34 protein-coding genes and 2 pseudogenes (1 of these 36 cut by a window edge) are annotated in these 48,802 nt (G+C 42.1%); 18 read left to right on the forward strand and 18 right to left on the reverse strand.

Going from position 1 to position 48,802, the window contains the following annotated elements:
- The 4 genes from RM347_RS13620 to RM347_RS13635 form a co-directional block, all read left to right on the forward strand.
- Window positions 1-1,528, forward strand: the 3' portion of a protein-coding gene (locus RM347_RS13620; protein ID WP_322718648.1) for a diflavin flavoprotein. 212 nt of this gene lie to the left of the window's left edge; only the last 1,528 of its 1,740 coding nucleotides appear in the window; the start codon falls outside the window, past its left edge; the stop codon is at window positions 1,526-1,528.
- Between the two features lie 103 nt (window positions 1,529-1,631).
- A complete protein-coding gene (locus RM347_RS13625) occupies window positions 1,632-3,344 on the forward strand; it encodes a diflavin flavoprotein (protein WP_322718647.1) in 1,713 nt (570 codons plus the stop codon).
- A gap of 775 nt (window positions 3,345-4,119) precedes the next feature.
- Window positions 4,120-5,193, forward strand: a complete 1,074-nt coding sequence (locus RM347_RS13630) for a TIGR03032 family protein (RefSeq protein ID WP_322718645.1) — start codon at window positions 4,120-4,122, stop codon at window positions 5,191-5,193.
- A gap of 543 nt (window positions 5,194-5,736) precedes the next feature.
- Window positions 5,737-5,916, forward strand: coding sequence for a hypothetical protein (locus RM347_RS13635; RefSeq protein ID WP_322718644.1), 180 nt, complete (start codon window positions 5,737-5,739; stop codon window positions 5,914-5,916).
- A gap of 20 nt (window positions 5,917-5,936) precedes the next feature.
- Here the strand turns inward: RM347_RS13635 and RM347_RS13640 are convergent, their stop codons facing one another.
- Entirely contained in the window at window positions 5,937-7,229 is a 1,293-nt protein-coding gene (locus tag RM347_RS13640; protein ID WP_322718643.1) for a dicarboxylate/amino acid:cation symporter, read from the reverse strand.
- A gap of 193 nt (window positions 7,230-7,422) precedes the next feature.
- On the opposite strand from RM347_RS13640, the gene RM347_RS13645 reads away from it, so the two are divergent.
- Window positions 7,423-10,053 (forward strand): DNA polymerase III subunit alpha, encoded by a 2,631-nt coding sequence (locus RM347_RS13645; RefSeq protein WP_322718642.1) that lies wholly within the window; start codon window positions 7,423-7,425, stop codon window positions 10,051-10,053.
- Between the two features lie 151 nt (window positions 10,054-10,204).
- On the opposite strand, the gene RM347_RS13650 is transcribed toward RM347_RS13645, so the two are convergent.
- Together RM347_RS13650 and RM347_RS13655 are read right to left on the reverse strand one after the other, a co-directional pair.
- The gene (locus tag RM347_RS13650) at window positions 10,205-11,923 is read right to left on the reverse strand and encodes an Rqc2 family fibronectin-binding protein (protein ID WP_322718641.1); all 1,719 of its coding nucleotides are present in this window, start codon (window positions 11,921-11,923) and stop codon (window positions 10,205-10,207) included.
- A gap of 579 nt (window positions 11,924-12,502) precedes the next feature.
- Window positions 12,503-13,738, reverse strand: a pseudogene (locus RM347_RS13655) (glycosyltransferase family 4 protein); the annotation flags it as partial.
- Window positions 13,739-14,606: 868 nt separating this feature from the next.
- Here RM347_RS13655 and psaK point away from each other — a divergent pair.
- Window positions 14,607-14,867, forward strand: a complete 261-nt coding sequence (psaK, locus tag RM347_RS13660) for a photosystem I reaction center subunit PsaK (protein ID WP_322718640.1) — start codon at window positions 14,607-14,609, stop codon at window positions 14,865-14,867.
- Window positions 14,868-15,267: 400 nt separating this feature from the next.
- Here the strand turns inward: psaK and RM347_RS13665 are convergent, their stop codons facing one another.
- The 5 genes and pseudogenes from RM347_RS13665 to RM347_RS13685 all read right to left on the reverse strand — a co-directional run bounded on the left by RM347_RS13665 (window position 15,268) and on the right by RM347_RS13685 (window position 20,199).
- Window positions 15,268-16,008 (reverse strand): DUF3891 family protein, encoded by a 741-nt coding sequence (locus tag RM347_RS13665; protein WP_322718639.1) that lies wholly within the window; start codon window positions 16,006-16,008, stop codon window positions 15,268-15,270.
- A gap of 350 nt (window positions 16,009-16,358) precedes the next feature.
- Window positions 16,359-17,051, reverse strand: coding sequence for a manganese catalase family protein (locus RM347_RS13670; protein WP_322718638.1), 693 nt, complete (start codon window positions 17,049-17,051; stop codon window positions 16,359-16,361).
- Between the two features lie 173 nt (window positions 17,052-17,224).
- Window positions 17,225-17,525, reverse strand: a pseudogene (locus RM347_RS13675) (GlsB/YeaQ/YmgE family stress response membrane protein).
- A gap of 436 nt (window positions 17,526-17,961) precedes the next feature.
- Window positions 17,962-19,344: an oxygen-independent coproporphyrinogen III oxidase gene (gene hemN, locus RM347_RS13680; RefSeq protein WP_322718637.1), complete on the reverse strand. Its 1,383-nt coding sequence runs from the start codon at window positions 19,342-19,344 to the stop codon at window positions 17,962-17,964.
- A 138-nt stretch (window positions 19,345-19,482) separates the two neighbouring features.
- Complete coding sequence (locus tag RM347_RS13685) at window positions 19,483-20,199, reverse strand: heme oxygenase (biliverdin-producing) (protein ID WP_322718636.1); 717 nt, start codon at window positions 20,197-20,199, stop codon at window positions 19,483-19,485.
- A gap of 322 nt (window positions 20,200-20,521) precedes the next feature.
- Here RM347_RS13685 and RM347_RS13690 point away from each other — a divergent pair, with 322 nt between their 5' ends.
- From RM347_RS13690 to RM347_RS13700, 3 genes are all read left to right on the forward strand, one after another.
- Complete coding sequence (locus RM347_RS13690; protein ID WP_322718635.1) at window positions 20,522-23,167, forward strand: tetratricopeptide repeat protein; 2,646 nt, start codon at window positions 20,522-20,524, stop codon at window positions 23,165-23,167.
- A gap of 207 nt (window positions 23,168-23,374) precedes the next feature.
- Window positions 23,375-24,451: a magnesium-protoporphyrin IX monomethyl ester (oxidative) cyclase gene (acsF, locus tag RM347_RS13695; RefSeq protein ID WP_322718634.1), complete on the forward strand. Its 1,077-nt coding sequence runs from the start codon at window positions 23,375-23,377 to the stop codon at window positions 24,449-24,451.
- A gap of 361 nt (window positions 24,452-24,812) precedes the next feature.
- Window positions 24,813-27,080 (forward strand): DUF1796 family putative cysteine peptidase, encoded by a 2,268-nt coding sequence (locus RM347_RS13700; RefSeq protein WP_322718633.1) that lies wholly within the window; start codon window positions 24,813-24,815, stop codon window positions 27,078-27,080.
- 97 nt (window positions 27,081-27,177) lie between these two features.
- Here the strand turns inward: RM347_RS13700 and RM347_RS13705 are convergent, their stop codons facing one another.
- The 3 genes from RM347_RS13705 to RM347_RS13715 all read right to left on the reverse strand — a co-directional run bounded on the left by RM347_RS13705 (window position 27,178) and on the right by RM347_RS13715 (window position 30,449).
- Entirely contained in the window at window positions 27,178-27,681 is a 504-nt protein-coding gene (locus RM347_RS13705) for a putative molybdenum carrier protein (protein ID WP_322718632.1), read from the reverse strand.
- 46 nt (window positions 27,682-27,727) lie between these two features.
- Window positions 27,728-29,242 (reverse strand): acyl-CoA synthetase, encoded by a 1,515-nt coding sequence (locus RM347_RS13710; protein ID WP_322718631.1) that lies wholly within the window; start codon window positions 29,240-29,242, stop codon window positions 27,728-27,730.
- Window positions 29,243-29,468: 226 nt separating this feature from the next.
- A complete protein-coding gene (locus RM347_RS13715) occupies window positions 29,469-30,449 on the reverse strand; it encodes a magnesium transporter CorA family protein (protein WP_322718630.1) in 981 nt (326 codons plus the stop codon).
- 80 nt (window positions 30,450-30,529) lie between these two features.
- Between RM347_RS13715 and RM347_RS13720 the strand changes: the two genes are divergently transcribed.
- A complete protein-coding gene (locus RM347_RS13720) occupies window positions 30,530-30,682 on the forward strand; it encodes a hypothetical protein (RefSeq protein ID WP_428850552.1) in 153 nt (50 codons plus the stop codon).
- A 135-nt stretch (window positions 30,683-30,817) separates the two neighbouring features.
- Here RM347_RS13720 and RM347_RS13725 read toward each other — a convergent pair whose 3' ends face one another.
- Window positions 30,818-32,878 (reverse strand): tetratricopeptide repeat protein, encoded by a 2,061-nt coding sequence (locus tag RM347_RS13725; RefSeq protein WP_322718629.1) that lies wholly within the window; start codon window positions 32,876-32,878, stop codon window positions 30,818-30,820.
- 380 nt (window positions 32,879-33,258) lie between these two features.
- Between RM347_RS13725 and RM347_RS13730 the strand changes: the two genes are divergently transcribed.
- The gene (locus tag RM347_RS13730) at window positions 33,259-34,116 is read left to right on the forward strand and encodes a hypothetical protein (RefSeq protein WP_322718628.1); all 858 of its coding nucleotides are present in this window, start codon (window positions 33,259-33,261) and stop codon (window positions 34,114-34,116) included.
- Between the two features lie 166 nt (window positions 34,117-34,282).
- Here the strand turns inward: RM347_RS13730 and RM347_RS13735 are convergent, their stop codons facing one another.
- Together RM347_RS13735 and RM347_RS13740 are read right to left on the reverse strand one after the other, a co-directional pair.
- On the reverse strand, window positions 34,283-36,139 hold the full coding sequence (locus RM347_RS13735; protein WP_322718627.1) for an aspartate kinase: 1,857 nt from the start codon (window positions 36,137-36,139) through the stop codon (window positions 34,283-34,285).
- A gap of 122 nt (window positions 36,140-36,261) precedes the next feature.
- Window positions 36,262-36,831, reverse strand: a complete 570-nt coding sequence (locus RM347_RS13740) for a Uma2 family endonuclease (protein WP_322718626.1) — start codon at window positions 36,829-36,831, stop codon at window positions 36,262-36,264.
- A gap of 695 nt (window positions 36,832-37,526) precedes the next feature.
- Here RM347_RS13740 and RM347_RS13745 point away from each other — a divergent pair.
- Genes RM347_RS13745 through RM347_RS13755 form a run of 3 tightly spaced genes read left to right on the forward strand, consistent with a single transcriptional unit; the run spans window position 37,527 to window position 38,331 of the window.
- Window positions 37,527-37,661: a hypothetical protein gene (locus RM347_RS13745; protein ID WP_322718625.1), complete on the forward strand. Its 135-nt coding sequence runs from the start codon at window positions 37,527-37,529 to the stop codon at window positions 37,659-37,661.
- A 40-nt stretch (window positions 37,662-37,701) separates the two neighbouring features.
- Complete coding sequence (locus RM347_RS13750) at window positions 37,702-37,959, forward strand: DUF433 domain-containing protein (protein ID WP_428850553.1); 258 nt, start codon at window positions 37,702-37,704, stop codon at window positions 37,957-37,959.
- 9 nt (window positions 37,960-37,968) lie between these two features.
- Window positions 37,969-38,331, forward strand: coding sequence for a DUF5615 family PIN-like protein (locus tag RM347_RS13755; RefSeq protein WP_322679134.1), 363 nt, complete (start codon window positions 37,969-37,971; stop codon window positions 38,329-38,331).
- Window positions 38,332-38,474: 143 nt separating this feature from the next.
- On the opposite strand, the gene RM347_RS13760 is transcribed toward RM347_RS13755, so the two are convergent.
- The 4 genes from RM347_RS13760 to RM347_RS13775 all read right to left on the reverse strand — a co-directional run bounded on the left by RM347_RS13760 (window position 38,475) and on the right by RM347_RS13775 (window position 42,970).
- Window positions 38,475-40,781 carry a tetratricopeptide repeat protein gene (locus RM347_RS13760; protein ID WP_322718624.1) on the reverse strand — a complete coding sequence of 769 codons (2,307 nt, stop codon included), beginning with the start codon at window positions 40,779-40,781 and terminating at the stop codon, window positions 38,475-38,477.
- A gap of 60 nt (window positions 40,782-40,841) precedes the next feature.
- Window positions 40,842-41,219, reverse strand: a complete 378-nt coding sequence (locus RM347_RS13765) for a hypothetical protein (RefSeq protein ID WP_322718623.1) — start codon at window positions 41,217-41,219, stop codon at window positions 40,842-40,844.
- 162 nt (window positions 41,220-41,381) lie between these two features.
- Window positions 41,382-41,771 carry a Tudor-knot domain-containing protein gene (locus RM347_RS13770; protein WP_322718622.1) on the reverse strand — a complete coding sequence of 130 codons (390 nt, stop codon included), beginning with the start codon at window positions 41,769-41,771 and terminating at the stop codon, window positions 41,382-41,384.
- 257 nt (window positions 41,772-42,028) lie between these two features.
- On the reverse strand, window positions 42,029-42,970 hold the full coding sequence (locus RM347_RS13775; protein WP_322718621.1) for a lysylphosphatidylglycerol synthase domain-containing protein: 942 nt from the start codon (window positions 42,968-42,970) through the stop codon (window positions 42,029-42,031).
- 137 nt (window positions 42,971-43,107) lie between these two features.
- On the opposite strand from RM347_RS13775, the gene RM347_RS13780 reads away from it, so the two are divergent.
- The 4 genes from RM347_RS13780 to RM347_RS13795 all read left to right on the forward strand — a co-directional run bounded on the left by RM347_RS13780 (window position 43,108) and on the right by RM347_RS13795 (window position 48,745).
- Window positions 43,108-44,097 carry an alpha/beta hydrolase gene (locus RM347_RS13780; protein ID WP_322718620.1) on the forward strand — a complete coding sequence of 330 codons (990 nt, stop codon included), beginning with the start codon at window positions 43,108-43,110 and terminating at the stop codon, window positions 44,095-44,097.
- Window positions 44,098-44,222: 125 nt separating this feature from the next.
- Window positions 44,223-45,125 carry an alpha/beta hydrolase gene (locus tag RM347_RS13785; protein WP_322718619.1) on the forward strand — a complete coding sequence of 301 codons (903 nt, stop codon included), beginning with the start codon at window positions 44,223-44,225 and terminating at the stop codon, window positions 45,123-45,125.
- A gap of 88 nt (window positions 45,126-45,213) precedes the next feature.
- Window positions 45,214-46,887 (forward strand): phosphatidylglycerol lysyltransferase domain-containing protein, encoded by a 1,674-nt coding sequence (locus tag RM347_RS13790; RefSeq protein WP_322718618.1) that lies wholly within the window; start codon window positions 45,214-45,216, stop codon window positions 46,885-46,887.
- Window positions 46,888-47,545: 658 nt separating this feature from the next.
- Window positions 47,546-48,745, forward strand: coding sequence for a hypothetical protein (locus tag RM347_RS13795; RefSeq protein WP_322718617.1), 1,200 nt, complete (start codon window positions 47,546-47,548; stop codon window positions 48,743-48,745).
- Window positions 48,746-48,802 lie beyond the last annotated feature (57 nt).

Below are 48,802 nucleotides of genomic sequence, written 5' to 3' on the forward strand. Positions count from 1 at the left end.
TCACCAGAAGTTTCGTCACCTGTATTTAGAGACTCTAAAAGGTCTTGTCAACCCCAAAACAATTGATTACATAATTGTCAGCCACACAGAGCCAGACCATAGCGGGTTGGTGGAAGATGTTCTTCAGTTAGCTCCTAGAGCTACCGTTTTAGCCTCAAAAGTTGCGCTTCAGTTTTTGGAAGGCTTAGTACACGATCCTTTTTCTAAGCGAATCGTCAAAAGTGGCGATCGCATAGATATCGGCAAAGGACACGAAATGGAATTCGTGAGTGCGCCTAACCTGCACTGGCCGGATACAATCTTTAGCTTTGACCGCAAAACCCAAATTCTTTACACCTGTGATGCTTTTGGGATGCACTTTTGTGACGATCGCACCTTCGACGAAGATTTAGAAGCGATCGAAGCTGACTTTAGATTTTACTACGACTGCTTGATGGGTCCTAACGCTCGTTCGCTGCTGAATGCAATGAAGCGTATGGGTGAACTAGGAAAGATTAATATTATCGCCAACGGTCATGGTCCCTTATTATACCACCATTTAGATGTTCTAACCGGGTGCTACGAAAATTGGAGCCAAAGACAAGCTAAAGCAGAAACCACAGTTGGCTTGTTTTTTGTCTCAGATTACGGATATGGTGAGCGCCTTGGTCATGCAATTGCCGAAGGTATACTAAAAACTGGGGTTGGTGTAGAAGTACTGGATCTGAGTACTGCTGAGAGCCAAGAAATTCAAGAACTAGCCGGGAGAGCAGCAGGCATTATTATCGGTATGCCCCCAACTACCGCCGCCGCAGCCCAAGCTAGTATCAGTTCGGTGCTAGCTGTCGCCAAGAACAAGCAATTTGTTGGGCTGTTTGAATGTTACGGTGGGGATGATGAACCCATTGATACACTCCGCAGAAAATTTCTTGACTCTGGCATCAAAGAAGCCTTTCCAGCGATTCGGATTAAAGAGGCTCCCACTGCATCCACATTCCAGTTGTGTGAAGAAGCAGGTAAAGACTTGGGACAATTGCTAGTGCGCGATCGCAACATCAAGCAAATCAAGTCCCTTGATGTCAACATGGAAAAGGCATTAGGTCGGATTAGCAGTGGACTATATATAGTCACTACTAAAAAAGATAATGCCTCAAGTGCAATGCTGGCATCTTGGGTAACGCAAGCGAGTTTGCAACCCTTAGGATTGACAATTGCCGTTGCGAAAGACCGCGCCATTGATTCCTTAATGCAAGTTGGCGATCGCTTCGTCCTCAACGTTTTGGAAGAAGGCAATTATCAAGAATTGAAAAAGCACTTTCTCAAGCGTTTGCATCCAGGTGCTGACCGCTTTGCAGGAGTGAAAACTCAAACAGCAAAAAACGGTTCTCCGATTCTAACTGATGCTTTGGCATACATGGAATGTGAAATACAGAGCAGCATGGAATGCAGCGACCACTGGATTTTATACTGCACCGTCCAAGAAGGCCGTGTCTCCAAAAACGATGGACTCACAGCCGTTCGCCATCGCAAAGTAGGTAATTACTACTAAGAAAGAGGTAGCACAAAATAGGGGATAGGGGATAGTTTTCTTTTCTATCCCCTGTCCGTTGTCCGGTTTTTTCAGATATTTCCCCAACTTTAACCCAACAGCTATGACCAATTCCAAGCCACGCGACGTACAAGTTCTACCAATTGCTACAAATACTAAGGCCCTAAGAGCACGTAGTTGGTCACGTCTGCGGTTTGAAATTGAATACGCACTTGAAAGAGGTACTACCTCCAATTGCTATTTAATTGAAGCTGATAAAACCGCACTTATTGATCCACCACCAGAAAGCTTTACCGAAATTTATTTAGAGGCATTGCGGCAGACTTTAGATTTGCAAAGTTTGGATTATATAATCCTAGGTCATTTTAGCCCCAATCGAGTTGCAACCCTCAAAGCAATTTTAGAACTGGCACCACAGGTAACTTTTGTCTGTTCTCTTCCCGGTGCGAACAATTTGCGTGCTGCTTTCCTAGACCAGGATCTGAAAGTTTTGGTGATGCGGGGGAAAGAAACTCTGGATTTAGGCAAGGGTCATGTTTTGAAATTCTTCCCCACTCCTAGTCCACGTTGGCCAGAAGGACTTTGTACCTACGATCAGCAAACCCAAATTCTCTACACAGATAAGTTATTTGCAACTCATCTCTGTGGTGATGAAGTGTTTGATGATAACTGGGAAGCGCTTAAAGAAGACCAGCGTTACTACTTTAACTGCCTGATGGCTCCCCAAACTCCTCATGTGCAAGCAGCTTTGGAGAAAATATCAGATTTGCAGGTGAGAATGTATGCTGTGGGTCACGGGCCCTTGGTACGCACCAGCTTAATTGAACTTACCAAAGCTTATGGAGAGTGGAGCCGTTCTCACAACGATCGCGAGATTTCTGTTGCCCTACTTTACGCTTCAGCTTACGGGAATACGGCGACTTTAGCACAAGCGATCGCTCTGGGATTAACTAAAGGTGGAGTCGCAGTCAAATCAATTAACTGCGAATTTGCCACTCCTGATGAAATTCGCATTAACCTCGCACAGTCAGAGGGTTTTATCATCGGTTCTCCTACCATCGGTGGTCATGCGCCAACTCCCATTCATACTGCTTTAGGGATTGTGATCTCAAGCGGTGACAACAGCAAACTCGCTGGAGTCTTTGGTTCTTATGGCTGGAGTGGTGAAGCATTTGACCTAATCGAAGGTAAACTCCGGGATTCTGGATACCGCTTTGGCTTTGACACATTGAAGGTCAAGTTTAAACCTGATGATGTCACTCTCAAATTCTGTGAAGAACTAGGCACAGACTTTGCCCAAACACTGAAAAAGGCTAAAAAGGTACGCGTACCACAACAAGCCGCTACTCCAGTGGAACAGGCTGTTGGTCGCATTGTTGGTTCTGTATGCGTAATCACAGCGAAACTTGGAGAAGTGTCTACCGCAATGTTAGGCGCTTGGGTTTCTCAAGCTACCTTCAACCCACCTGGAATAAGTGTTGCGATCGCCAAAGACCGAGCGATCGAATCTTTGATGTATCCAGGCGGTAAGTTTGCCTTAAATATCCTACCTGAAGGCAATCATCAAGACTACATGAAGCATTTCCGTAAATCTTTTGCGCCTGGGGAAGACCGATTTGCCAACTTTAGTACAGCAGTTGCAGATAACGGTTGTACTGTCCTCACCGACGCTCTAGCATATTTGGAATGCTCAGTCAATCAACGCCTGGAATGTGGCGACCATTGGGTTGTGTATGCAACTGTGGATGAAGGTAAATTACTCAAGCCTGATGCTGTTACTGCCATCAACCATCGCAAAACCGGCACTCATTATTAGACAATGAGAAATTTAACCTAGCGAAACTGCCTGAGCTTAAATATAGTCAAGGCGTTTTATGACAAAATTCTTTTTTTCTTGTGGGATGGGTATCTTGCCCGTCCCAGTTTTTTTGTCTATATGCCAATACAGTTCAGAATGAGCAACAAAATCCTGATGTAGAGACGCGATTTATCGCGTCTCTAAAGACTAATCATCTACACCAATAACTCTTAACCCAAGCGTATTGGTCGATATGTAGAGTACGCCCAAAGAAATTTGGCGTTGCAGAACAGTGGGATGAATTAGTGCAAGCTCTTGAGGCAGGCGAGGCAGAGGGAGCAGGGGAGAATTTTGGAAGTTGCTAAAGGGACTTTCAGAAAATAAATTATCCAATTTACTCAGATAATATTTTTCTTTCTCCCCTGCCCCCTGCCTACACAGCGATAGGATATTTTTTAGTTGGAAGTCCCAAATCATCCAGCTTTCTCTGCAATGCCGGAAATTTCAGTTATCTACGAGTTGATCTATCTTTAGACAGTTGTTCGAGATTTTTAAGTTTTAGATTATACACAATATATTTTTGTATTACAAAACCATCTCTTGTTTTAAAGGCACTCCGACACTACTCTGGTAAATTTCTGAAATAAAGAACCACTGACTATGAACTGTATTGAGAGCGATCGCTCAGTGCAGCCGACGTCCAACAGTAGGAACATTGAGTCTAAGGTTGTTTCTGCCCTGCGGCGAAATTTTTATCGCCTAAACACCAGAGTTATCAAGGAGTCTAAGCTAAGTGAATTCCAATGACAACAACACTGATAAACCATCTCTAGAAATCAATGCTTCTCGCCAGTTTACCGCTTGGCTGTATGAGCAAAACCTCAGTTTATCCTTCAGTACCTATCAAGCGGGGAAGTTATTCTTCATTGGCTTGCAACCAAACGGCAAATTATCTGTATTTGAACGTAGCTTTGAGCGCTGTATGGGGTTATATGCCAATGGCAACAGCCTCTACATGAGTTCCCTGTACCAACTGTGGCGATTTGAAAATATCATCCAACCTGGACAAAGCCACCAAGGCTACGATGCTCTCTATTTGCCCCAGGTGAGTTATGTGACGGGAGATTTGGATATTCACGATATCGCTTTAAGTAAAGCAGAAGATAAAGATTTAAATCCACAAAAATTATTATTTGTCAATACTTTATTTAGTTGTTTGGGAACAGTTAGCGAAACCCACAGTTTCGTTCCTTTATGGCAGCCAACTTTTATCAGCAAACTAGCGGCAGAAGATAGATGTCACCTGAATGGGTTGGCAATGCAGCAAGAAAAACCCAAATACGTTACTGCTGTCAGCCAATCGGACGTAGCAGAAGGCTGGCGGGAGCATCGGGGAAATGGGGGCTGTGTCATTGATGTAGAAAGCAATGAAATCGTGTTGCAGGGGCTGTCTATGCCCCATTCCCCACGCTGGCATCAGCAAAAACTCTGGCTGCTCAACTCAGGTACGGGCGAGTTTGGCTTTGCCGACTTAAAGCGGGGAGTATTTGAACCAGTCGCCTTCTGTCCAGGATATCTGCGCGGTTGTGTATTTTATGGCAACTTTGCAGTAGTCGGAATTTCCCAACCCAGGCATAACAAAACCTTCAGCGGCTTGGCTTTGGACGAGAAATTGCACCAGAAAAACGTTGAGCCTCGCTGTGGGTTACTAGTGATTGACTTGAGAAGCGGCGATATTGTCCATTCCCTGCGAATAGAAGGAGTGGTGCTGGAATTGTACGACGTAGTAGCACTTTTGGGCGTACGTCGTCCAATGGCGATCGGATTTCGCAGCGACGAAATTCGGCGGGTGATAACGGTGGGATGAGAACCAATTCAAAATTAAGAGGAATCAACATTAGGGACTTCCAGAAAATAAATTATCCAAATTTACTCAGATAAGATTTTTCTTTCTCCCCCTGCTCCCTGCTCCCTCTTCCCCCTATCCCCAAAGGGGGCCCCGAGTCCCCCTGCCTCCACAGCAATAGGATATTTTTTTAGTTGGAAGTCCCACCTAATAACTAGCCCTTTAGTAACAAAATCGCAAGTCTTCTGAAACAGGACTTATTAATTGCCTAAGTCCTGTTTCATTACAGTTGGGCTAAGACAATTAACCTAGCATTAATCTATGTAGAGACGCAAAATTTCGCGTCTCTACATGCTTTTCACAAGATGTGGAATCAGAAAAATGGTGGGTGCAATTTCAGTATTAAAGCGGAAACAACATTAATTCACTTGGTGAAATTCCGCAATTGCCACCAGGACAATTGCAAAAACACAGTGTAGTCTTTAACTAGAAAAACAGTATTAGGCAATTGCTAGACAAAATGCCAACTATGGCCGCTAAACATTTATAATATTTGTTGTTCTTATGACTCCAAAACACACCAAAATTCAATTTCCCCTTTGGCAGTATCTGAACCAGCCTTTATTTAGTCGTGATACTAAATTAGTATTAAATCCCCAACGCTTTGCATTGATCTGGCGGCTTCGACTTTTAGAACGCTGCTGGGCTAAAGAATGTGATGCCAAAGGGCCTCAACAGCATTAGCTACCTGAAAAGCCGTCAAACTAAGCCTCGTCTACAGAACGAGGCTTTTTGCCGTCAAGTAAAGCACTCACAGTCATATCTCCCATGACATTAATCGCGGTGCGGCAGCGATCTAGAAACCAGTCTATGGTAACTAGCAAAGCAATGTACTGGGTAGGTAAGCCTACAGAAGTGAACACCAGTGTCATCGTTACCAGTCCAGCATTGGGAATATTTGCCGCACCTACCGATGCAAAAATTGAGGTAAGGATGACAATTAACTGCTGTCCCAGACTCAGATGTTGCCCAATTAGTTGGGAAATGTACAACGCAGACATTGCTTCATAGAGGGCAGTGCCATCATTGTTGAAATTTGCCCCGACTAATGCCCCCAAGGCAGCAGAAGATTCCCTTAAACCAACTTTTGTTTGCAAAACCTCAAAGGTTATGGGCATTGCCGCCGCAGAGGAAGAAGTCGAGAAAGCTGTCAAAAAGGCATCAGAACCGCCAGCTAGGAATTTTAGCGGGGGTACCCAAGAACCAAATTTTACTCTGGTGAGGTAATAGCACGCCTGTAATGCCAGTGCTAACAGCACCGCCAGGATAAATGCACCCAAAGATTTAAACGGTGCAAATCCTTGCATAGCAACTGTTTTAGCAACAATCCCAAAAACGGCGAAAGGCACTAAGGCAATTACCCAGTTGAGGACACGGACTACCGCTTCAAATAAAATTCCGATGACATCCTCAATTGGCTGGTATCCGTTCTTCCCTTGGGCGATTTGTTCAGATTTTAATCCCCGCAGGACGATGCCAAAACTTAGGGCAATTACAATCAGTTGGATGACATTATTATCAACTAATGGCTTGAGGACAGCTTCCGGGACAGCATCTTTGAGTATTCCCCAAGGGTCAAGACTCTGAGCAGTTATTTCTGTACTTGTTGAGGTGGCTACATTGCCCCAAGTTCCCGGACGCAACACATTCGCTACGAAAAGTCCCACTAAAATAGCTACGGTAGTGTTAGTTAAAAGTAGCACTGCCAGTCGCCGTCCGGCTGTACCGGGGATATTCGTAGTCATTAACGTATGCAGCACCGCTACCAGAATCAGCGGCGTAGCCAAGGCGCGGAGAGCCTTTAGCACCAATTCAGCCGGAATTGCTAAATTGTTGATTAAGGTGGCATTGCTGGGATTGGGATTCCCCGCACCAAGGGCAATTCCAACGCTGACTGCGGCTACTAGGGCGATGAGAATTTGCAATGTGAGAGGGATACGCTGCCACCAAGGGCGAGCTTTGGTTTCAGGCGAAGTAGTACTCTCTTTTTGACTCATTAGTTAGATGCTGATTAACTGCTGTAACTATTAAAACAACACTGATGACAGTGACAATTTCGGAAAAAGAACAGCTTTAATTTTAGTTAAAAACTGTTAATCTAAGATTCCGTTGCTTTGCAAAATCTAGCTCGAAAGGGTATACCACAAGGTAGGCCCCTAGAGATATCTTGGCTTGTGGTTGGAGACGCTTATGTCCTTTGTCCCTTTACATATTCATAGTGACTACAGTCTGCTCGATGGGGCAAGTCAGCTACCAGAGTTGGTGGATCAAGCGATCGCACTGGGAATGAAAGCGATCGCCCTTACCGATCATGGTGTCATGTATGGAGCCGTTGAACTGATCAAAATCTGCCGTAGTCAAAATATTAAGCCGATTATCGGCAATGAAATGTATGTAATTAACGGCGATATTGAGAAACAAGAACGCCGCCCCAAATATCATCAAGTAGTTTTAGCTAAAAATACCAAAGGTTACAAAAATTTAGTCAAATTAACCACAATTTCTCACCTCCAAGGTGTTCAAGGCAAAGGAATTTTTTCTCGTCCTTGTATTAATAAAGATTTATTAAAAGAATATCATGAAGGCTTGATTGTCACCAGTGCTTGTCTAGGTGGAGAGGTTCCCCAAGCGATTCTTAGTAATAGACCAGATGCAGCCAGAAAAGTTGCTCAGTGGTATAAAGATGTATTTGGTGATGATTATTATTTAGAAATTCAAGACCACGGCTCCCAAGAAGACCGAATTGTCAATGTTGAAATTGTCAAAATTGCGCGGGAGCTAGGGATTAAAATTGTTGCTACCAATGATTCGCATTTTATTTCTTGTTTTGACGTTGAAGCCCACGATGCTTTGCTATGTATTCAAACTGGCAAGCTAATTATTGAAGATAAACGGATGCGTTATAGCGGCACAGAGTATCTCAAGTCTGGTGAGGAGATGCGGCAGCTATTTCGTGACCATTTGCCGGATGATGTGATTGCAGAAGCGATCGCTACTACTGAAGAAGTCGCCGATAAAGTCGAGCCTTACCATATTATGGGTGAGCCTCAGATTCCTACACCTCCCATTCCTTCCGGTCATACTGCTGACACTTATGCCGAAGATGTTGCATGGCAAGGACTTTTAGAACGGTTAAATCGTAAATCTCGTCAGGAAGTCGATTCCGTCTATAAAGAAAGATTGGAATACGAACTGAAAATGATTCAGCAGATGGGTTTTTCCAAGTACTTTTTAGTTGTATGGGACTACATCAAATTTGCTAGAGATAATAATATTCCTGTGGGACCAGGTCGCGGTTCGGCGGCTGGTTCATTAGTTGCTTATGCGATGCGAATTACTAATATTGATCCTGTACATCATGGGTTACTATTCGAGCGCTTCTTGAATCCAGAACGGAAATCTATGCCTGATATTGATACAGATTTCTGTATTGAACAACGGGATAAAGTTATTGAATATGTAACTGAGAAATATGGTGCAGATAGAGTTGCCCAAATTATTACTTTTAACCGTCTAACTTCTAAAGCAGTTTTGAAAGATGTCGCCAGAGTATTAAATATTCCCTACGGGGAAGCTGACAAAATGGCGAAATTAATTCCTGTGGTGCGGGGGAAACCAACGAAACTCAAGGTGATGGTTTCCGATAAAACTCCAGAACCAGAGTTTAAAGAGAAATATGATAAAGAACCCCATGTTCGCCATTGGCTTGATATGGCGATGCGAATTGAAGGAACTAACAAAACTTTTGGTGTTCATGCGGCGGGTGTAGTAATTTCCGCCGATCCACTTGATGAAATTGTGCCGTTACAGAAGAATAATGACGGTTCAGTAATTACCCAGTATTTCATGGAAGACCTGGAATCAATGGGTTTGTTGAAAATGGATTTTCTGGGTTTACGGAACCTGACGCTGATTCAAAAGACCGTTGATTTGATTCAAGAAACGAGAGGATATCGGGTTGATCCTGATGAAATTCCCCGCCAAGAAAGAAAAGCCCAAAGGATATTAGCTAAAGGCGAACATAGCAGTCTACCAAAAGATGTCCAAAAAACTTATGAATTATTAGAAGCAGGTGAGTTAGAAGGGATATTTCAATTAGAATCTTCTGGGATGCGTCAGATTGTGCGAGATTTGAAGCCTTCTAATATAGAAGATATTTCTTCTATTTTGGCACTTTATCGACCGGGACCATTAGATGCGGGACTGATTCCTAAATTTATTAACCGCAAACATGGTCGAGAAAAGATTGATTATCAACACCAAGTTCTGGAACCAATATTAGACGAAACTTATGGAATTATGGTCTATCAAGAGCAAATCATGAAAATTGCTCAGGATATGGCTGGATATTCTTTAGGACAAGCTGACTTGCTGCGTCGGGCAATGGGTAAAAAGAAAGTTTCTGAGATGCAAAAGCAGCGAGAAAAATTTGTAGATGGCGCAGCGAAAAATGGCGTTCAGAAAAAAGTTGCGGATGAATTATTTGAGCAAATGTTGAAGTTTGCAGAATATTGTTTAAGCTATGACACGGAAATATTGACAGTAGAATATGGATTAATGCCGATTGGAGAAATTGTCGAAAAAGGTATTGAATGCAGTGTGTACAGCGTTGATAATCATGGAAATATTTACACGCAACCTGTGGCACAGTGGCACGATCGCGGACAACAAGAGGTGTTTGAATATTGCTTGGAAGATGGTTCAATAATTCGGGCAACAAAAGACCATAAATTTATGACTGTCGATGGTCAAATGTTGCCAATTGATGAAATATTTGAACGCGAATTGGATTTGATGCGAGTAGATGGTTTACCGGAATGAGGGCAATACGGTTTGGTTGATGACAATTTTAGATCACCAAGATGCGATAAATCGCCGTCTCTACAAAACGATTGATTATTGTAGAGACGGCGATTCATCGCGTCTCTTGCCTTAACCGAACAGTATTGGGAATGAGGAGAGTAATTACGAATTATTTTAATTGTGGTTTTCCCCAAAGTATGGTTTCCTGCTTGTAAATGGCAATTCCCGGTTTTGCTCCTTTGGGTTTGTAGACGTGTTTTGGCTGAGTGTAAACTACTGGTACTTGTTCGCTCTGACGGGCGCGACTGTAATAAGCGGCAAGATTAGCTACAAATTGCAAATCAGCTTCTTCGGCAACAGCACCCGGTTCTAGACGTAGTAGCACATGGCTTCCTGGAATTTCTTGAGCGTGGAACCATAGGTCATAATCCCCAGCTACACGAAAGGTTAATTGGTCATTCTGGCGATTGTTGCGACCGATTAATACTTCAAAGCCACTGGGGGTAAGGTAACGATGAAAGTTGGTGCTGGGGGGTTCATTGGCACTGCGGCTGCGGTATTCTGGATCTTCCAGATACTTTTGGCCAATTAACTCTTCGCGGATTTCTTCTAAAGCTCGCAAATCTTCTGCTGTTTGGTAGTTATCTATTTGGCCGATCGCAGCTTCTACTTGTTCTAAATACTCAATTTCTGTCTGTACTTCCAATAGTAGCGGTTCCACGGCAGCACGAGCGCGTTTCAGCTTTTGGTGCTGCTTGTAAAGACTTTGGGCATTTTGGACGGCATTTTTATCTGGCTGGAGAGCGATCGCAACTGGCAAATTTGTATCAAAATCAGCAAGGATAATTTCCTTCATCCCCGGTTCCCAGTTTTGCAAATGAGCCATCAATAAATCAGCTTTTTGCCGATACTCATCGGCTCGATCTGATTGCTGCAAGCGCGTCTGAAAGGTTTGAGCTTTATTGCGTAATTTCGCCAGAATATTATTCAATTTCTGACTCAACTGATGGTGCAATTGGGAAAATAGCTGTTGGTCAATTTGGTTACTGTAATAGCGGTTAAGTAACTCCTGGATATTTTTGACCTTTTCAACTGCACCCCAACCCATTACGGTGTAACCATCTTTTGTCCAAGCAGGTTGAAATTCTTTGGAATCTAGGGCTTGCAGCCATTCTTGCCAACGCTCAAATAGCCGTCGCCAGTCGTCGGGGTTGAGAGTATCGGTGGATGTTTCTGGTGCGATATTTGCTTCTAACAGCATTAACTCTAGTAGTGCTGCACTCAAACCACTATAACTTTTGAGCAATTGCCGCTTGATTGCTCCTGGCACTAAACTTACCCGTTCTTGCCAACGTTCTTGAGATTCGCCCAAATTGGGGACAGTCCCAGTCAGTTTCGGTGGTGTTTCATAAGGTTGTCCGGTTTGGATGGGACGGACACTAGATTGTTGCTGACTGACTTGATGGGCGGCGGTGATAATTATATTGTTAGCGTCGGTGAGAATGACGTTGCTATACTTGCCCATGATTTCTGCATAGACATGATATAGGGCGCTTTCTCCAGGACGACGGGCAAATTGCAAATCAATAACACGCTCCCAAGGGGCGATCGCTTCAATAGCTACCAGTGCTAAACCACTCAATTGGTGTATCAGTTGTTGGCTAAAGGTAAAAGTATCTGGCGATCGCGGTGGCGGATCGCCGATACAAATATGTGCAGCTTGGGGATGCCAAGAAATCTGTAGCCAATCTCGCTGTTTCAGGGTGCGTAATGCCATAGCAATCGTGTAGCGATCGCGCTGGTAAACCTGTTCTAAGCGTGATGGTAGCCAGTTAGCGCGGATTTCGCTACAAGCAGCTGTGAGAGTGGTAAAGTCAACTGGTTGCAAAGCGATTACTTGTTAACATTCAAATGGTAGCGATCGCTATGCTTTTATTTTTGTTTAGTTAAAGCATAACAGACCTCAACTATCATAGCGGTTACTTGGTTTGGTGATAGCTGCGAATAAAAAAACACAGAAATTATCATAAGATAAGCTTCTGCGTTTAAGTAATAAGTTAGTTTTTTATACAGTTTGTTTTTGGTGTCGAGTTTTCCAAGCTCTAGCGATCGCTGCCAAACTTGAAGAAGAATTCAGTAGTCAGAATCACTCTCGTGGGAGACTTAAAGCGCTTTATTCAGAAGCTCGCTGACTCGTTAACACTGCCCTATCCACCACTCTCACACAATTCAATTCTAAATTCTGGCTCCTGACTCCTGAATTCTGTGAGGGTTAAACCCAAAATTTTATCCGAGTTACTCACTCACCATTATCTGTTATGCAAAAGCATTATTTAGCAGCTAAAACTGGCTTTTTTGCTGCTGACTGCACTAGTTCTGTGGTTGAGTGTACTAGTTCTTTTGTTGTTGATTGCACTAGTTCGGCGGTTGAGTGTACTAGTTCTTTTGCTGTTGACGCTACTGTTTGTGGCTGCAACAGTTGGGTGTAAAGTTCACTCAGTTGATTTGCGACACCATCCCAGCTAAACTTAGTTTCGACGCGCTTTCTACCAGCTTTACCCAATTCATCTCGCCATTCTGGACTTAAGAGAATTCGGTCAATAGCAGCTGCAAAGGCATCTACATCTTGCGGTGGAGCCAATAAACCAGTTTCTTCATTAACTACAGTAAACTGAAGTCCACCGACATCACTAGCCACAACTGGTGTACCGCTTGCCATCGCTTCGATCGCTACGAGTCCAAAGGGTTCGTAATGACTGGGAACAACGCAAACATCAGCAGCTGCGTAATAAGTTGGCAAAATATCTTGACTCAGACGACCGGCAAAAGTGGTAAAGTCACTCATCCCCAATTCGTTGACGATTTGCTCAATGCGATCGCGCTCAATTCCGTCGCTGTTACCTGGAGTACTACCACCACCAATAATTAGCTGGAGATTCTTGGAGTCGCGTAGCCCAGACTGATTTACTGCCCGCACTAAGGTTTCTATCCCTTTGCGTGGATCAAAACGTCCTACGTATAATACAACTTTGGCATCTTTGTCAATTCCTAATTCAGCCCTGGCTGCTTCTCGTGCAATCGAACCAAACCGCTGAATATCTGTACCGCAGGGAATGATGTCGATATTGCCTTTTGTGGAAACTAGCGATCGCATGTGTTGCTGTTCTTGCGGACTTGTCGCTACAATTCGCTCTGCTTTTTCCAACACTTCTTTTTCCACTGCTAATCGCTGACTAGCAATCAGAGGAATATCTTCTATAGTGTTGTACTTGACTGCTCCTAAAGAGTGGTAGGTGTGAACCTGTTTACTCTTTTGGATTTTCTTTAACTCCATCCCCACCCAACTAGAGAGCCAATAGTTAGTATGAACTAACTCGTATGTAACATCGTTTTTTACTTGAAATTTAAGGAAATTATCCACAAATTCTGGCAGATATTCAAAAATTTCATCTCGCGGCACAAACTCAAGGGGGCCAGCTTTTAAACGAATAGTTCGACAATTGTCGCTATGTTCAACAATCGAGTCTTGCTCCAGACTCACCTTGCGGGTAAACATATCAACTTGCCATCCTAGCTGCGCTAGTGCTTCACCTACGTGGCGCACATAAACATTTTGTCCCCCAGCTTCTTCTTTCCCTATTTCAATCGCCGGGTCTCCGTGGACGGAAATCAAGGCGATACGTTTTTCGGTGGTAGAGTTCATAGTTTGTGTGTTGCTGATTTTAACAAAGTTTTAGGCTGTTCCAAGTGCGTGTTTAATAGCACGCTTACCTGAATTGTTTAGGAACTTTGATTAATATTGATTTTAATTTACTATGTCTAATATTTTTTTACATCTTCTACCAGAAGTATACTTTCAGATTAAATATTTGTATTTAATTTCTTTAGATATAGGAAATTGTTATACTTGCATCTCATCCTTTTGATGGATGAAAATTATATTTTTTTATCTGTTTTGTGCAGATACAATTCTATAGATAGATGCATTGACATGAGTTCGATGAAGTTACAGTAGGAGTTACGAGTTACGAGTAAAGAAGGTTTTTTATCAGGCTTGTAGACCAAAGCACTGTGCCTCACTAACTTGCCATCCCCTGTAAAAAGCAGTTGCAGGCAGAGTAGGTAAACCTTTTAGGTCAATATCTAAAGAAGTTTATTTTCCTGGGAGCTGTAAGTAACCAGCCCTAGCTAAAAGATTGTCCACGAATTTTCAAAGATTTTGAGATAATTTGTCTTAAAATTGACTAAAAAATTTAACTGCCGCTGCGATCGCTAAATAACTTACTGCTGATATTTTGTGTTAGTTTTTTATAAAAAATCTTGTCATTAATATCTATTAGTTCCCCTTTAACTTTAAAAATTAAGTATAAATAAGAACTAAAATATTACTTACTTCGGACATTGAAGTTCAAACCAGTTACCACAGTCAACTCACCTCGTTGAACTCTTGTTGTATTAAGTAGTAAGAATAACTGTTAAATATTGATGCAAAATTGGGTACTTTCTGGAATTTGCTTCGGAAAGTTTCAGATTATGTTTTCAACCATTAATAAATTTCAGGAGCAAATCAGGTGTTGACTTCAACCTTACTCGCTGCTGCAACCACACCTCTGCAATGGAGTCCTACAGTTGGACTGATTATGATTATCGCTAATATCATTGCCATTGCCTTTGGTAAATCTACCATCAAATATCCCAACGCAGAACCAAAGCTACCCTCAGCCAATTTCTTTGGTGGTTTTGGTTTACCAGCCCTTTTAGCAACTACCGCCTTTGGTCATATCTTAGGAGTGGGCACTATCTTAGGGCTGCATAACCTGGGAAGATTTTAGGTTCTTACCCAAGTTAGCCTTTATTTGATGATTCTTTTGTCTCCAGCTTTGAGTCAGAGAGTGTTAGTTCTCTGGCTCTTTTTTATTGAATACTGAGTTCTAATGTCTTAAATAGTGAGTGCAATCATAATATAACGTGAGTTCGATGAACTAAAAAACGGCAGGAGGAAGGGCCGGTAAGTCTTTAGAATAAATATCAAGTGAGGGTTTTGTAGGCAAATATGTATAGGCAATTAAGACTGTCATTGTAATTTCGGTGATGCCCATAGCTGGCTACATCTACGCATTTGTTATTTCAGCGATCGCATTTGTTACTTCAGCGATCGCATTTGTTATTGTGGTTGTAGTTTGAAAACACGCCCTAGTCCTAACCCTTGTCTTTTTTCCAGGTATGTGTAATCTAACTCTTAACGAATGTCCACTCTAGTACCTTGATGGGAGCTTCTTGTAGCGCTTGAGTTAGTTCGGTGCTGCTTTCAAATTTCACCTGGGAGAGGTCGCAGGCTTCGACGTTGACTGTAAATTTATCATCTTGGAAAGGCCAGGGTTCGACAACAACCAAGTTATCACTGCGCTTCATAATGTCATAGCGTTGACCTTCAGGGCCCTTGCTAATTTCTAAAAACCGCTCATCGTCAGGTAGTTCCTGCTGACATAAGATGAGAGAAAGGCGATCGCACCATTGCATAAATGCATAGGCTGCATCAACTTCCTCTTTTTTGATGCCCAGTTCTTTGCGCCAACGTTGCTGATTTTGAAGTTGTTCATCCAAAACTTTGTCTAGTTTTGAAGACTTACCCCGCCTTGGTTCATTTAAACGGCTGATGTGCATAGAAATTAATAGAGCCACCCATCGTCCACGGTAAAGGGCATTCTTTGCCAGTTCAGCCAATTTATCGACACCGACATCTGCATCGGCATCTGAGTTGAGGGTGAAGTCCTTTGGCGCACCCGCTTCAGTCAGAATATCTTCTTCCCACTCTTTTTCTAGGTCATCGTGATGAGAAATTGCCGCTAGCGTTTCATATAACCTTGCTGGGGCATTTTTACGTCGCCACTGTCCTGCCAGTTGAGCTGCTAACAAAGCATGAGCACGATGATAAATGACTTCCCAACCATTTGGCGTAGCGTTAACAATCACAAGTCAATCTCCTGATTCTGAGTTTTGATTTTGAGTTGAGTTAATTTCTGAAGTCAGAAATTTTGATGTAGACATTGAAGAGCGATCGCTCTGACTTCTTCAGTGTGGCTAAATATTTCTAGCCATAGTTAATTTTAACTTGAGTGTAATACCCAAATACTTAGCTGAAATTCCCGACTCTTCTAATAAGTCGGGAATCTTTTTGCCCACAAGATGTAGGTAGTTAAAAAGCCCAAAAATTGCTAAATAAGGTGGGACAAAGAGTCGACTAAATGATTGGGAGTTTTACAGAATATACCAAAAATCCCTTTACCTAAAATCACCCTATATTCTAACTGCAACCTATGGGATTAAGAGTGACTTGCTAGCGGATCAGCAATGTATTTGAATGTTGGCTCAGAATTCCAAGGGCCACGCTCATCTTTACCATCACCATTTGTAGATAGGTTGTAGTAAAGAGCAACAGTTTCATCTGGCTTAATATTACCAAAGAATGGATCTGTCAACTTTCCAAGTGAATCTAGAGCTTTCATAAACATCTGGGTATGAGAAATTTCTCGTGTTAGTAGATGCACTAAAGTCTCTTGGGTTCCTTTGTCAGTTGCCAACTTAATCAACTCTTCGTAAGTCTGACGAGCACCAGCTTCAGCTGCGAGGTTAGCTCTTAAATCACGCACTACATCTCCACCCTCATTCAAGTAACTTGCAGTCCAAGCATTACCTTGACTATCTAGAAAATGAGGCCCAATCCCACGGACTGCAAAGAGAGTACTCTTATAAGCCTCTGTTTGATCCGTATTCTTAGTATGAGCTTCAATGAGTTTACCAACCATTTCTAAATGGCTGAATTCCTCAATCGCAATATCTTGGAGCATGTCTTTAATTCCAGCATTTTCAACATGGAATGATTGAACCCAATATTGAAGTGCTGCACTAAGTTCTCCAGTAGCACCGCCAAACTGCTCTAAAAGTAACTGAGCAAAACGAGGGTTTGGTTCACTAACGTTAACTGCATGAATAGGCTCTTTTTTGTGAAAAAACATAGATTTACACTTCCAAAAATTATGATGTTACAAAATGGATCGGCTATTTTATTGTCTTTTAGTATTTTTCCAGACAGAGCTAATTTGACGTTTGATAGCTCTCTCAAACAGGTAAACTAGAAGACTAATAAAATACAGTAGTCATGTCAGTGTTGATAACTGCCAATCAGCGATTAGGCATTGCTGCTTCTTCTGATTAATCCCCATAAATAAATAGCAACAACTGCGCCAAGCACAGCCACTAAAATACCAGGAAGAGTTAAACCAGCGCCAGCCGCAGTAATTTGTAGAGTTCCTGTTCGTAGCAAGGTAAACAGACTTCCACCGATGAAAGCACCAATGATACCTAAAATCATTGTGGAGAGAATTCCACCACCTTGATAGCCAGGATAAATAGCTTTAGCGTAGGCATAGCCCGCCGTTAGGCATCGCACCTGCCAAAAGTCCTAAAACTACCCAAGCAATAATACTCATAACTGCCTCAACAATCTCACTTATATCTAAGTTATCAACTTTGATTCACAATTCTTTCTACCACATGGGATAAATACTAAATCCAAAAGTAAGACAAAATAGTTTATATCAAAATTAAATAAAAATTTGCATTCCTAGAATGAGAATGGTAACCAAAAGTTTTTTCTAGATTAAGATATAATTTATTAAATATAATATATTCATAGACCTGATTGGCTTTAGAAATAGGCGACACTAAAAAGCTAATTGATTTATATTATTTTATATCTATCTTCAGAAAGAAAAATTTTATCTAACTTTTTGGGGATGAAAAATTAAAACAGAAAATTTTGCTCACACTAATTCTTGTGAACATCGAATATATCATATTCCCTCAACCGTTATTTTTAAGGTAGATTGAGGGGATTATATATAGCCAACATTTGCAGAAGCGATCTCAAATGGCGCGGGAAAATTTTGTCTCTCGCGTTCTGGTGTGAGTATCAAATATGACGGCAATATTTCTGACTAGTAATCTACCAATATCTGTAATCTGGATTTGATTTTTTGATAAACTGACTAAACCATCGCCTTCTAGTGGTTTTAACGCCTCTAGTTCCTCGGAGAAATATTCATCAAAATTAATATGATATTTGTTTTCAATGTCTTGCTTATGAAGCTGAAAGTGAGACATAATTCCCATAATCACATCCCGTCTGATGATGTCATTCTGAGTAAGCTTAATACCTTTACTAACAGGTAAAGCACCTGCTGCAAGTGTCTGATAATAATCCTTTAATTCCTTGTGGTTTTGGGCATAAGCATCTTCTAGCATACTGATGGATGTGGCACCAAAACCAAAGAGTTCTGTCTCAGCGTGGGTAGTATAGCCCTGGAAGTTGCGTTTGAGAGTGCCATTGCGTTGAGCGATCGCTAGTTCGTCATTAGTTTTAGCAAAATGATCCATCCCAATAAATAAATATTGGTTATTTGTCAATTCTTCAATGGTCATTTTCAGAATCTCTAACTTTTCTTCTGCTGGAGGTAGCGCCTCTTGAGGAATATTTTTTTGCGTCGGTTTGAGCCACGGTACATAAGCAAAGTTAAAGACTACAATTCGATCGGGATCTAATTCGATAGTCTTTTTCAGGGTCTCCCGAAAAGTCTCGCGGGTTTGATAGGGTAAACCATAAATTAGGTCTACATTCACACTTTCAAACTTAGCTTCTTTGACCCAACTCATAACATCAAAGAGCATTTCTTCCGGCTGGACACGATTAACTGCTACTTGAACTTGGCTATTAAAATCCTGGATACCAAAACTAATGCGGTTAAACCCAATCTGTCTCAGAAAGAAAATGTAGTTTTTATCGATATAGCGGGGATTAATCTCAATTGAGATTTCTGCTTGTGGATCGATATTGAAATGACGATTGATGTTTTTCCATAAAAATTCTATTTGGTGACGATCCAAGTAATTAGGAGTACCGCCTCCCCAGTGGATTTGCAGCACTTTTCTGTCTGAATCGATTAAAGCTGCGGTGTTTTTGATGTCTTGAACCAAAGACTCCACATAAGGTTTAGCAATATTCTTGTTGTTGGAAATTACCGTATTACAGCCGCAGAAGTAGCAAGCACTTTGGCAAAAGGGGATGTGGAAATACAAAGAAAGAGGAGTTTTACGTTGATTCGAGGCTGCGATCGCGGCCTTAAAATCAGTTTCGGTGAATGTATCGCTTAACTCTGTAGCGGGCGGGTAACTGGTGTATCTAGGTGCACGAGTGTCGTACTTTTGAATCAGATCCAGATCAAACTTGACACCAGGTAATAGAAAAACCATTGAGTTGCTTTCCAATGAATGAGGGATGAGGGGAGCAGGGAGCAGGGGGCAGGGAGCAGGGAGCAGGGGGCAGGGGGAGAATAACAAATGACCAATGACAAATGACTAATGACTAATGACTAATGACTAATGACAAAATTAATTAGCCGCAGTTACTTCAGTACTACCTGAATTCTGGGAACGAGTGAGGCTATTAAACAGAACTTGACCGAGTGCTTTAATTAAACTTCCTTCTAACTCTTGAGCCATCTGTAAATTCAATCCAAAGGCATTATTAGCTTCTGCAACAATCCGTTCTGCTGTTATATCATCAACGGGTAATGCATTTAATGCCTGACGATACTTATCCTTAAATGCCTTTTTGTCAGGAATTTGCTCAAAATTGTAAAAGGATGTGCCCTCATAGCCAGAAAGCTTCAGGGCTGACTGGGCAACTTTTTGTAGCATTTGACCCCCAGAAAGATCGCCCATGTAGCGAGTGTAGGCATGACCTAGCAATAAGGCTGGTTCACTAGCAGAAATTTCCCGAATGCGGTCAATGTAGGTCTGGGTAGCAGGTGAGGGTGTAACTTGCTCTTTCCAATTATCCCCATAATAGAACACCATGTCTTTTTCGAGAGAGGATTGGCGATTAAGTTCGGGAAAGTAAACTGCACTAATCACAGGATGCTCTACATGACTATCTAATGCCGCTTCTAGTTCGCTGTAAACGTAATACAAGTTGCTTAAGAACTTGGCGAAGCAGTCTTTATCCACAACTCCTTTCAGAAAACATTTCATGAATCCCACATTTTCCGCCGATGTGTGGGCTTGTTGAGTTCCAGAGCGCAGTTTGATGGCTAGATTGCTACTCATTGTTGCTTCCTTCATATTCAAGCGCAAGGTTTCTGGGCAGTCACCGCCTCAGGATGCCTGCCAGGGCCAGCTAAAAGATTCTTATTCTAGGTTTAGACTGGATCTGCATCACTCTATCCAGCAAGTACCACTGCCGATGTAGATCCCAGCTATTTTCATTTTCACTAAGATTATTTAACTATTAATTTATATATAACTATAAAGATACTAATATTTATTTAACAGAGTATCACTCCCTCAGCGCATGGCTTACAACTTCGTTGTCACCCTGTGAGAGTGGGGCTAGAAAGTTGAAATTTTCCCCGCTCGAAGTCCTGCACCAATGAGTAACCCGACATCGACTTCCAAAGACTTCTTCATCAGTTATACCGGACGCGATCGCTCGTGGGCTGAGTGGATTGCCTGGGTGTTGGAGGAGGCTGGATATATAGTGGTGATTCAAGCATGGGACTTCCGAGTTGGTGGCAACTTTGTGCTGGATATGCAGCAAGCCACTATCCAAGCCAACCGGACGATTGCAGTTTTATCATCGCTCTACCTGGATAAACCCTTCCCTCAATCTGAATGGGCAGCCGCCTTTGCTCTAGACCCCACCAGTCAAAACTGTAAACTCATCCCCATCCGAGTAGAAGACTGCCATCCACCAGGGCTGTTGGCTCAGATTGTGCATGTAGATGTGTTTGACTGTGCTGAAGCAGAGGCACAACAACGACTTTTGGCAGCCATTCAAGAAGGTCGAATGAAGCCCAACCAGCGACCTCAGTTTCCAGGAAGAGCCAGTGAACGGCAGATACCAGCACACGTACCCTTTCCGGGAACCTCTGAAAATACACGCTTTACGCGATCGCTTTCTCACTATGATCCAGCGACTTGGGTGGGGCGTGACTCACTTATTAAAGCGCTCACCCAAAAGCTTCAGGAAGGATGCCGGATCTTAGCACTGAGAGGGATCACGGGTATTGGCAAGACGGTACTCGCAGAGCGGTTAGTGGTGGAAGTCTACGAGAATGGCGCACAGTTCCATCGTCTCAATTTCGATGACCGAGGACAGAGAAGAGACTTTATTAGTGGGGCGCTTTCCCTGTTACCGAAGCTGGGAGAAACGGTAACACTAGAAGACCAGAAAGACCCACAGAACGCACTTAATCACCTGTTGCAAACTCTGAGGAATAATCGATTTCTGGTGCAGATTGATTCGGTGGAGATGCTTTTACAGGGAGATGATCAGACTGGATGGAATGCGTTCGTAGATAACCTGTGGATGGAATTCTTTCACCAACTGCTGGCGGGGGAAGGCTGTCAAAGTCAACTCCTGCTCACAACTCAAGCTTTATCGGAAGAATTGGAGGAGGAGGGGGAGCGTTATCCCCGTTATTGGCATAGTCAGGATTTGGGTGGATTATCAGAACAAGAGCAGTTGCAGTTGTTTGAGAAGAATGGGCTGAAGCCTGATGGGTTAGGAACAGAGACCCTGAAGCGGATTGGCAAGCTGTATGAGGGTCATCCCCTGGTGATTCAGGTGATTGCGAGAGATATTCTAGATAAGCCTTTCAATGGCAATGTAGAGCAATACTGGCAGCGTTACCGAGCTGAATTTGATGAAATTGACCGCGATCCGCAACAGCAGAGAATATCGCCCCGTGCATTGCAACTGAGGGTAAAGCAACGGGTAGAAAAGTCGTTGCAACGCCTACCACTGGATGCTTATCAAATGCTTTGCCGCAGTTCAGTTTATCGCCGTCCAGTGCCAGAAGAATTTTGGGCGGCAATGTTGGGAAACCTGTCAGAAGATAAGCAGTGGGCAGCTATCAAGTTATTGAAGTCCCACAACTTGGTAGAAGAAGAGTTGAGAAGGGATGGGGTGCTTTTATTGCGCCAGCACAATCTGGTTAGGAGTGTAGCGCGTAGCTTTTTGAAAACGAATGAGGCACAGTGGCAAGAGGCAGAACGCACGGCTGCTCATGAATGGCTCATAGTCGAGCCAGAACTGAATGCACCCAATCTTGAGAAAGTACGGGGTTCTGTGGAAGCCTTTGACCATTATTGTCAGGTTGAGGACTGGGAGGAAGCCAAAACAATTCTGATTAACCAGAAGGTAGGCGATCAACTTCTGGGGTGGGGTTACTATCGGGAAATGCTTCCACTTTATAAGCGGATTCTCGGTAAGTTAGATGATTTAGTGGATGTGGTTTGTGAGAAAGGTATTGGGAATGCTTATTTATGGTCGAGTAACTATTCTCAAGCGATTGAAAACTTTCAGCAGAGTTTAACAACTGCCCGTAACATTGGCTATCGCCAAGGAGAAGGGGATGCACTGGGAGGGCTGGGCAATGTTTACTGGTCTCTGGGCAACTATCCTCATGCGATTGAATATTATCAGCAACAATTGACCATTACCCGTGATGTTGGTGATCGCCAGAGAGAAGGAGAGGCACTGAGCGGTCTGGGCATTGCTTACAGGTCTTTGGGCAACTATGAGCAAGCCATTAATTGCCTTCAGCAAAGTTTGACTATTGCCCGTGAAATTGCTCACCGACGGGCAGAAGGGGAGGCACTGGGCAATCTGGGCATTGCTTACAAGTCTTTGGGCAACTATGAGCAAGCCATTAATTGCCTTCAGCAAAGTTTGACTATTGCTCGTGAACCTGAAATGTATGATCGTGTGGTAGAAGGAATTTCACTGCTTGCTTGGGGCATAACACTGATCAATCTTGAGCAGTATTCAGAAGCTCAACAACACTTACAAACATCCCTGGAGATATTCAAAGAACTGGATGATCGGACTAATGAAGCCGAAGCCCTCCTGAGACTGGGAGAACTCCACCAAAAAACAGGACAGCAAGACTTAGCATGTGTCTTTTGCGCTCAAGCTTTGGCGATCGCCTCAAAACTGGGCATTCCCCTGGTCAAGCAGTGTGAAGAACTCCAAGCGATGCTAGCAGTCGATGCCGCAGCAGATACGCCCTGAATTTACCCACACATGCCACATTCCGGAGTTAGGTGAAAAATTCTTGCTAATTTCCAGGAATCACCAACTCTAAGCTAGATCCACCCCCTAAAACAGCAAATAGTAAGTTTATTTCTGACAATTTACTTTCAATAATTTAACTGATGTCCTCAATAGCCTATTTATGGTTATATAACTTTTGAGGCATAAAACAATAAAAGGATTCTTATGGTTAAGTCTCTGGAAACCTCCGAACCTGAGTTACTGAAGCCAGGTGTAAAAGCACCTGTTCAAGAAACATTATTAACACCCCGGTTTTACACTACTGACTTTGAAGCTGCGGCACAGTTGGATATTTCGGCGCAGGAGGCGGAGTTACTGGCAATTGTAGAGGAGTTACGAGCAGACTATAACCGTCATCACTTTGTCCGTGATGAAGAATTTCAACAGTGTTGGGATCACATTGACGGGGAAACACGCGCCGCTTTTATTGACTTTTTGGAACGTTCCTGCACATCAGAGTTTTCTGGATTTCTACTGTTCAAAGAATTATCGCGTCGTCTGAAAAACCGCAATCCCATTCTGGCAGAAGCCTTTAATTTTATGGCACGGGATGAAGCACGCCATGCAGGATTTTTGAATAAATCAATGGCAGACTTTAATCTTTCCCTTGACTTAAGTTATTTAACCAAAAATCGCACTTATACCTTCTTTCCGCCAGAGTGGATTATTTACACAGTCTACCTTTCCGAGAAAATTGGCTACTGGCGTTACATCTTGGTGTATCGCCACATGGAAAAACATCCAGAACACCAAATTTATCCGCTGTTTTGCAAGTTTGAAAGTTGGTGTCAGGATGAAAATCGACATGGAGATTTTTTCAAAGCGCTGCTGCGATCGCAACCTCAGCTATGGAACAATTGGAGAGCTAGATTGTGGGTACGCTTCTTTTTGCTGACAGTTTTTGCTACTCACACTTTGACGGTATTTGAACGCGCAACCTTTTATCAATCCATTGGGATAGACCCGCGCGAATATAATACTAGAGTCATTCAAGAGACGAATAACACTGCTGCACGGGCTTTTCCTCTGATTTTGAATACAAATCACCCAGAGTTTTTCCGACGGTTGGAGAAGTGTTCTGACCTTAATCTGAAACTAGCAGAGATTAACAAGAGCGAGCGCTCACCAATTGTAAAATTCTGCCAAAAATTACCCTTAATAGCCTCCATTGTTGGGCATTTATTGCAGACTTACCTAATCAAACCCGTTGATGCTGAATCATTGAGAGGGACAGTTCATTAAACATCTCCGAAAATTACGTAAGCACAATTCATGAATTGTACCTACGTAATTTTACATATTTTCAGTGCTGTTGAAGGAAAAATTTAACTTAACCTTATCCTTTTTTTGATTTTTTCTTAGTTGTATCAAGACTTTTAATACAATATATTTTATTTAATCACTATTAAATCTTCTATATAAATCCTAATTAATTTTTGAAAAACTTTACTGCTGGTAGCTTTGGATGATTTAAATCAGAGCTACAGTATACTTAACAGGATTAATACCGGATTATTAAGAGTTGTATGTGATATTGTCAAAACAGGTTTAAGGATTCAGCCTGACTGTTTGGTATCGTACTCACTAAATCAGGATAAACTCTATGTATCGATTCCAGATCAGTGCATACACTCAAACGGGCGAATCCATTGGTCTGGTCGGTTCTCTTCCAGAGTTGGGATTGTGGGACATCACCAAATGTGTGCACCTGCGTACAAGTGGCGATCGCTATCCTTTATGGTGGACAGATATAGAATTTGACATTCAACCGCCTTTAGAGTCAGGCGATGGACAGAGAGTTGAATATAAATATATACGTCTCGATGCAAACGGCAACGCCCGATGGGAGAGCTTACTAGATACAAATCGCTGGATTCCGATTGACCCTAACGATGATGCCAGCACAATTATTGTGGATGATGGCGCATTCAGTTATTTACAACCTTATCCCTTCGGATACATTGAGGAGCCTGCTGTCAGGATACCCCTAGATGAAAAGTCTGAAGGGTTAAAAATCGTGGTCATTGGCAGTTCCGTCGCATTAGGTCATAAAGCCTGGTTTTTGAAAGGTTGGGTCTGGTTATTGGCACAGGCTTTGCAGCAAAAATATGGGCACAAACTCGTGAATGTGTCGGAGGTAGGGGCAAATGTCAGCAGAACGAACGCTCGATTCCCCTGGTTTGTCACCCCAGAACAACCAGATATTGTGATTATTGCTCTGTCTCTAGGCAACGAAGGGTTAGCTTACTGTCCCCCTCACGAACGACGAGCAGTACAGCGACGGTTTGAAAGTGGCTTGCAGCAGCTTGTGAAAATGACGCGCGACATCGGAGCAATCCCAATTCTGGGCGGAGTCTATCCCAACGGTGATTATTCCCTGGAACATTACTCGCTGATACGAGACACACACAAACGAATGCTCAGTTGGGGCGTACCTGTACTGGATTGGTTGGCAGCCGTGGATGATGGACAAGGACGATGGAAAGCGGGGACATCCTTCGATCCGGCTCACCCTAATACAGTCGGTCATAGCCTCATGTATCAGCAGATCGACCACCACCTATTCGATATCAACAAAGACGGATTAGCAAAAGAAAAACAACGCTTCCAGCAACCGAATGAATTTCCCATCTACTTTGATAATGGGGGCTTTCATGTCTCTGTCTGTATTGAAGAGAAACGTTTACGAATCGTTAATTCATCAAAATACAGCTATACGATCGCTCCCTATTGGCAAGAACTACAAACTGCACTGCAAAGTAAGGCTGGATTGATATCAGGTATTTATATTGCAAAGAATACCAAGCCGGGGACGCTCCCCTTCTTTGCTGTAGAGGATGGTGTGATCGCAACCACAGTAGACATTCCCCCTGGTGCCGACGTAGAATATAGCGCCGCCTTCAATCTTTTTTCGCCAAACAACTCACAAGTTTTGTTCTATGACGGGCATCTGGGGATTTTGCAAGCGGACGAACGCCACCTCTGGGTGATTAACGAATCAGATAACGAGTACAACATCCAGCCGATGTGGACAGAGGTTTGCAACGCACTTAAAGCCGTGCCATCAGGTGTCTATGAAGATCCGCTTCATCCCGATGCCCCCTTTCGCACCATGATGATTGGCAATGATGGGCTAGAAAGTCGAGTGAAAGCACCACCTAAGTCTGCGGTGTTTTTCCAATACAAATGTCAGTTATCGGATCTCAGCCGTGTGGCGATTCTTCCCCTTGGCGATCGCTGTGCTGTCCGCATGATGCTGTATAAGATGGAGTACGATGGCCCCGCCTTTCCCTTTGATCTAACGCGCACCACGAATATTGCAGATGTTGCGGATGCCATCGAAAACGGTTTTTATGATATGTGGAATCCTGCCTTTCTGCACTACAGTCCCGATGCAGGCAGAATCTACCACAGTAAGTGGTCGGGTTTATCCTTTGCCCATGAAGTCGAGGAGACAGACGACCCTGTTCAAGATATGTCTCCCGTCCACGAACGGATGCGGGTTCGCTACACGGCACGCTCTGAAAGGTTTTGGTACGCACTGCGGCACTGTGACAAAGTACTTTTTGTTCGCACGGGAATTTGCGATCGCGGTGGTGTGATTGATCTGGTCAACAAGCTGCAAAAACAATGCCAGGGGAAGCCATTTCATCTCTTGCTTCTTTCTCCCCAAAGCGATGATGAGTTTTTAGACCTTCCCAATGTGCTGCACTACAATGTGGAGTTTAATCCCGATCGCATGTATGACGATTTGGGACACTGGATGTACTGCACAAAGGTGATGCGAGAAATTCTGGAATCCCTTGGTGTGTCCAGCAAAAACCTCTTTTGGTGCCCGCCCAAAACACCGAAGGATATGCCAAAAGGGTGAGAAACCAGTTAAAACAATCCCTAATTCAAAACATTGCACGCATATCTTGGGCTGCTTGATTGTGTTTCACAATAGCGATCGTCAGTTAATAAAAAACCTACGACATAGATTTCTCATACAAACTTTGAAGAGTATTGGTGACGAAGTTACCAACCTCACTTTCTTCTGATTCACGTGAGCCTGCAACATTTAACACACGAACATTATGTTTTTGTAGAAATTCCAATAGTTGAATGTAAGGTTCCAAAGCATTATTCAACTTCACTAAATGAATCCAAGGTTTCTTGTATTTCTTAGCACATGATAATGTCCGCAATGATCCTTTTATAAGTTGTGGAGCTATGGTGAATATCACAGTGGCATCAGAATCTCGTACATTCAAATCTGTTCGCTCTTCATATACAGACGATGATGTTTCCTTTAATGTGTACTTTGGTTCAATAACTCCATCTTCTGCTAAACGACCTTTTGGACACCATCCACTGTGGGGAATATTATGCTTAATTGCCCAATCAAGAGCTGCACGATCGGCTCCTGTTTGACCCCCTGATATAATCAATTCAACTGACCAAGGTTTGTAACGAACGATTTTATCCGACATAACACAACCCCGAAAAGGAAAACTGTCAAAAAACTCATACGCAATTTCAGCTTGAGCGAAATAGCTCAACCACTGTCGGCTTAGTCACTTTCCCCATCGCGTTGCGTGGTAATTCTTCAAGTGTCAGAATTTGGGTTGGCACTTTATAGACAGCTAATCGCTCTTTTGCCCAACTCCTAAAAGATTCTAATGTTAAAGGTTGTGACCCTTGCAATACTAACGCGGCGCACACCCGTTCACCCCACTCTAAATCAGCAACCCCAACCACTGCACATTCCTGAATATCTGGATGCGATCGCAGCACTTCTTCAATTTCTAAAGCTGAAACTTTATACCCTCCGGTTTTGATGATATCCACACTCATCCGTCCCAGAATCCGGTAGTTGCCGTTCTCGACTACGGCGGTATCTCCAGTACAAAACCAGCCATCTTGAAAGGCTTTGGCGGTTGCTTGGGGATTTTGCCAATATTCTAGAAACACTCCGGGCCCTTTAACTTGGATTTCTCCTGATGTTCCTGCTGGGACTAACTCTCCGTTCTCATCCACTAATCTTACTTCAACATCAGGTAGAGGCTTTCCTACATATCCAGACAACCGTTCACCGTGTAAAGGGTTCGATAACGCCATGCCGATTTCTGTCATGCCATAGCGCTCAAGCAGAAAATGACCGCTGATAGTCTGCCACTTTTCTAAAACTTGAACCGGTAATGCTGCCGAGCCAGAAACCATCAGGCGCATTTTAGCACAACCTTCAGACATCCTTTTTTGGCGTTCCTTAGAGGCAGTTTCCCAAGCAGCAATCAGCTTTACATAAATTGTTGGTACTGCCATAAATAGGGTTAAGTCACCGTCACAAATTCGATTCCAAACGGTTTCGGCATCAAACTTGCTTAACATCTGACACTCCGCGCCAGCCCATAAAGCACAAGTTAGTACGTTAATAATCCCATGAATATGATGTAGTGGCAGGATATGCAAAATGCGATCGCGCTGCGTCTTTGCAGGAGAATCGCTAGATTTCCATTCCCAAGCGGTGATTAAGCTAGTCACTTGCGCTTGAATATTTTGATGGGTTGTAACTACACCCTTCGGTTTACCTGTTGTACCGCTAGTGTAGAGAATTAAGGCGCGTCTAGTGATATCTACTTCTGGGAGACGACCAATATTAGATGGGAGCCTTTCTGAGGTGAGAATAAATCTCAGATTGTGGTCTTGGGCGAGCGATCGCAATATCCCCTCAAAATTAGGATGAGCAACAATAATCGATGCTCCAGAATTAGTGATTACATACTCCAATTCTGGTCGCGGGTGGGAAATACACAAAGGTACAGCTATGCCACCAGCACGCCAAATTCCCCATTGAGTGGCTACATACTCAAACCCAGGCGGGATGAGAAAGGCAACTCGCTGCTCCTGTAAATCTTCTGCATTCTTAAGAAGACCTGTTGCTATTTGACTGGAAGTGTGAAGCAAATCTCGATAGGTAAATGCTCCATCCGTTGTAGAGATTGCTATTTTATCGTTGTGTTCTTCAGCGCGAATAATCAATGATAGATTCACCTTTTTTACCGATTTAGGGTTGATTTAGTCTACTTAATGCAAGCATATAACAATTCCAAATTAGATGTGAATTTTCCTATTTCATCAATAGTGTTTAACTAAAAAATAGATAACTAATAAATATATTATGTAAAAAAAATTAAAGCTCAGATAAAACAATGTTGCTTGTATGATTACTGGGTACAAACCCTTTTAAATTATGAATTATAAATTAACTTGATAGATACTATAACCAACGTTGTTTTTTAGCATAAAGAATACTACCAATCACAATTGATGTCATCACGCATATCACAGCAGGATAAGCCCAAGCTTGATCCAATTCCGGCATATATTTGAAGTTCATACCATAGAAACCAGACATGAAAGTGATTGGTAAGAATATAGTCGAGAGAATAGTCAGGCGATTAATTCGTTCACCTGTTTTACTAGCAATATTATCACGTTGAATTTCCATTAATTCTGACATCCAGGCTCTCAGAGCTTGATATTCTTGCCAGAGTTTATCAACGTGATGAACCAATTCTTGATTGAATAGTTCCTTGACTGGTTGGGTGAGCCATTGGAAATCTTCGCTATCCATAATAGCCATAAGTGACTTGATGCTTTGAAAATTACGGCGTCCTGAACGAGTCGATTGCCTCATCGTAGCAATTTTTTTATATGTTAATTCATCACCAGAATTATCTAAAACCTCATCTTCTAAATCATCAAGTTTTCTAGAAATATACTCAAACACAGTATGGTAATTATTTAAAACCTCTTTAAAAATAAGATAAAAAACATAGTCAGTTCTCCATTTCTGAATATCTAGAGTTCGCTTTTGCAGATTATTAACTAAAATATTTAAAATTTTTAATTCAGTAATTTCAAAGGTAATAATAAAATTATTTCCAAGTACAATATTGCCACGTGCAACCTCAAACTCATGATTTTTTATTTTAGGAGTTAGGATTTCATAGCTGTCAAATAAACAATCTTCTACGTCTTCATCAATTCCTAGAGGGGAATGGTTGAAAATCATATTAACACGAGAAGGATTGAGACCAAAGTGCTTGATAATTTTGGCCGTTCCAGTCCGATCGCGGAATTGAATACAGCGCAACCAAATATTGTGAGAACTATCAATTTTTTTCAGTACCGTATCGACATCCCTACTGGTGAATAATTCCACGTTATTTTGAGAAAAAGTAAGGAGCATTAGCATATAGCCATCCTAATTGAGTCGTGAGAAAACACTGTGACTCATGTTGAGTGATAATTTATTTGACTATAACGACAGATAAAATGTCAAAGCTTAGGATTTCCGGTGGTGAATTGACATATTGGAATACGGTTGGTGTTAGTGGTATTTTACCCCGGAAGATCCCCCTAACCCACGCCAGTCGCTCCACTTGGGGAGACCCCAGACGCTCGTTCGCCCTTGGCGTCTCCCCTTAAAAAGGGGGGCTTAATTCCCTCCTTTTTAAGGAGGGTTAGGGAGGATCAAGCCTTAACCCAAGCTTAATGGAACATATTAGGCTAATAGTGTAAAAGGCATAGCCCTAAAACAGTATTACTGTATTGAGTCATAGCTCAATTTTTTTCTCTTTTCCCGGATTTAGGACGAGTAGTTGGCACCGATCCGAAATTATTTTGCAGAATTGCAATTTCCCTCTGTGCATCTTGATAACTATCTTGTTCCCCTTGCTGTTGGAATAGTTTTGCAGCTTTTTTGAAATCTGCGATCGCTCCCTGTTTATTTTTCTGCTTGGTGCGAATCACGCCTCGGTTATAGTAGGCTAAGGCATTGTTAGCATTAATTGCGATCGCTCGTGAATAATCCTGATTTGCAGCTTTTTTATTACCCAGTTCGAGATAAGCGTTACCACGGTTGTTGTAAGCTGCTACATTATTAGGATCTAGTTTCAGTGCTTCAGTGTAATCTTCAATAGCGCCTTTATAATCTCCGAAAGAAAAGCGGTGAATACCTCTGTGAATATAAGCTGCAACAAATTTAGGATCGATTTGTAAAATAGTGTTGTAATCTTCAGTGGCTTCGAGTTTATCTCCCAAATCGCTGTAAACATCACCACGATTCAGATAGGCTTCTATGTATTTGGGATTGATGTTAATTGCATCCGTGTAATCTTTAAGTGCTGCATATTTTTGTTTATTAATAGATTGAGTTAAACCCCTTTGATAATAAGCTTTGGCATCACTAGGATTAATCTTAATTACTGTATCAAAATCTTGGATTGCTCCAAGTCTTTGTCTGAGGCGGCGGCGGAGAATTCCGCGCTGTAGGTAGGCTTCGGTATACTGAGGTTTGAGAGCGATCGCTTTGCTAAAATCTCCAATTGCTCCTTTATTATCCTTCACTTGAGCACGAGCTAACCCCCGGCCATAGTAAGCATAAGCATTCTCAGAATTTAACTTAATTGCTTCGGTATAGTCAGCGATCGCTTCTTTATACTTGCCTAATTCAGAAAAAGCAAATCCTCGATCAAAATAAGCATTAGCATCTTGAGGATTGAGCAAAATTGCTTGACTAGAGTCTGCTTGTGCTTGCTCGTAGTCTCCTAATCGATAATAAGCATCGCCTCGCTTATTATAAGCCAGAGCGTTTTGCGGATCTAATTCAATAGCCTGATTGAAATCTTCAACTGCTCCTTCATAGTTTCCTGCCTCATATTTATTTAGGCCTTCTTGGTATAATTTCTGTTGAGCGTCACTTACAGCTTTTGGCAATCTCAATTGCCACGCTCCAATACCAAGTGCGATACAGCCAGCTACTCCTGTGAGAACTAGTAATAATTTTTTCTGATCCTGTTTTTGCTGCTCGTGCTCAACATTTTTTAACTTTTTCAGATCGTCTAAAACTTCGGTCGCATACTGGTAGCGCTTACGATAGTCAAAACGCACCATTTTATTAATAATTTTTGCTAATTTTCTGTTAACTTTTAGATTTTTGTTGCGCCAAACTATTTCACCAGTCAGTCGATTTTTCTGACTTCGCAAATTAGATATTTCGTTTGCAGGTAAACCTAGAAGTGCTGCGATCGCAACTATACCTAAAGCATATATATCGCTGTTATATTTGAGGTTGCCGTTAACTTGTTCTATAGGCATATATTCGCGATTTTCAACGGTATTAGTGATGGCTTCATTAGAAGTACCAAGATTAACCAAAACTAACTTTTTATCTGATTCCCGGCGAATAATATTTGTCGGTTTAATATCCCGATGAATCATGCCATAGCTATGTACAATCACCAAAATTTCTAATATCTCTGTTAAAAGATTAATTACTTGGTCTTCCCTCAGAGTTTGATCCTGGATAATTTCGTCACTTAAAGGATTACCAGGTATAAATTCTTGGACTATATAGAATTCTTCATCTTCTTCAAAATAAGCGATTAGCTTTTGAATTTTATCATGTTCCTGTCCTAGCTTTTCTAAAGTTGCTGCTTTACTGGCAAACAAGCGGCGCAGGATTATTAAAGTTTGAGGATTGCTACTAGGAGGACTTAACTGCTTTACTAAAAATTGGCTGCCAGGAAGATTAACATCTTCAACTAGATATGTTTTCCCCTTTTCCCCATCATTGAGAAGTTTTAGTATTCGATAATGTCCATTTAAGAAATGACTATTCATCAATATAAATATAGGTTTTATAAATTTTTTGATTATAGCTTACGTGTTATTACTGGTAATATTTATTTAAATAAATATTTATGAAAAAAACAATGCCATTTTGGCAGGTAAAAATATTAATTATTAGCTAATATTGTTCTGGATTAAAGGAATGTTACAAAAATAATACGGTTACATATTACCAGAATTGAGTAATATTTGTGCATTACACGAGACTCGATAAATTAGATAAGTATATAAAGGGGTTATTTTGCTCCTTATTCTTCAGCAATCCCACTCATGACACCTAATCTTAGAATGCGGTAGAAAAATAACAATTTGAATTATCTAGAACCCTATATAGAAGATTGAAAATTAACATCTTTAGGCAAAAAAAAGATTTGCCAGCCACCGCGAAGTGTCAATTGCTCAAGGCACTGAATCAACGCGACACGTCTGGCGTTAAGAGCTTGATTGTAAAGTGGCAACCCATTCTGGGATCAGAAAAGTTAACTAATTTGATTGTTAACGAGGTAATGCTCGAATGCGATTCTGACAGCCACAGTTGGTTTTGTCAAATTTTTCTTGGACAAGCGCAATATCAACAGATGGGGGAAAAAGCTCAAAGTAACGTCTTTCAAACCTTATTGGGTGCAGGTTTGGAACCTGGCAAAGACTTTAGCTTTGGTTCTGATAGCAGAATTATTATAAGCGATCGCGCCAAGCAAATCTTACTTAGCCAAGTGCCACAGGAGCATCGAGCATCATTTGAGGCACAGTTTGAGGCACAGTTAGAATCCTCGCTAGTCTTAGATCCAGTCACTACCATCGAACAGCAGTTAGGGTGTGCATTTTTTACCAATTTGACTGAGATTGCCATCCAACAGATGCAGGTACTAAGTAATTCCCAAGCAGCGGCTTATCTAGGAGTACTGTTGGCTGGATTAGTGTCGCGTCATCCTCAACTTAAGGATGTGGACTTTCCCACACGATTTATTTTCAATATTCTTCAAGAACTGTCTGAGGAACGAGCAATGCTAATCTTGAACGATCCAGAGACAAATCCCCAGTTTGATGAAATTATTATCTTTGGGCATTTATTAGCAGCAATGGGAGATAAAGAATATCACCGCATTGCAGACGAAGAAGGTGGTATCAGCCTCGAACAACTCAAAAAACTTGATTTAGTTTGGTGTGGTGAACGCCGACTTTCGGAAATAGTAGCCATGATGGAAAAATGGCATCCCAAAAATAGATAAGTAGGTTGGCGTAAATAATTGTCGTTGGCATAAGGCTGGGAGCAGGCTTGCCGTGAGCGTAGCCGAACGGGAGCAGGGGAAAAAGGGTTTGAGCCTTGTTTACTTTTCTTTACAGAGTTTGGTTTTATTGTGTCGACTTACTTAATCAGCAATTCAAAATTTAGTTCTACACTGGTACTACAAATTTCTCACTACCAGCCAGTTCAAAGGCGGCATGAATGGCTTGCAAAGCTTTAACACCTTGTTCTTGCGCCACGACACAGCTAATTTTTATTTCTGAGGTGGCAATCATTTGAATATTAATTTGGTGTTGGGCTAGGGCTTCAAACATTTTAGCGGCAACACCTGGGTGTCCTACCATACCTGCACCGACAATACTTACCTTAGCGATCGCACTATCTAAAACAACTTCACCCCATCCTAATTCTGCTGCTACTTGGGTAAGCATTTTTTTTGCACTTTCCCCGTCTATGCGTGAGACTGTAAAGGCAATATCTCGCCTGGGAATACTATCAATCACCCGACAGCGCTGAGATTGGATAATCATATCAACGCTAATATTATGTTTCGCTAATAGTCCAAACAGCTTTGCCGCCATCCCTGGACGATCTGGCAATTGGCGAATAGCAAGACGCGCTTGGTTCATATCGAGGGCGACGCCGCGAACGGGAGGACAATTAGGCAGGGGGGCAGAGGAGCAAAGGGGCAGAGGGAAATCTATGCATGGACTCTCCCCTGCTCCCCTGCTCCCCTGCTCCCCTGCTTCGATCTCAAAGGCGCTGCGGAGTGCGCTGACGGCGCGATCGCATTCGGCGGCATCGACTACACAACTTACTTTCACCTCGCTGGTGGAAATCATCTGGATGTTTACACCTGCTTCTGCTAGGGTAGCGAACATCTTCGCAGCCACACCAGGACGCCCAATCATTCCTGCGCCGGCGATGCTGACTTTGGCAATGTTATTTTCTACCATTACCTCGGCTTCGTCAGATTTGGGGTTAGATTGACTCCTCAGTGCTGGAGCGATCGCTGCTGCTACTGCTTCTGCCCGTTTTAATATTGGTGTGGTGACAGTAAAGGCAATGTCATTACTATTACCTTCATGAACTGACTGAATAATCAAATCTACGTCTACTTTTTGCCGGGAGATTTCGCCAAATAACCTTGCTGCCACACCTGGTTTATCGGGTACGCGCAACAAAGCAACCTTCGCTTGGTTAGTGTCAAATTCTACAGCATCCACCGGACGGGCAATTTCTAGATTGATTAGCGATCGCCCTTGGGGTTTGGCTGATGTCACCCAAGTACCGGGGGCATCTGTCCAGCTAGACCTAACTACAAGGGGAACACCATAGTTACGCGCAATTTCCACAGCGCGGGGATGCAGTACTTTTGCGCCCAAGCTAGCTAATTCCAACATTTCATTGCAGGTGATGGCATCCATCAACTGGGCTTCGGCAACTAAACGGGGGTCTGTAGTTAGAATCCCTGGAACATCTGTATAAATTTCGCAAAAATTCGCTCCTAATGCGGCTGCGATCGCCACTGCCGAAGTATCAGAACCACCACGACCCAAAGTCGTAATTTCCATCTCTCCGGCACTGGATATGCCTTGAAACCCTGCTACTACAACGACTTTGCCTGCATTTATGTGGCGACTGAGGCGAGTAGTTTCAATATGCAAAATCCGAGCGCGGCTGTGTTCAGCTTCAGTAACAATTCCTACCTGAGCGCCAGTCATGGAAATTGCGGGTTGTCCAAGTTCCTGCAAAGCCATGCTGAGTAAGGCGATGGTTACTTGTTCGCCAGTAGAAAGCAGCATATCCATTTCCCGGCGGTTAGGATTGGGAGAAATTTCATTAGCTAGTTTGACGAGTCCATCGGTGGTTTTGCCCATTGCCGAAACTACTACTACAAGGGAGTTTCCAGCATTAACAGTTTTATAAACGCGCTGTGCAACAGCTTGAATGCGTTCTACTGAACCGACAGATGTACCACCGTATTTCTGAACTATGAGCGCCATAACTTTTATGCAATCAATTGTGTCTGTTTTGCTCAATGCCTCCGCCGGGTTAGGAAGCCTTGAAGATATTAATAGATATTTAGTTTACTAAAAATTGTGTAGCATACCCAATCATGAGTTGATTATTCAAAAACCACATCTTCGTAAAGTGATGCCATTGTTTCCTCAAAATCCACGCTGTCGAGTCGAAATGATTGATGTTCTGCTGTATAGGATTGTAAAACCCACAACCCTTGCTCATTGCGGCGAAAACACTCGACTCTCTGACGTTTTGTATTAATTAAAACATACTCTTGCAGACTTTCCAGTGTTTGATAATCGGCAAATTTATCGCCTCGGTCAAAGGCTTCGGTAGAATTAGATAAAACTTCGACAATTAAACAGGGAAATCTTTTATAACCTGGCGTTTCTTGATCTCGTTGGTCGCTAGTAACCATCACATCGGGATAATAAAAGCGATTCAGAGATTCGATTCGGGCTTTCATGTCAGCGATGTAAACACGACAACCAGAGCCGCGCACATGATTACGGAGGAGAGCAAACAGGTTTCCCGCAATGGTAACGTGTGGATCAAGCGCTCCAGCCATTGCATAGATGTAGCCGTCTATATATTCATGCTTGATATTGCTCTGTTCCTCCATTTGGAGGTATTCTTCAGCAGTAAGGTAGTTTTGTTGGGGCGAGGCTATCATAGTTGAAACTTCAAGGTTTGAGTGATATTTATTGATGGCAAGTATACTTTATAATCCAATACGTTTCCGTTAAGGCAAGAGACGCAATAAAAGAGACGCGATAAATCGCCGTCTTTACAAGAATGAATTCTTTTGTAGAGACGGCGATTTATCGCGTCTTTAAGAGCGATGTCTCCGATGGTCACTGAGCCAAGTCGAAGTGCGGGCTACGCCTACGCCAGTTTTCGGCTCAATGATATACCAAAATGAATGCGTGAATTACTCTAATGAGTAAGCAAACTGGGGTTTGAGAAAGAAAAAGCAGCTTTTGCTTGCGTAAAACACTAAAATAAGAAAGAAAAAGTAGCTTTTGTTTGTGGAAAACACTAAAATGCGAAATTAAAAGCAGCTTTTGAAGAGGAAAAAGCAGCTTTTGTTTGTGGAAAACACTAAGATGCGAGATTAAAAGCAGCTTTTGAAGAAGAAAAAGCAGGTTTTGTTTGTGGAAAACACTAAGATGCGAGATTAAAAGCTGCTTTTGAGAAAGTAAAAGCAGCTTTTGCATAAGTAATCAGGCATTTTTACTTAACTCAATATGAATTTCAGTCTAGACGATACCTTTCCTTCGGAACGGTACGCGAACGCGATCGCACTTTTCAGTTTTATCACGGTACGCTTTGCACAAAACTAGCTTATTCTAAATTTTGGGAGAGGCGATGCCTGCGGTGATCACTGAGCTTGCCGAAGTGCGGGCTACGCCTACGCGTAGATTTGCACTCTACACAACGACACTGATGCACTCAGGATTTTATCTAAAAGGCGATCGCTTATGGGTTTACAATCAAAAATAAAGCGCTAGGCTTTACAATATCATCATTGCACCTCAGAGCGATGAAAAAGATTTTGGAGCGATCGTTTATGTTAGGTCTGGAGAGAATTACATTTGACCCTAGCATTATGGCTGGACAAGCTTGCATTCGCGGGATGCGGATTCCGGTTTCTTTAGTGGTAAATTTGGTAGCTCATGGAAAGCCTATAGAAGAAATTTTAGAAGAATATCCTGATTTAGAAGCAGAAGATATTCGTCAATCTCTTCTTTATGCAGCATGGTTGACTCAAGAACGGGTTTATACCTTCAAAAGTGCTTAACAAGTAATAATGAAGTTTTTGGCAGATATGGGAATTTCACTACGCACTGTAACTTGGTTGCGTGGTGCTGGTTATGATGTAGTGCATTTGCGCGATGAAGGTTTGCAAAGACTACCAGATGATGAGATTTTAATTAAAGCCCGTGCAGAAGGAAGAATTTTATTAACTATAGATTTAGATTTTGCCCAACTTTTAGCCGTAAGTGGGGAGAGTTTACCCAGTGTGATTTTGTTTAGGTTGGGGAACGAAAATTATGATGCAATTAATGAACGGTTGACGCAAGTTTTAAGTGAATGTCAGGAAGATTTAGAGTTAGGGGCAATTATTTCTGTAAGTAATGAAACTTTCCGAGTGAGGCGATTGCCTATATAACAATACGCTTGGGTTAAGGCTAAAAACTAAAACTGGCGTAGATTGGGGAGCCTCATTCTACCTCAGAGTTCAGAACAGGAAAGTCCGAGTTAAAGTGATCGCACTTTTCAGTTTTATCACGGTACGCTTTGCACAAAACTAGCTTATTCTGGATTTGGAGGGAGGCGATCGCGCAAATTTGCTAAATTCTCACCACACTTAACAGTCCAAGGATGGTTCACCCCTAATTGTTGCTTAAAAATCTCTAATGCTTGCAGATACAACGGTTCAGCTTCTACATAAAGTTCTTGCAAGTAGTAGAGTTTTGCCAGATTGTTGAGACTAAGGGCAAATAATGGATGTTTTTCTCCCAGCATCTGACGCCTGAGTGCTAAAGCTTGGATGTAAAGGGGTTCAGCTTCACCGTATCTGCCTTCGGAGTTGTAGAGATATGCTAAGTTGTTGAGACTAATGGCGACATCTGGATGTTCTTCTCCCAGCAGCTTGCGCCAGAGTGCCAAAGCTTGGATGTAAAGGGGTTCGGCTTCGCTGTATCTGCCTTGGGAACGGTAGAGTAACGCTAGATTGTTGAGGCTAATGGCGACATCTGGATGTTTCTCTCCCAGCAGCTTGCGCGTAAGTGCCAAAGCTTGGATGTAAAGGGGTTCGGCTTCGCTGTATCTGCCTTGGGAACGGTAGAGTACCGCTAGGTTGTTGAGGCTAGTGGCGATATCTGGATGTTCCTCTCCTAGCAGCTTGCGCGTAAGTGCCAAAGCTTGGATGTAAAGGGGTTCAGCTTCGCCGTATTTGCCTTGGGAGTTGTAGAGTGATGCTAGGTTGTTGAGGCTTTGTGCGACATCTGGATGTTCTTCTCCCAGCAGCTTGCGCCTGAGTGCCAAAGCTTTGATGTCAAGGGGTTCGGCTTCGCTGTATCTGCCTTGGGAGTTGTAGAGTAACGCTAGGTTGTTGAGGCTTTGTGCGACATCTGAATGTTCTTCTCCCAGCAGCTTGCGCCTGAGTGCCAAAGCTTGGATGTCAAGGGGTTCGGCTTCGCTGTATCTGCCTTGGGAGTAGTAGAGTAACGCTAGATCGTTGAGGCTAGTGGCGACATCTGGATGTTCTTCTCCCAAACGTTTTTTAGTAGCTTCTAGACACCTCTGATACCAAGGTTCAGCCTGAGTATATAATCCTTGACCATTGTAAAATCCAGCGTTGCCAACAAATGCCCAAATCAAATCATCATCGCTGATATATTCAATGAGATTATTCGCTACTTCAGCTATATGAGGTATGGCGAAGGAGACGGCGTTGATTTGTTCAAGGGTGGGTGTTTCAGGAATATCTTTGGCAACTGCTATCATTACCTTGCAAAGCGATCGCTTTAATTCCTCTCCCTTATCTAAACCTGTAAGCTTATATTGAAAAAACTCCCTTAGCAGTGGATGCAGTTGATAGATTCCCTCATCTTTGCGCTGTAGTAAATGCAGATTCAACAAGGTATGATCTCTAATTTCCTCTAAATCTTCGGTATCTTCCTCTGGTAAACACTGTTCTACCAACTTCCAAGGTATGGGTGCGGCTGCAAATAAACTCAATAAACAGCCCAATTGCTTATCGCTGTCCTCTAATTCTTGCCAACTCAACTCAAAGGCTGCTAATACACCTCGTTGTGCTGTCATGTCGGCTTCCGACTTAGATTTAAACAGAGAACGCTCATCTAGTCGCTTGTCCTCCAACCGCCGCAACATTTCTGCCAAAGATAAATCCTGTTTCCGCGCCAAATAGCGCCCCACTAATTCCACACCCAAAGGTAAATATCCCAGCCACTCACACAGATGCAATGCTACCAGTTCCCCGCGTGACCTCTCCCCTAACCCCTCTACCAGGGGAGGGGAATCAAACTCCCCCTTCCCTGCGAGGGAAGGAGGCTGGGGGGTTAGGTCATTCTCTTTTTCAATTCGTTCTACGCCAATAATTGACCTTAATAACTCCAGCGCCGCCTCTGGTTGCAGCACATCCAAAGATAACTGTGCGATGCGTCCCAACTTCTGGCGCGTAGTCATCAGCACTTTAAACCGAGAAGGTAGTGACTGTAAGTAAGGCTTAACTTCTTCGTAGTCGCTGACATCATCCAACACTAGCAGCACATCACCCTCACGCCAACGCCGCCAACAGTATTGCACTTGGGCGAGTAAATCAAAATCTTCTGGCGGCTTTAAATCAAGCTGCGTTCTGGCAAACTGCACAACTTGAATACCGACATCCCCAGTTTTTGCCAGCAACCAGCAAAGCCCACCGTTGTATATTTCGCGCTTGTTGATGGCATATTGCAGGGCGAGTTCTGTTTTCCCGACTCCACCCATCCCAGCGATCGCAGCAATGGCTACTTGTTTATTATCCTGCAAAAGTTGGTGGAGTTTTTGCAATTCCTTTTCACGTCCGACAAATTCCACCACCCCACTCAGGGGCAAATTTTGCGGTATTTCAGTAGAGGGATTTGACTTTACCCGTTCCCCTTCAGGCGACTGTAGTCAGAAGTTAAAGGTATTGCCAGAAATGGTATTAGTTCCACCTTTAATATTTATCCCCTGCCAATTTTCAATAATAGTGTTCGTCAGTTGAGGTTGTGCCTCATTGGCTACAGCTTCCACAGCTTGAGCAATCTCAGGATCTTTCTTCGCCGCTTCTTCTACCTGCTGCCCAATGAGATAAGCTTGGCCATAATCTAAAGGTTGTGTTTTAGCCAGTTCTATAGCACTCGCCGTGCTAGGTTCCTTGCGTTTCAGCAGAACTAACAACTTTTCGCCCTCGTTCCAAGCCTTTTCGCCGATGATTTCACCAGTTTTTTCAAAGGCTTTGATGATTACCAAGGTTGCGATCGCAGCTGCTGTCAGTGATACTGGCTCCATAAGTTTGCCAAAGTATACGAGATTTTACTTATGGTTCTCAGTCTAACAGTCTCTAAACACGTAATGGAGAGCAAATAGCAGAATAAATGTATAAAACAATTTAAGGGACGACTCCAACAGGTGAAATCGTCCCTTTAAACTTAAATAAAACTGAGATATTCTTTATCTGCTTACTCTGGAAGGTTCAACCCACTCATCCCAAGAGCTATCGTAGCCATCATAAGTAATTTTATAAAGATTATTATCAACTTCTAAAACCTGCCCTTGATACCATTTACCCTTCCACAGAATTCTCACTGAGTCTCCAACTTCAAATGATGCCCGAAAGCGTGCAGTGCTAACCCATTCATCCCAGGAACTATCATAACCATCGTAGGTAATATAGCACTTGTCATCATTAACATTAAGTACCGTTGCCGGATACCATGTTTGCTTCCAAAGAACCTCAGCCTTTTGTCCCACAGAACAGGGTGAAGCAGCAAAAGCACTGGGGATTAATGTTCCTACCCAAGTTGCCATAAAGATGGCACCAAACAATACTTTGTTTTTCATCGTTTTTCTCTCCTCAAATAGTAAAACCAAATTTTGATTAGAATTTATGGAAATCTAATTCAAAATTTGTAACTCACTCCTACTATTTTTATGGAATTAGATTAGCGATCGCCTCAGCAAAAATTATGAATTTATGTCGCACTATGTGAAGTAGCGCCGGAGGATTCCGCATTTAAAATTAACAGTAGTTCCCAATTTTACAGATTGGATATCAATGTATAGTAGTGGTTATACTAAACCTGAACTTCACAGTTTATTCATTTTTGCAAATTCCCTGCTCTAAATCGCATTTCATAAAGTCCTAGCAAACTTGATGCTACTAGCAAAGGCCAGAAATAATAGACTCCCCGATAAGCTAAGATTGATCCCAAAATTGCCGCAGCAGAAACTTTTGAGGAGAGAATCAGCAAAATTATAGTTTCAAATACTCCCAAACCACCAGGGACGTTACTAACAACGCCTGCAAACATCGCTAGTAAGTAAATTCCCAAAAAGTCTGGATAGGACAAAGATATATTCGTAGGAAGCAAAGCATAAAGAACTGCTGCTGCCAAAATCCAATCAAGACTAGAAATTGCTATTTGAGCCAGGGATATTTTAAAGGAAGGAAATCGAAATTCTTGTCCGCGAATTGTTAACGGTTGTTTAATAAAAATACTTCCAATTAAATAGATAGCAACCAATAACAGAAAAATTACGCCGATGGGACGCACAGTAGCAAAAGGTAAATGTAATTGAGTGGGAATTTTGAGGGGGTTGATGAGGAACAAAAAACCTGCAACGGCAAACATCCCCAACCAAAAAGTAAAATTAGCGAAAGCAATTACTTGAGCGATCGCAACTGCTGATACTCCCCAATTAGCATAAAATCGATAACGGATAGCACTGCCAGTCAGTAAGGCAAAACCTATAGTATTACTAAACGCAGAGCTAATAAAGCTGGTTAAAGCAATCTTGTTCCAGTTTAGGGAACGATTAATGTAACTAAAACCCAAAATATCATACCCAATCATCACTAGATAGCCCAAAACCGTCAGCCAAATTGCCCAGCTTAAGCGGCTTTTGGGAATAGCAGCTAGAGAGTTGAGGATATCACGATAATTATACTCACGCAATTCGTTAGCGATCGCCCACAGGGAAAGCACCAGCAGCAACAAGCCAAACAGCGTGCTGAAATTGAGTCGCAGCTTTTGAAACATCGTGCAGAAACTTATCTTAACTTTTGACTTTTAATGTACAACCAGTCGTAAAATTTCCATCCTATTGACACAGCATTGACAAATTACTTGCGTAAACTTGATGGTTGCCAATACTGACTGCCTAATGCCCTTCAAAGATGAACTATAAACAATCAAAAATTCTCTTGCTATTTTCAGTATTAACCCTAGTTAGCTGTAATTTCTCCCAAAGTGTCGTAGCAAAACCATCACAACACCAGGATTTACAAACAACCCCTTCCGTTCTTCCAACCCAGTCCAATACTAGCAACTCAGCTACTTTCCTAACCTATAAAATTGAAATTTACGATAGTCATGTAATGGGTGTAATTCGCACTTACGGTGTTTCTTTACCCCCTGGTTATGAGCAAAACCCAAAACAAAGCTATCCTGTAATCTTTCTCCTCCACGGTGGACATGGTAACCCCACTGATTGGTTTATTCAAAACAAGGGACAAGCTCTCAAGACTGTAGAACAACTTTATACTACAGGTAAGTTGCCACCCAGCATCATCATCACACCAGATGGCAACGACAAACGTGGCTCTAGTCCCTACCGAGACCCCGAATATATCGATGGCCCTAACGGTAAAATCTCTACAGCCGTGGGGGATGAGTTAGTAAAAGTTGTGCAAAGCCGTTATCGGACACTAAACAATCCAGATTTTTGGGCAATAGGTGGTTTATCTTCTGGTGGTTGGGGTGCAGTTAATGTGGGATTACACAACCTGGATCATTTCTCAATTTTATTTAGTCATAGTGGTTATTTTCAGGATAAAAGCGGGCCCATAAATAGCCCAATAACTTATATCAAAACCATTCCCTTACAAGCTCAAAAAAGATTGCGGATATACTTAGATTCAGGTAAATCAGATACTGAAGAAATCGACGAAGCTAAACGATTTACTGAAGTACTAAACAAACTCAAAATTTATAATTTATTTCGTCAGTTTCCTGGCAGCCACACTTGGCAATACTGGCGGGAACATTTAGCCGATTCTTTGACCTTTGTGGGTGAACAATTTCGAGTTGCTGAAATAGCACATAAGGCTGATAAGTTAGGTGTAAATCAGAAAAAAATACTCAAAATAACTAGAAATTTACATTAGAAATAATACTAACTTGTAAAACTGTTGATATTGAAACGTTAATGTGGAAAACTCTGCTGTAATCTTTCAGCAGATTAACTATAGTAACTTTTAATGGAGGTGGTTTTTTTAAACGCTAAAATAATATGAAGATTTCTAAATTTTTAATTAGCTTGGTAGGAGCGATCGCACTCTTCACTACTGCTGGTTATTATTATGTATTCATCTTAGGTGCGCCACAACTAGACCCACCCCCAAAAGTGGCAAATACTGGGCTAAAGTTTCAATTAGCAACCTTCAACTCCCAAGCGATGGGTGCAGTCCGCAACTACGGCGTGATTTTACCCCGTGACTATAACAAAAATCTGCAAAAGCGTTACCCCGTGATATTCTTACTGCACGGTGGTCATGATAATGCCCGCGCTTATGCTGATAAATATGCAGTTTTAGATGTACTGCATGAACTTTATCGAAGTGGAAAATTACCGCCATCGATTGTGATTACACCTGATGGTAATGATAATCGCGGTTCCAGTCCTTTGTATGATCCTGATTATTTTGATGGGCCGAATGGGAAAGTAGGAACTTTGATTGGTTCGGAATTAGTACAAGTTGTCAAGTTGCGCTACCGCACTTTAGAAGAACCGCAGTTTTGGGCGCTGGGAGGTCTGTCTTCTGGGGGATGGGGGGCTTTTAATATCGGGTTACGCTATCTTAACAACTTCCACATCCTGTTTAGCCATAGCGGTTACTTTACCGATAATAGCGGTTCAGAAAATAGTCCCCAACAAATCGTGCAACAGCTACCACCTCAAGATAGGAAGCGATTGCGTATTTACTTGGATGCAGGTTTGAACGATACTAATTTGCTGGCTTCTACCAAAGCCTTCAACGAAACCTTAAATAAATTAAGCATTGCTCACGTATTTTATGCGTTTCCAGGAGGTCATGGTTTGTCTGGTGCAGATGTAGGCTGGAACTACTTCCACAAGCATCTTAAAGATTCGCTGTCGTATGTAGGGGAACAGTTTAAAAAAGCTAGGAGTTAAGAGTTTTAACGCCAAAACTAATGACTAATACTTCTCTACGAGACGCACTCGCGTTCGCTCAGTACAAGTGACTAATAACTAATAACAAATGAATAATAATAAATTAAAAACTCAGATTGGACTTTGGAGTGCAGCTTTCCTTACAGGTTTAGTCGGAGTAGTAAATTTGTTGTCAGCAGTGACACCTAACTTGTATGGGCGGACTCACTGGTTGAAGGAGTTTTTACCGTTTGAAATTCGTGCCACTGGTCATATATTTGCAGCGCTGACGGGGTTTATTTTACTCACACTTGCTACTAACTTATTACGCCGAAAAAGAATAGCCTGGTTACTGACCATTGGTTTACTAGTAATTTCCATATTCAGCCATTTGCTCAAGGGATTGGACTATGAAGAAAGTCTACTCTCTGGGGTTTTGCTGGTGCAATTAATTTTGATGCGCCATTTTTTCACGGCGCAATCAGACCGTCCTTCGATCGCACGGGGAGTTCGAGTGCTGATAGGCGCTTTACTATTCACCCTGGCATACGGAACTATTGGTTTTTACTTGTTAGACGACAAATTTTCCGAAAACTTTAATTGGCGTGAAGCTGTACTTCAGACTTTAGCGATGTTCTTCACTGAGGATAATTTGGGACTGCAACCAAAAAGCCGATTTGGAGAATTTTTTGCTAATTCTATATATGTTATTGCCGCAGTTACTATTACGTATGCAATAGTAATGCTGTTGCAACCTGTGTTTTGGCGAAATTTAGCAACTGCAAATGAGCGGCAAAGAGCTAAAGAAATTGTCGAGCAATATGGACGTTCTTCTTTAGCAGCGTTCACACTCTTAAATGATAAAAGTTATTATTTCAGTCCTTCGGGTAATAGTTTAATTGCCTATGTTCCCAAGGGAAGGGGTGCGATCGCCTTAGGAGATCCCATAGGCCCCATTGAAGACCGCAAAGAGACAATTATTGCTTTCTGGCAGTTTTGCCAGCGTAATGACTGGTATCCTGGTTTTTACCAAACTTTGCCCGATGATGTTGAGCTTTACAAGTCGTTGGGGTTTAAAGTACTCAAGATTGGCGAAGAAGCGATCGTTGACCTGAAAAGTTTTACGTTACAAGGTAAAGCCGGCAAAAATTTTAGACCATCAATCAATCGTTTAACTAAGCTAGGATACCAAATCGACTTTTACCAACCACCCATCGCCAATGCTTTGTTGCACCGACTCAAACCTGTGAGTGATGAATGGTTAAAAATGGTACAAGGTTCGGAAAAACACTTTTCTTTGGGTTGGTTTGACGAAGCTTATCTGCGAGAGTGCGAGATTGCTGTGGTGCATAATCCCGAAGGTCAGATCAGCGCCTTTGCCAACATTGTCCGGGAGTACCAACTCAACGAAGCGACCATTGACATGATGCGACACCTCCCGTCTATTGAAAATGGCACAATGGACTTTCTTTTTATTTCCTTGCTCCAGCATTTTAAAGATTGTGGCTATGACAGCTTTAATTTCGGTCTTTCTGCCCTTGTGGGAGTTGGAGACAACCCCGAATCACGCCGCTTAGAGAGAGTATTGCACTATCTTTACGAGCATTTGAATCGCTTCTACAACTTCAAGGGACTGCACGCCTACAAAGACAAATTCCGCCCTTGTTGGGAACCGCGTTACTTGGTTTACCCCAGTTTAGCTGCCTTACCCGATGTAGTTGTGGCATTGATTCGCGCAGATTCAGGCGATCGCCTCTTCGATTATTTCAAACCCGGAGCGTAAATGCGCTGACTCAAAAAATTCGCAATGATTTTGACCTACGCCTACGCCAGAAGCAGCCGCCGCGATAAAATAACATCTTCGCACAGACAAGTATCTGACTCTATCGCAAGCATAACGAATTTATACAAACTTACTTAAGGACGCAAAGCTTAGAAAGCATCGATTTTGGCGTTATTCAGCAGTATGGTAGAAGTCGTTAATAACACCATAACACCTCATTGCAGAGCCGATATCTACCAGGGGCTATGCCTACACAACTTGGCTTTCTTGTGATACAATTGTACTATAAAGGAATATCTGGTGAGTATACAACGCGAAGTTTACCAGGCGATGCCCAAAGTTTGTAGTAAATGAACGCCATAGTAGCTATAGGACTCCGATTTGATTTTTGAAAAAATACTGAGACTGAAAAGCCCGTTTTATCAGGGTTTTATCTGAAATCTTGTTCAGAGATCAGATATGAGTCCTATAGTTCGTGAATGCAATCATGAATACACAATATTTGTATGGTATATGCCAACTTTAGTATTTTGGCATCAATTTATTGTGTGTTTGCCCTTCAATTTTACACGGTGATAACAGCTTATTTTAAAAGAGTAATAAACCTTATTAACCGTGGTTTAAAAATATTTTCGACCTTTATCTGGAAGGTAGCAATATGACGAATAATAAAATTTATCTGGTAGAACTAATCCAACTTCTTGCACAATATCGCAACAATATTATTGTCAATATCAAACACCTACAAGAACATTATCAAAGGACAGGTATCAAGCGTGTTAAAGGTGTGAGAAACGAAAATGGAGAACTGCTTCAACCTTGGTTGCAAACAGAAAATATTGATAATGCTGAGTATGTTGGTATGGGCGAGTTTCAGTTTAATCGCAATACTGCTACTATCAATATGCTTATCAAACATAAAGTCAAACTTGCCAAATTTGAAGACCAAACCCCCACTATTGAGGTAGCAGGTTTGCTAGTAAATGACCTCAATAGCTTTAATAATTATACAATTGTCAGTAATGGTAAAATAAACGTCAAGTCTTTACAAGTCAAAATCAGCAGTAAAAAAGCTTTTGACTTGCTCAAAGAAAAGGGTGTGTTGAATGCAGAAAATTTTGACTTCCGTGCTGAACATACCATTCAGTTAGATAACTTGCCGCTTGTAGCTGTTAATAGTCGTTACAGCAGCATTGATGGATTATTCAACGAACTAGCAGAAATTAAGGTACTTACTAGTATTATTTCTGCTCACTTAAGAAAGGAGTCAGATGTATTTGTAGCAGCACAGTTAGATGAGTTTAAAAATCACTATCTGTCTAAAAATGTTTACATCAACTTTCCTACAACTAATGAATACACAGACATCCATGAAGCTTTACTTAATGGTACTCTTGACTCAAGATTGAGCTATAAAATTGACATCGGTAGTCAAGATATTCTGAACCTGAGTAAGTTTCCTTCTGCCAACAAATTTCTGAATAGAATGTATCGTCTTTATGATAAATTCACTGGAGAAATTATCATAAAGCCTAGTTTTGAGATGGCATTAAATCAGAATCTCGCTTTTAGGCACAGGCTACTCTCATCACGCACCAAGATTACGAAAGTTGACGAGTTAATGAAACCAATTTTTGATGATTTTCTTGGGCTTGAGCAAAATGGTATAGTCGTAGATATTCTTAAGAAAGTTGGTGCTGATAGTTTGGCGCAGTTATTGCAAGATAAACAAGCTGGTAAGCAAATCAGCAAAGAGGAAATGGTTGCAGCTTTAACGGCAGCAAATACCAAGCTAGAACAATATGTAGAAAATATCTACCAAGATAAGATATCTCCCTTAGGGCGTGTCATCAATTGAGCCAGATGACAGAAGCAGCCAGATAAATTGCACCTAGAAAGTTGGTTGCCCGTTTAT

Origin of the sequence: Nostoc sp. ChiQUE02, from assembly GCF_034531305.2 — a bacterium.
Lineage (GTDB): Bacteria > Cyanobacteriota > Cyanobacteriia > Cyanobacteriales > Nostocaceae > Nostoc.

Coding starts and splice junctions, on each gene's coding strand:
- RM347_RS13635 (WP_322718644.1), top strand. CDS start 5,737: ATGACTCCAAAACACACCAAAATTCAATTTCCCCTTTGGCAGTATCTG.
- RM347_RS13785 (WP_322718619.1), top strand. CDS start 44,223: ATGAAGATTTCTAAATTTTTAATTAGCTTGGTAGGAGCGATCGCACTC.
- RM347_RS13745 (WP_322718625.1), top strand. CDS start 37,527: ATGCCTGCGGTGATCACTGAGCTTGCCGAAGTGCGGGCTACGCCTACG.
- RM347_RS13725 (WP_322718629.1), bottom strand. CDS start 32,878: ATGAATAGTCATTTCTTAAATGGACATTATCGAATACTAAAACTTCTC.
- RM347_RS13740 (WP_322718626.1), bottom strand. CDS start 36,831: ATGATAGCCTCGCCCCAACAAAACTACCTTACTGCTGAAGAATACCTC.
- RM347_RS13625 (WP_322718647.1), top strand. CDS start 1,632: ATGACCAATTCCAAGCCACGCGACGTACAAGTTCTACCAATTGCTACA.
- RM347_RS13690 (WP_322718635.1), top strand. CDS start 20,522: ATGAGTAACCCGACATCGACTTCCAAAGACTTCTTCATCAGTTATACC.
- RM347_RS13670 (WP_322718638.1), bottom strand. CDS start 17,051: ATGTTTTTTCACAAAAAAGAGCCTATTCATGCAGTTAACGTTAGTGAA.
- RM347_RS13685 (WP_322718636.1), bottom strand. CDS start 20,199: ATGAGTAGCAATCTAGCCATCAAACTGCGCTCTGGAACTCAACAAGCC.
- hemN (WP_322718637.1), bottom strand. CDS start 19,344: ATGGTTTTTCTATTACCTGGTGTCAAGTTTGATCTGGATCTGATTCAA.
- RM347_RS13705 (WP_322718632.1), bottom strand. CDS start 27,681: ATGTCGGATAAAATCGTTCGTTACAAACCTTGGTCAGTTGAATTGATT.
- RM347_RS13720 (WP_428850552.1), top strand. CDS start 30,530: ATGTCAAAGCTTAGGATTTCCGGTGGTGAATTGACATATTGGAATACG.
- RM347_RS13735 (WP_322718627.1), bottom strand. CDS start 36,139: ATGGCGCTCATAGTTCAGAAATACGGTGGTACATCTGTCGGTTCAGTA.
- RM347_RS13780 (WP_322718620.1), top strand. CDS start 43,108: ATGAACTATAAACAATCAAAAATTCTCTTGCTATTTTCAGTATTAACC.
- RM347_RS13795 (WP_322718617.1), top strand. CDS start 47,546: ATGACGAATAATAAAATTTATCTGGTAGAACTAATCCAACTTCTTGCA.
- RM347_RS13715 (WP_322718630.1), bottom strand. CDS start 30,449: ATGCTAATGCTCCTTACTTTTTCTCAAAATAACGTGGAATTATTCACC.
- RM347_RS13645 (WP_322718642.1), top strand. CDS start 7,423: ATGTCCTTTGTCCCTTTACATATTCATAGTGACTACAGTCTGCTCGAT.
- RM347_RS13775 (WP_322718621.1), bottom strand. CDS start 42,970: ATGTTTCAAAAGCTGCGACTCAATTTCAGCACGCTGTTTGGCTTGTTG.
- RM347_RS13750 (WP_428850553.1), top strand. CDS start 37,702: ATGAAAAAGATTTTGGAGCGATCGTTTATGTTAGGTCTGGAGAGAATT.
- RM347_RS13700 (WP_322718633.1), top strand. CDS start 24,813: ATGTATCGATTCCAGATCAGTGCATACACTCAAACGGGCGAATCCATT.
- RM347_RS13790 (WP_322718618.1), top strand. CDS start 45,214: ATGAATAATAATAAATTAAAAACTCAGATTGGACTTTGGAGTGCAGCT.
- RM347_RS13770 (WP_322718622.1), bottom strand. CDS start 41,771: ATGAAAAACAAAGTATTGTTTGGTGCCATCTTTATGGCAACTTGGGTA.
- RM347_RS13765 (WP_322718623.1), bottom strand. CDS start 41,219: ATGGAGCCAGTATCACTGACAGCAGCTGCGATCGCAACCTTGGTAATC.
- acsF (WP_322718634.1), top strand. CDS start 23,375: ATGGTTAAGTCTCTGGAAACCTCCGAACCTGAGTTACTGAAGCCAGGT.
- RM347_RS13755 (WP_322679134.1), top strand. CDS start 37,969: ATGAAGTTTTTGGCAGATATGGGAATTTCACTACGCACTGTAACTTGG.
- RM347_RS13640 (WP_322718643.1), bottom strand. CDS start 7,229: ATGAGTCAAAAAGAGAGTACTACTTCGCCTGAAACCAAAGCTCGCCCT.